The 57671-nt window shown below is 60.4% G+C and carries 52 protein-coding genes and 1 tRNA gene (1 of these 53 running past the window's edge); 28 read left to right on the top strand and 25 right to left on the bottom strand.

The annotated features are described in order from the left end of the window. Positions 1-144: the 5' portion of a DUF6164 family protein gene (locus tag AC13DJ_RS04060; RefSeq protein WP_474539718.1), read on the bottom strand. The gene continues 213 nt to the left of window position 1, outside the view; 144 of the gene's 357 nt are visible here — the first part of the coding sequence; its start codon is at positions 142-144; the stop codon falls past the left edge of the window. A gap of 83 nt (positions 145-227) precedes the next feature. Here AC13DJ_RS04060 and AC13DJ_RS04055 point away from each other — a divergent pair, with 83 nt between their 5' ends. From AC13DJ_RS04055 to AC13DJ_RS04035, 5 genes are read left to right on the top strand one after another with little or no spacing between them, the layout of a single operon-like run. Then, on the top strand, positions 228-1637 hold the full coding sequence (locus tag AC13DJ_RS04055) for a DUF2868 domain-containing protein (protein ID WP_474539719.1): 1410 nt from the start codon (positions 228-230) through the stop codon (positions 1635-1637). After that, positions 1637-3067 carry a GTPase/DUF3482 domain-containing protein gene (locus AC13DJ_RS04050; RefSeq protein WP_474539734.1) on the top strand — a complete coding sequence of 477 codons (1431 nt, stop codon included), beginning with the start codon at positions 1637-1639 and terminating at the stop codon, positions 3065-3067. Before AC13DJ_RS04055 ends, AC13DJ_RS04050 begins: the two co-directional genes overlap by 1 nt. A 50-nt stretch (positions 3068-3117) precedes the next feature. Further along, a complete protein-coding gene (locus AC13DJ_RS04045) occupies positions 3118-3513 on the top strand; it encodes an ectoine synthase (protein ID WP_232902715.1) in 396 nt (131 codons plus the stop codon). A gap of 9 nt (positions 3514-3522) precedes the next feature. Continuing rightward, positions 3523-4707: an MFS transporter gene (locus AC13DJ_RS04040; protein ID WP_474539720.1), complete on the top strand. Its 1185-nt coding sequence runs from the start codon at positions 3523-3525 to the stop codon at positions 4705-4707. A 33-nt stretch (positions 4708-4740) separates the two neighbouring features. Further along, positions 4741-6819, top strand: coding sequence for a site-specific recombinase (locus tag AC13DJ_RS04035; RefSeq protein ID WP_474539721.1), 2079 nt, complete (start codon positions 4741-4743; stop codon positions 6817-6819). 177 nt (positions 6820-6996) lie between these two features. On the opposite strand, the gene AC13DJ_RS04030 is transcribed toward AC13DJ_RS04035, so the two are convergent. After that, positions 6997-8172 carry a type III PLP-dependent enzyme gene (locus AC13DJ_RS04030; RefSeq protein WP_474539722.1) on the bottom strand — a complete coding sequence of 392 codons (1176 nt, stop codon included), beginning with the start codon at positions 8170-8172 and terminating at the stop codon, positions 6997-6999. A 62-nt stretch (positions 8173-8234) separates the two neighbouring features. Then, on the bottom strand, positions 8235-8471 hold the full coding sequence (locus AC13DJ_RS04025; protein WP_482933237.1) for a hypothetical protein: 237 nt from the start codon (positions 8469-8471) through the stop codon (positions 8235-8237). 155 nt (positions 8472-8626) lie between these two features. On the opposite strand from AC13DJ_RS04025, the gene AC13DJ_RS04020 reads away from it, so the two are divergent. Continuing rightward, entirely contained in the window at positions 8627-8998 is a 372-nt protein-coding gene (locus AC13DJ_RS04020; protein WP_022990464.1) for a DUF6746 family protein, read from the top strand. A 15-nt stretch (positions 8999-9013) separates the two neighbouring features. Here the strand turns inward: AC13DJ_RS04020 and hrpB are convergent, their stop codons facing one another. From hrpB to AC13DJ_RS03985, 7 genes are all read right to left on the bottom strand, one after another. After that, complete coding sequence (gene hrpB, locus AC13DJ_RS04015; RefSeq protein WP_482933223.1) at positions 9014-11488, bottom strand: ATP-dependent helicase HrpB; 2475 nt, start codon at positions 11486-11488, stop codon at positions 9014-9016. Between the two features lie 343 nt (positions 11489-11831). Then, positions 11832-13034: a YbfB/YjiJ family MFS transporter gene (locus AC13DJ_RS04010; protein WP_474539724.1), complete on the bottom strand. Its 1203-nt coding sequence runs from the start codon at positions 13032-13034 to the stop codon at positions 11832-11834. Between the two features lie 92 nt (positions 13035-13126). Then, positions 13127-13792: an SCO family protein gene (locus AC13DJ_RS04005; RefSeq protein ID WP_482933222.1), complete on the bottom strand. Its 666-nt coding sequence runs from the start codon at positions 13790-13792 to the stop codon at positions 13127-13129. Positions 13793-13828: 36 nt separating this feature from the next. Beyond that, positions 13829-14749, bottom strand: a complete 921-nt coding sequence (cyoE, locus tag AC13DJ_RS04000) for a heme o synthase (protein WP_232901952.1) — start codon at positions 14747-14749, stop codon at positions 13829-13831. Continuing rightward, positions 14746-15819: a COX15/CtaA family protein gene (locus AC13DJ_RS03995; protein ID WP_482933234.1), complete on the bottom strand. Its 1074-nt coding sequence runs from the start codon at positions 15817-15819 to the stop codon at positions 14746-14748. Before AC13DJ_RS03995 ends, cyoE begins: the two co-directional genes overlap by 4 nt. An 82-nt stretch (positions 15820-15901) precedes the next feature. Next, positions 15902-16543, bottom strand: a complete 642-nt coding sequence (locus AC13DJ_RS03990) for a hypothetical protein (RefSeq protein ID WP_022990458.1) — start codon at positions 16541-16543, stop codon at positions 15902-15904. Next, positions 16543-17286 (bottom strand): SURF1 family protein, encoded by a 744-nt coding sequence (locus AC13DJ_RS03985; protein ID WP_482933221.1) that lies wholly within the window; start codon positions 17284-17286, stop codon positions 16543-16545. The genes AC13DJ_RS03990 and AC13DJ_RS03985 overlap by 1 nt, the downstream gene beginning before the upstream one ends. A gap of 60 nt (positions 17287-17346) precedes the next feature. Here AC13DJ_RS03985 and AC13DJ_RS03980 point away from each other — a divergent pair, with 60 nt between their 5' ends. Beyond that, positions 17347-17550 carry a twin transmembrane helix small protein gene (locus AC13DJ_RS03980; RefSeq protein WP_058342219.1) on the top strand — a complete coding sequence of 68 codons (204 nt, stop codon included), beginning with the start codon at positions 17347-17349 and terminating at the stop codon, positions 17548-17550. A gap of 8 nt (positions 17551-17558) precedes the next feature. On the opposite strand, the gene AC13DJ_RS03975 is transcribed toward AC13DJ_RS03980, so the two are convergent. The 4 genes from AC13DJ_RS03975 to coxB are packed head-to-tail and all read right to left on the bottom strand — an operon-like array spanning position 17559 to position 21841. Beyond that, complete coding sequence (locus tag AC13DJ_RS03975) at positions 17559-18446, bottom strand: cytochrome c oxidase subunit 3 (RefSeq protein ID WP_232901955.1); 888 nt, start codon at positions 18444-18446, stop codon at positions 17559-17561. A 16-nt stretch (positions 18447-18462) separates the two neighbouring features. Beyond that, positions 18463-19062 (bottom strand): cytochrome c oxidase assembly protein, encoded by a 600-nt coding sequence (locus AC13DJ_RS03970; protein ID WP_022990454.1) that lies wholly within the window; start codon positions 19060-19062, stop codon positions 18463-18465. 13 nt (positions 19063-19075) lie between these two features. After that, entirely contained in the window at positions 19076-20659 is a 1584-nt protein-coding gene (gene ctaD, locus AC13DJ_RS03965) for a cytochrome c oxidase subunit I (protein ID WP_022990453.1), read from the bottom strand. A gap of 57 nt (positions 20660-20716) precedes the next feature. Next, positions 20717-21841, bottom strand: a complete 1125-nt coding sequence (gene coxB, locus AC13DJ_RS03960) for a cytochrome c oxidase subunit II (RefSeq protein WP_288373412.1) — start codon at positions 21839-21841, stop codon at positions 20717-20719. A 259-nt stretch (positions 21842-22100) separates the two neighbouring features. Between coxB and AC13DJ_RS03955 the strand changes: the two genes are divergently transcribed. From AC13DJ_RS03955 to AC13DJ_RS03935, 5 genes are all read left to right on the top strand, one after another. Further along, entirely contained in the window at positions 22101-23372 is a 1272-nt protein-coding gene (locus tag AC13DJ_RS03955) for an MATE family efflux transporter (RefSeq protein ID WP_473801524.1), read from the top strand. A 190-nt stretch (positions 23373-23562) separates the two neighbouring features. Continuing rightward, positions 23563-24207 (top strand): hypothetical protein, encoded by a 645-nt coding sequence (locus AC13DJ_RS03950; protein ID WP_022990449.1) that lies wholly within the window; start codon positions 23563-23565, stop codon positions 24205-24207. A gap of 89 nt (positions 24208-24296) precedes the next feature. Continuing rightward, positions 24297-24683 (top strand): DoxX family protein, encoded by a 387-nt coding sequence (locus AC13DJ_RS03945; protein WP_199457707.1) that lies wholly within the window; start codon positions 24297-24299, stop codon positions 24681-24683. 121 nt (positions 24684-24804) lie between these two features. Next, positions 24805-25035, top strand: coding sequence for a DUF1653 domain-containing protein (locus AC13DJ_RS03940; protein WP_482933220.1), 231 nt, complete (start codon positions 24805-24807; stop codon positions 25033-25035). A 113-nt stretch (positions 25036-25148) separates the two neighbouring features. Next, positions 25149-26471, top strand: a complete 1323-nt coding sequence (locus AC13DJ_RS03935) for a Na+/H+ antiporter family protein (RefSeq protein WP_482933219.1) — start codon at positions 25149-25151, stop codon at positions 26469-26471. Positions 26472-26583: 112 nt separating this feature from the next. Here the strand turns inward: AC13DJ_RS03935 and AC13DJ_RS03930 are convergent, their stop codons facing one another. Together AC13DJ_RS03930 and prlC are read right to left on the bottom strand one after the other, a co-directional pair. Beyond that, positions 26584-26853, bottom strand: coding sequence for a YheV family putative zinc ribbon protein (locus tag AC13DJ_RS03930; RefSeq protein ID WP_022990444.1), 270 nt, complete (start codon positions 26851-26853; stop codon positions 26584-26586). A gap of 56 nt (positions 26854-26909) precedes the next feature. Next, on the bottom strand, positions 26910-28955 hold the full coding sequence (prlC, locus tag AC13DJ_RS03925; protein ID WP_482933218.1) for an oligopeptidase A: 2046 nt from the start codon (positions 28953-28955) through the stop codon (positions 26910-26912). A gap of 293 nt (positions 28956-29248) precedes the next feature. Between prlC and AC13DJ_RS03920 the strand changes: the two genes are divergently transcribed. Beyond that, positions 29249-29788, top strand: coding sequence for a gamma carbonic anhydrase family protein (locus tag AC13DJ_RS03920; RefSeq protein ID WP_474540938.1), 540 nt, complete (start codon positions 29249-29251; stop codon positions 29786-29788). A gap of 7 nt (positions 29789-29795) precedes the next feature. Here the strand turns inward: AC13DJ_RS03920 and aroE are convergent, their stop codons facing one another. From aroE to AC13DJ_RS03895, 5 genes are all read right to left on the bottom strand, one after another. Then, positions 29796-30623 carry a shikimate dehydrogenase gene (gene aroE / locus AC13DJ_RS03915; RefSeq protein WP_482933217.1) on the bottom strand — a complete coding sequence of 276 codons (828 nt, stop codon included), beginning with the start codon at positions 30621-30623 and terminating at the stop codon, positions 29796-29798. Then, positions 30613-31542: an oxygen-dependent coproporphyrinogen oxidase gene (gene hemF, locus AC13DJ_RS03910; protein WP_482933216.1), complete on the bottom strand. Its 930-nt coding sequence runs from the start codon at positions 31540-31542 to the stop codon at positions 30613-30615. The genes aroE and hemF overlap by 11 nt, the downstream gene beginning before the upstream one ends. Positions 31543-31550: 8 nt before the next feature. Then, positions 31551-32123, bottom strand: coding sequence for an L-threonylcarbamoyladenylate synthase type 1 TsaC (tsaC, locus tag AC13DJ_RS03905; protein ID WP_482933215.1), 573 nt, complete (start codon positions 32121-32123; stop codon positions 31551-31553). A gap of 47 nt (positions 32124-32170) precedes the next feature. Continuing rightward, positions 32171-33316 carry a DNA-processing protein DprA gene (dprA, locus tag AC13DJ_RS03900; RefSeq protein ID WP_482933214.1) on the bottom strand — a complete coding sequence of 382 codons (1146 nt, stop codon included), beginning with the start codon at positions 33314-33316 and terminating at the stop codon, positions 32171-32173. Positions 33317-33404: 88 nt separating this feature from the next. Then, the gene (locus tag AC13DJ_RS03895) at positions 33405-34421 is read right to left on the bottom strand and encodes a LysM peptidoglycan-binding domain-containing protein (RefSeq protein WP_022990435.1); all 1017 of its coding nucleotides are present in this window, start codon (positions 34419-34421) and stop codon (positions 33405-33407) included. Between the two features lie 299 nt (positions 34422-34720). Here AC13DJ_RS03895 and def point away from each other — a divergent pair, with 299 nt between their 5' ends. The 8 genes from def (at position 34721) to AC13DJ_RS03855 (ending at position 42870) form a co-directional block, all read left to right on the top strand. Continuing rightward, on the top strand, positions 34721-35224 hold the full coding sequence (gene def, locus AC13DJ_RS03890) for a peptide deformylase (RefSeq protein ID WP_058342206.1): 504 nt from the start codon (positions 34721-34723) through the stop codon (positions 35222-35224). A gap of 92 nt (positions 35225-35316) precedes the next feature. Next, on the top strand, positions 35317-36252 hold the full coding sequence (fmt, locus tag AC13DJ_RS03885) for a methionyl-tRNA formyltransferase (protein WP_482933213.1): 936 nt from the start codon (positions 35317-35319) through the stop codon (positions 36250-36252). 2 nt (positions 36253-36254) lie between these two features. Further along, on the top strand, positions 36255-37556 hold the full coding sequence (rsmB, locus tag AC13DJ_RS03880) for a 16S rRNA (cytosine(967)-C(5))-methyltransferase RsmB (protein WP_482933212.1): 1302 nt from the start codon (positions 36255-36257) through the stop codon (positions 37554-37556). Then, positions 37553-38956, top strand: a complete 1404-nt coding sequence (gene trkA / locus AC13DJ_RS03875) for a Trk system potassium transporter TrkA (RefSeq protein WP_022990431.1) — start codon at positions 37553-37555, stop codon at positions 38954-38956. The genes rsmB and trkA overlap by 4 nt, the downstream gene beginning before the upstream one ends. Positions 38957-39091: 135 nt before the next feature. After that, positions 39092-40114: a glycine--tRNA ligase subunit alpha gene (glyQ, locus tag AC13DJ_RS03870; protein WP_474540944.1), complete on the top strand. Its 1023-nt coding sequence runs from the start codon at positions 39092-39094 to the stop codon at positions 40112-40114. 2 nt (positions 40115-40116) lie between these two features. Beyond that, positions 40117-42198 carry a glycine--tRNA ligase subunit beta gene (gene glyS, locus AC13DJ_RS03865; protein WP_482933211.1) on the top strand — a complete coding sequence of 694 codons (2082 nt, stop codon included), beginning with the start codon at positions 40117-40119 and terminating at the stop codon, positions 42196-42198. A gap of 2 nt (positions 42199-42200) precedes the next feature. Next, the gene (gmhB, locus tag AC13DJ_RS03860; protein WP_482933210.1) at positions 42201-42758 is read left to right on the top strand and encodes a D-glycero-beta-D-manno-heptose 1,7-bisphosphate 7-phosphatase; all 558 of its coding nucleotides are present in this window, start codon (positions 42201-42203) and stop codon (positions 42756-42758) included. 35 nt (positions 42759-42793) lie between these two features. Beyond that, positions 42794-42870, top strand: a tRNA-Pro gene (locus tag AC13DJ_RS03855). Positions 42871-43001: 131 nt separating this feature from the next. Here the strand turns inward: AC13DJ_RS03855 and AC13DJ_RS03850 are convergent. The 4 genes from AC13DJ_RS03850 to AC13DJ_RS03835 are packed head-to-tail and all read right to left on the bottom strand — an operon-like array spanning position 43002 to position 47032. After that, positions 43002-44066 (bottom strand): AbrB family transcriptional regulator, encoded by a 1065-nt coding sequence (locus tag AC13DJ_RS03850; RefSeq protein ID WP_482933209.1) that lies wholly within the window; start codon positions 44064-44066, stop codon positions 43002-43004. Positions 44067-44083: 17 nt separating this feature from the next. After that, the gene (locus AC13DJ_RS03845) at positions 44084-45589 is read right to left on the bottom strand and encodes a tripartite tricarboxylate transporter permease (protein ID WP_482933208.1); all 1506 of its coding nucleotides are present in this window, start codon (positions 45587-45589) and stop codon (positions 44084-44086) included. Between the two features lie 10 nt (positions 45590-45599). Next, complete coding sequence (locus AC13DJ_RS03840; protein WP_482933207.1) at positions 45600-46049, bottom strand: tripartite tricarboxylate transporter TctB family protein; 450 nt, start codon at positions 46047-46049, stop codon at positions 45600-45602. Next, entirely contained in the window at positions 46046-47032 is a 987-nt protein-coding gene (locus tag AC13DJ_RS03835) for a Bug family tripartite tricarboxylate transporter substrate binding protein (RefSeq protein ID WP_482933206.1), read from the bottom strand. Before AC13DJ_RS03835 ends, AC13DJ_RS03840 begins: the two co-directional genes overlap by 4 nt. A gap of 174 nt (positions 47033-47206) precedes the next feature. Between AC13DJ_RS03835 and AC13DJ_RS03830 the strand changes: the two genes are divergently transcribed. The 7 genes from AC13DJ_RS03830 (at position 47207) to AC13DJ_RS03800 (ending at position 57568) form a co-directional block, all read left to right on the top strand. Further along, positions 47207-47875: a response regulator gene (locus tag AC13DJ_RS03830; RefSeq protein WP_482933205.1), complete on the top strand. Its 669-nt coding sequence runs from the start codon at positions 47207-47209 to the stop codon at positions 47873-47875. After that, positions 47872-49266: a sensor histidine kinase gene (locus AC13DJ_RS03825; RefSeq protein ID WP_482933204.1), complete on the top strand. Its 1395-nt coding sequence runs from the start codon at positions 47872-47874 to the stop codon at positions 49264-49266. The genes AC13DJ_RS03830 and AC13DJ_RS03825 overlap by 4 nt, the downstream gene beginning before the upstream one ends. A 1-nt stretch (position 49267) precedes the next feature. Next, positions 49268-50302 carry an ABC transporter substrate-binding protein gene (locus AC13DJ_RS03820; protein WP_482933203.1) on the top strand — a complete coding sequence of 345 codons (1035 nt, stop codon included), beginning with the start codon at positions 49268-49270 and terminating at the stop codon, positions 50300-50302. Between the two features lie 109 nt (positions 50303-50411). Further along, the gene (gene hsdR, locus AC13DJ_RS03815) at positions 50412-53939 is read left to right on the top strand and encodes a type I restriction-modification system endonuclease (protein WP_482933202.1); all 3528 of its coding nucleotides are present in this window, start codon (positions 50412-50414) and stop codon (positions 53937-53939) included. Positions 53940-54084: 145 nt separating this feature from the next. Next, on the top strand, positions 54085-55191 hold the full coding sequence (fic, locus tag AC13DJ_RS03810) for a protein adenylyltransferase Fic (RefSeq protein ID WP_016915979.1): 1107 nt from the start codon (positions 54085-54087) through the stop codon (positions 55189-55191). Between the two features lie 23 nt (positions 55192-55214). After that, positions 55215-56834 carry a class I SAM-dependent DNA methyltransferase gene (locus tag AC13DJ_RS03805; protein ID WP_482933201.1) on the top strand — a complete coding sequence of 540 codons (1620 nt, stop codon included), beginning with the start codon at positions 55215-55217 and terminating at the stop codon, positions 56832-56834. Then, positions 56831-57568, top strand: coding sequence for a restriction endonuclease subunit S (locus tag AC13DJ_RS03800; protein ID WP_482933200.1), 738 nt, complete (start codon positions 56831-56833; stop codon positions 57566-57568). The genes AC13DJ_RS03805 and AC13DJ_RS03800 overlap by 4 nt, the downstream gene beginning before the upstream one ends. Positions 57569-57671: the final 103 nt, after the last annotated feature.

Genomic DNA, 57671 nt, shown 5'->3' with positions numbered 1-57671 from the left:
ATGCACCCAGAAACCGCCCATGCTGATGCCCCAGCGGCTGGGTGGCGTTTCGTAATAGCGCACATCGTGCTCGTCAAACAGGGCACGAATGTCCTCGGCTTCGTCATCCGGCACATTGCGCAGGTTCATCAGGTGATGGGGCATAGGGCTTCCCGGCTGGCTTCATGAGCGTTATTGGCTATATCCTAGCAGGAAAGCAAATCCGACCGAATTCATCAGGACACTGCATGAGCCACAACCCCCTTCGTCTGCTGCTGGATTTTGATGATCGCATCCAGCGGGACAGGGACCAGGCCCCCGCCTTTCTGCACCGCCGGGACCGGCGCTTTGCCCTGGACTGCCAGCAACGGGGCCAAAGCCCGGATGCCGCCCTGTGGCTGGAACAGATGGAACGCCTGAGCGGCCCCGGTAACGCCCGCCAGGCAGGCAGGGCGGTGCAGCAGCGCTGGCGGCGAATTAACGGCGGCTTTGCAGCGGCAGGTGCGGTGTTCGGCGTGCTCACCATGGCCGGCCTGCTGTTTTACGATGGCGGCCAGCGCATCAATGTCACGGTGATCATCGCCTTCGTATTGCTACAGCTTTTGCTGGCGCTGGCCACCACCGTGCAATCGCTGGCCGGATGGCAACCCTGGAGCTGGCTGCAACGGCGCCTGCAAGCACAGCCTCCCGGAACGACCCTGGCACAATTACAGCCGGCGCTGATGGCCCGGGCCGCCCACACCGGTGGCAGCCTGTTTGCCCTGGCTGGCCTGCTGACCTTGCTGGTGATGCTGGTGGTTCAGGACCTGGCCTTCGGCTGGAGCACCACGCTCAATACCGCCGCCCAGAGCTACCATAGCCTGATCCAGGCCATCGCCAGCCCCTGGGGCGGCTTGTGGCCGGCCGCAGAACCTTCCCCGGAACTGGTGGAAGCCACCCGTTTCTTCCGCGCCTCACCGGGCAGTACCGGCACCGATCCGGTTCAATGGGGGCAATGGTGGCCCTTCGTGGTGATGCTGTGGCTGACCTGGGTACTGCTGCCCCGCCTGCTTCTGCTGGCACTCAGCCAGTGGTTGCTGGCCCGGAAGGCGGAGCGCTTGCTGCAACGTCATCCCGGCATGCAGGCCCTGATGTATCGCATGGAAACTCCGACCCTGGACACGGGAAACCAGCACAACGATGCCGACGATTTGCCCGATACCCGCACCCGGGCCAGGCCCGGGCAGCTGCAGGACAGCCAGTACATTATCTGCTGGGCCGGAGCGGGGGAGCCGGAACTGCCGCAAGTATTGCTGGCGCAGGACAGCCGGGTACTCAAAGCCGGTGGCCGGGCGTCCCTGGCGGAAGATGACGGGGTACTGGAGAGCCTGGCTGAACAACTGGCCGGGGAGCGGGCTCCTTCTGTTGTGCTGGTTACCCGCAGCTGGGAACCGCCGACCGGGGAACTCCATGACTTCCTGGAGCAGGCCCGGGCACGCTGGCCGGATGGCACCACCCTGACCATTCTGCCACTGGCGCCCGATGCCAACCGGGAACCGGCGGAACACCTGGTCCAGCCCTGGCTGCGCTTCACCGAACGCCTGCCCGCCGGGTTTGCCAATGTTGCCCTGCTACCGGCGCTGCCGGATAACCCGTATCACACCGGGAGTACCGCATGATGAACCAGAAACCGGTGTTTGCGGTGGTGGGCCACCCCAACAAGGGCAAATCCAGCGTGGTGGCCACCCTGTCCCAGAACGACGCCATCGCCATTGCCCTGGAACCGGGCACCACCCGGGCCGGGCAAGCCTACCCGCTGACCGTCGACGGCCAGGAACTGTACACCCTGGTGGATACTCCCGGCTTCCAGCGCCCCCGAAGGGTATTGCAATGGCTGGAAGCCCACAGCCTGTCGGCTTCAGACCATGCGGAAACGGTGCGCGCGTTCGTACTTCAGCATCAGGGCGACGACCGCTATGTGGACGAATGCGAGCTGCTGGCGCCGATTATCGATGGCGCCGGCATCATCTACGTGGTGGACGGTTCAGTACCCTACAGTGCCGAGCATGAGGCCGAAATGACCATCTTGCGCTGGTGTGGCCGGCCGAGCCTGGCACTGATCAACAGCATCGGCGCCGACGACTACAGCACGACCTGGCAATCTGCACTGGGCCAGTTCTTTCAGGTTGTCCGCAAGTTCGACGCTGTTCGCGCCCCGTTCGACCAACATCTTGGCTTGCTGCGGGCCTTTGGCCAGCTGGAACCGGACTGGGAGCACCCGCTGGAGCAGGCGACTCAGCTGCTGTCCGAACAACGCCGTCAGCGGCGCCATCAGGCCGCCAGCGTGATTGCCCGGGCACTTGAGGATTTGATGGGCTACCAGGAAAAACGCACGCTGACCCTGGATCAGGTCGCCAGTACCAGCGAAGCCACCCTGGCGGAAAACCTGAGAGACCGCTGGTACAAACGTCAGCGCCAGCGGGAGCAGACCCTTCGGGTAGACATCGAACACCTGTACCAGCACCAGCGAATAAAACGCCAGGAAGCAGAACTGCAATGGGCGAACCAGCATGATCTGTTTTCCGAAGACACCCGCAAGCACTGGGCGGTGAGCAAAAAATACCTGGCCACTGCCGGCTTCGGCGCTGGCGCTGTGGGCGGCGCCGGGGTTGACGCACTTACCCTGGGCTCATCGCTCGGCGCCGGTGCTTTGGTCGGCGGATTGCTCGGCGCTGCCGGCAGCTATTTTTACGGCGACCGTTTGCTGCTGCCTGCCCTCAACATCGGCCCCCTGAAAGACGGCCTGAAAACCGCCAGTTTTGGCCCTGTACAGGACAGCCAGTTCGGCTATGTTGTTTTAGGTCGGGCCGTGGACCACTGGTGGCACATCAGCCATCGCAACCACGCCGGCCGGGATTTACTGGAACTGGAACCTGCGGATCACCACTGGCTGGAACAGCTCGACAAAGCCAGCCGAAGGAAGATCCAGAAAGCCTTCGACCGATGCCGCAAACAGCGCTCCCTGAGCCATTCCCAGCGGCAGGACCTGGCCTCCGCCATCGAGCAGGCCATGGCGGTTTATGATGACTGGCGGTTGAACCGGGCCTGACAGACATGTTTATACTGTATGGCTATTCCATCACCAAATGAGGAATGCGAATGAAAATCGTACGAGTGCAAGACATCATCGGTACCGAGCGCGAAGTCAGCGCCCAGCAATGGACCAGCCGCCGCCTGCTGCTGAAAAAGGACGGTATGGGTTTCTCTTTCCACGAAACCATCATCCCGGCCGGCACCGAGCACACCTTCTGGTACAAGCACCACCTGGAAGCGGTTTACTGTGTAGCCGGTAACGGCCGCATCAAGGACCTTGCCACCGGTGAAGTGCACGAAATTACCGACGGCACCCTGTACGCCCTCGACAAGCACGACCGTCACACCCTGTACGGCGGCACCGAAGACATGCGCCTGATCTGCGCCTTCAACCCGCCGGTCACCGGCCAGGAAGTTCACGACAAAGACGGCGCCTACCTGCCGGACACCAGCGAAGACTGATTCGTCGCCGTGGCAAGCAACTCCGCCGCGATCACACCGCCACCGCCAGCCAGGCTGCTGCCGGTGGCGGTGTTGCTTTGGCTGGCCGGTGTCTACCTGAGAATCCCGATACTGGTGGCACCGCCCCTTGCGCCCTTTATCAGCGATGACCTGGCTCTTAGCCAGGCTCTCACCGGCGCCCTCACGACCCTGCCAATCCTGATGCTCGCCATCGGTGCCATGCCCGGCTCCCTGGCCATCTCCCGCATCGGGCCCCGAAACACCCTGGCCCTTGCCATGGTGATCATGGTGATCGGTTCCGCCGGCCGCGGTCTGGTACCCGACACCTTTACCCTGATGCTCGCCAGCGCCGTGATGGGGCTGGGCGTTGCCATGATGCAACCGGCCTTGCCGGCATTGCTGCCCCGCTGGCTGGAGCCCCACCACATCGCCATCGGCTCCGCCATCTACATGAACGGCATGCTGATGGGCGAGTTTATCGGCGCCGGCATCACCCTGCCGGTGCTCATGCCGCTGCTGAATAACAGCTGGCGCGCAACCATGCTGGCCTGGTCGCTACCAGCCCTGCTGGTGGCTGCCGCGCTGTTCCTGCCCAAACGCGACATGGCCCGCCCGGTGCGCCGCGCCGCCTGGCTGCCGGACTGGAAAAACCCGCTCACCCTGCGCATCGGCCTGCTGCTGGGCCTGTCCGGCTCCATGTTCTTCGGCCTCAATGCTTATATGGGCAACCTGCTGGAGCAGCAGGGGCACTTCGAGAAACTGCCTGACGCTCTGTTCTGGTACAACATCGCCCAGGTGTTCGCGTCTTTCATCATGCTGAAAATGGCCCGCCGCTGGGTGGGCCGCAAGAGCCTGATTGTTGCCATGGCGATACTGAGTATTCTGGGCACCGCCGGCACCGTCCTTTTTGCTGGCTGGCCGGCGATTATCAGCGCTACAATAATGAGCTTTTTTGCCGGTATCCTTCTTATACTTCTGGTTGCGCTACCACCGCTGCTGGTGCCATCGGAAGAAACCGGCCGGCTCTCGGCGGGCACATTTCTGGTGGGCTACACCCTGGCGTTTTCCGTCCCCATGCTGGGCGGTGTCCTGGCCGACTGGACTGGCGATATCCGCCACGCCATTCTGGTGATGCTCTGCTACAGCCTGCTGGTACTGCCCATAGCAGTCCGGCTTAAGCTCGACCGGACCTGAAAACAACTTCCAACCGACAGACAAGGATGCGCCTTGAAGCTGGCCACCCTGATCAACCAACTGGCTGATGAACAGACCAGCGCCCTCAGAACCATGACACTGGTGGTGGAATGGGTTCGACCGCGCCGTGGCGAAACCATCCACAAGGCCATCGACCGCATGAAGCAGCTGGAAGGGGCTCTGACCGAGAACCTGGATATCCACCTGGCAGTGTCCGGGCGCTTGCAGGAATGGCTTGATCAGGCACAGTTCTTCCAGTTGTTGTCCGGTCTGGGCCTGTATTCCAGGCGTGGCTTCCTCAAGGAAATCGGCGACCGGCTTTACGAACGCATCAACCCGGCGCCGGCAGACCGCAATAACGTCAAAGACGTGCTGTTCGTGGTCTTCCGCCACAACGACGATGCCGAGTGGATCCATAAAATTCCGGACAGCGCCCTGCTGAGCCTGCTTGGCACCTTATGGTACTTTTCACCCTCATCCCTGGACCACGCCCGCAACCGGATCTGTAACCAGATCCTCAATGCCCTGGAAATGCTGTCCATCTGGGTAGCAGCGGAGGAACTGGAACCAAACATCCTCAGGTTGAACCCGAAGATCGTCAACCGGGAATCTGCCTTTGTTGCCCTGCACCGGGAAGTGAGTGACCTGGCCGACGCCTGGCGCGACGCCATGCAGAATAAAACCGCCCCGGAACTGGACGATGCCCACGCCAGGGTACTGCTCGAGCAATGCCGCGAAGAAATTGGCAAACTGCAACGCCGTTCAGTGACATCCGGCTCCAGCATGGCACTGACCCACATGCTGGAACGCCTGACCCAGTCCCTCGAGCGCATAGAACACCTGCTGGACATGCTGGACCCGGCCGACGCCGACAAGCGCACCAGCCGCTCCGTTGAACTGTTCCGAACCCTGGTCCAGGCCAGTGCCGAACGCCACGGCATACGCACCCTGTGGCGATCCAACGTCAGGCTGATGTCCCGCAGCGTGACCGAAAACGCCAGCGAGCACGGCGAACACTATATTGCCGGCAGTCGGAAGGAATACCTGTCCATGCTGGCCTCCGGGGCGGGCGGTGGTTTTATCATCGCCTTCATGGCACTGATCAAGATCCAGCTCCTGCAGCTGGACCTGACCCGGGGCTGGGAAACCCTCTGGGTCAGCCTGAATTACGGCATCGGCTTCATGATCATCCACATGCTGCACTGCACCGTAGCCACCAAACAGCCGGCCATGACCGCCGCCAACATCGCCGAAAAAGTTGAGCAGGGCGAACAGGGCCGCGCCAACGCCCGCAAACTGGCCGAACTGCTGGTGAGAGTCGGGCGAACCCAGTTTGTTGCCATCCTGGGCAACGTGGGCGTGGCGCTCTCTGTCGCCTTCGCCATCGGCTGGTTCTATACCCAGTCACAGGGCGTGCCCCTGATCAGCACCGAGCGCTACGACTACATGCTCGCCGGCATCCACCCCTGGCAGAGCCTGGCCCTGATGTACGCCGCCATCGCCGGCGTCTGGCTGTTCATCTCCGGCCTGGTCGCCGGCTACTTCGACAACCGCGCCGCCTACCTCAACCTGGCCGCCCGATTGGAACAACACCCGTTCCTGAGAAAATTCCTGAGCGCCAACGCCCGCGCCCGCTTCGGCGCCTACGTAGAAGAACACTATGGCGCCCTGGCCAGCAACTTCGTCTTCGGCCTGATGCTGGGCCTGACCGGCTACATCGGCTACCAACTGGGCCTGCCCATCGACATCCGCCACGTGGCCTTCTCATCGGCCGACGTCGGCTACGCCATGTCGGTATTCATCCCCGGCGCCAAAGAATTCGCCCTGTTCACCCTCTTCGCCCTGCTGATCGGCCTTGTGAACCTCTTCGTCAGCTTCACCCTGGCCCTCAACGTCGCACTCAGAGCCCGAAACACCCGGGTATCCAGCTTTCCGAAACTGATCAAAGCCTGGTTCCAGGTCATTGCCGAAAACCCGATGGCCCTGATCTACCCACCCAAAGATCCGTTACCCGAACCGGAAGAAGGCCCCAACGCCGAAGAACTCAAAAACCGAGCCCAGCCAAAGCCAGAGGAAGACAAGCCCGGCACAAACTCACCGGCCAAAAAATAAAAAAAGCTGCCAAAGCAGCCTAAAATAATGACGAGACTCCCCCTCCAAAGCCAGCAGGCCGTGGGGTGGGAGTTGTTTTTCTGGCGGGAAAAAGATGTCTGAGCAACGCGAGTTGTTTTTCCCAGAAGAAAAACAACTCCCACCCTGCGGTCAGACTCCGCGTTTAGAACCCGGAACTTAGATGTAGTAGTCCTTCAACGGCGGAAAGCCATTAAACTCCACCGCACTGTAAGTGGTGGTATAGGCCCCGGTAGACAACCAATACATCCGGTCACCAATCGCCAGATTCAAAGGCAACGGATACTTATGGTGCTCATACATGATATCGGCACTGTCACAAGTCGGCCCGGCAATCACACAGTCCTCGCCCTCACCGGTCTTCTCGGTCCAGATCGGAAACTTGATCGACTCATCCAGCGTCTCGATCAGCCCGGAAAACTTGCCCACATCAGTGAACACCCATCGGTGCAACGCCGTGCGGGACTTGCGCGAAATCAGAACCACCTCACTCACCAACACCCCGGCATTGGAAATCAGCGACCGCCCCGGCTCGATAATGATCTCAGGCAGATCGTCGCCAAAATCCTCTTTCAGGAAACGCAGGATCTCCCGGGCATACACACTCAACTCGTTGGTGCGAGTCAGGTAATTGGCCGGAAAACCGCCGCCCATGTTGATCATCTTCAACTCGATGCCGTCTTCTTCCTTCAGGCGCTCGAAGATCACCTTCACCTTGTTCAGAGCCGCATCCCAGGCGCCGATCTCCCGCTGCTGGGAACCCACATGGAACGACACACCGTAAGGCACCAGGCCCAGATCCCGGGCCAGGATCAGCAGATCCATGGCCATGTCGGTCTGGCAGCCGAACTTGCGGGACAACGGCCAGTCGGCGGTCAGGGTACCTTCCGTCAGGATACGCACATACACCTTCGAGCCAGGTGCCGCCTTGGCAATGTTGCGCAGGTCGGCCTCGGAGTCGGTGGCATACAGACGCACGCCCTTCTCGTAGAAGGTGCGAATGTCCTTCGCCTTCTTGATGGTGTTGCCGTAGCTGATGCGATCGCCGGTGACACCCAGCCCCATGACCTTGTCCAGCTCATACACCGACGCGATATCGAAATTGGCACCCTTGTCCCGCAGCATGGTCAGAATCTGCGGAGCCGGGTTGGCCTTCACCGCATAGTAGACACTTGCGTAGGGGAAACCGTCGATCAGCTCATCGTACTGGCGTTCGATGGTCTGGGTGTCGATCACCACAAACGGGGTTTCCTTGCCATCGGCAAAGTCCTTGATCCGCTTAAACGTCTCGGCGCTGTAGTAATCGGCGATATCGGCGTTGGGGGTCTGGTTCATGGGTGGTGTGTCCCTCCACAGGGTAAACGGGCATAAAAAAAGGGTAGCACAGTCTCGCCGTGCTACCCGTGAATGGCGCGATCATCAGGCTTTTTTCTGATCACCACAAATGCGCATATGTACCCATCAATCAGGCATTTCAGGCCGTGCACCAGGGCATTGAGCTGCCAGTATTCAGGGAACACCACCCAGTCTGCTTCCTGCAGCAAAGGCTTGTGGCGCAAAAAATGTTCAGGTTTGAGGACCGTGGTGTCCGGAAAGCCGAGAGTACGGAACACGTTGAAGGATACAAGGTGCATGGTTATCGCCGCACAGGGTGGAGAGTGGCGGCATTTTATACAGCTTCCGGCCACTGGCAAGCGGTATTTTTCCGTTTGTACGCGAATTCCTGTTGCACGCCCAGATATTATTGGTAATAATTCGCATTAACGTTTAACAGTGAAGAGGATGCTCCATGAAAACCACCCTGCAAATTGCCGCAGCCGCTGCGGCCCTGCTGTTCGCCGCCCTCGCATTCGCCGATGACGACTACGAGCATTACAAGGGCGAACCTTCGAAAACCCTCGAACAGGCGGTTGCCAATCTCTCCGAGTACAACAACCGGCTGGAAAAAGTACTTGCCGGCGAGCTGACCCCGGAAGCCATGAACGAAGTGCACCAGCTCACCTACACCCTGGAAAATGCCCTGGGCAAAATGGATGACGAGCTGGAAGACATTGCCGAGCGTCTGGAACTGGTCCACAAGGCTTCCGAGCGCGCCGACCCGGATACCGTGAAGCAGGAAGGCGCGGTGTACCTGGAAAAGAGCCGCACCATCGTGAAATAACCGTTACGGCCAGGCTCATCTGGCCGGGCGCTTTTTCGTGCCCTGCTGGGCCTGAGCGGTAAGCGGGTCTTCCGGCCAGGGATGTTTGGGGTAGCGGCCCCGCAGTTCCTTGCGTACTTCCGGGTAGGCGTTCTGCCAGAAACTGGCCAGGTCCGCCGTTACCGCCAGCGGCCGCTGCGCCGGTGACAGCAGGTGAATCACCACCGGCACCCGGCCGCCGGCCACTTTCGGGGTTTCCGTCCAGCCAAACAAAGCCTGCAGCTTGGCCGCCAGCACCGGGCCGTTGTCCGCGCTGTAATCCAGGGTCACGTTCTGGCCGGTGGGAATGGTCAGGGCTTTCGGGGCCAATTCATCCAGTTGTTGTTGCTGCGGGTAATCCAGCAGAGAATTCAGGGCCTGAACCAGGTTGATGTTGGCCAGGTCTGACCAGCGCTTCATGCCCGTCATAAACGGTGCTAACCAGGCCTCCAGGGTGTCCATCAAAGCCTCATCACTGACCTCCGGCCAGTCGCCGGGAAACTGCGCAGCCAGCAATCGCACCCGGGCAACCCACTGACGGGCACCCGGATTCCAGGGCAGGCTGTCCAGCCCCTTGCGACGCACCGCATCCAGCAAACCCTGCTGGATCAGTTCCGGGGCTACCTGTTGCAGGGGCTTTTCCGCCAAGATCAGGGCACCGAGTTTGCGGACCTTCCGGGCCACCACGGTGCCACGTTTGTCGTCCCAGAGCGCTTCTTCCCGTTGCTCAATGTGCGCAGCCAGATCCTGCTCCAGGTCCACCAGGTCTACCGGCGCCGCCAGGTACATCGTTGCTTCCCGGGCCTTGCCATCCAGGTCCGCCGCCACCAGCCACTCCTGCCGGGCCAGAGGGTCTTCCTCCCGCAATACTGCGCCCTTACCGTTGCTGAGCTGGTAACGGGGTGTTGTGCCCGGTCGGCGGCGGGCAATACGGTCCGGATAAGCCTGGGCCAGCACCCGGCCGACTTCAGTTTCTGCCGGTAGCTCCTGCACAAACTGGCCCCGACACAGCCGCTTCGCCGCCTGCTGAACCGCTTTCAACCGAGCCGGATCCAGCCCCCGGTGACCGCGCTCGCCCCGCAGCACCCGAATCCGCTCATGCAGATCGGCCCCCGAGCCCGGCCCCAGCAAATCCCGCTCTTCCAGCAACGCCGCCAGTTCTGCCGCCAACTGATCCAGACCCAGTGCACGGCCCTTGATCACCATATGGGCAAGCCGCGGATGCAGGCCCAGCTCCCGGGCGGCCTTACCATGGTCGGTAATGGCACCCTCGGCATCCAGCAAATCCAGCCACTGCAATAACTCCACCGCCTGCTGCCAGTGCGCGTTCGGCGGCGCATCAATCCAGGCCACCTGCTCCGGCGACCGGGCACCCCACTGGGCCAGCTCCAGCACCAGCGGTGCCAGGTCCGCCTGCTGGATTTCCGGCGGCGTGTAATCTGCCAGCCCGAACTGCTCGGACTCGCTCCAAAGCCGGTAACACACCCCCGGCTCAACCCGCCCGGCCCGGCCTTTACGCTGCTCGGCAGAAGCCTTCGACACCCGGCCGGTGACCAGGCGCGTCATCCCGCTGTTGGGATCAAACACCCCCCGGCGCTGCTGGCCGGCATCAATCACCACCCGCACGCCTTCAATGGTCAGACTGGTCTCGGCAATGGCCGTGGCCAGCACAATCTTGCGGGTTCCCTCTGGCGCCGGTGAAATCGCCCGATCCTGCTCCCCGGATTTCAAATTGCCATACAGCGGCGCCAGCACCACGTGATCCGGCAACTGCCCCGCCAACTGCTGCGCCACCCGCCGAATCTCGCCAGCACCGGGCAGGAACACCAGCAGGGAACCGATCTGATCCCGAAGCGCCTCCTGAACCACCGCCACCACCTGGTCCACAACCCGGCCATTGCGGGGCAAGGGCCGATACGCCACCTCCACAGGAAACGCCCGCCCCTCCGAAGTAATCACCGGCACATCCCCCAACACCCGGGCAATGGGCGCGGTATCCAGCGTGGCCGACATCACCAGCAACCGAAGATCCTCCCGCAACGCCTGCTGGCTCTCCCGCACCAGCGCCAGGCCCAGGTCGGCCTGAAGTGATCGCTCATGAAACTCATCAAACAACACCGCGGCGTAGTCTTCCAGCATCGGGTCGCTCTGAATCAGGCGCGTGAGAATACCTTCAGTAACCACCTCAATCTGCGTGGCCCCGGATACCTTGGTTTCCAGCCGGGTGCGATACCCCACCGTCTGCCCCGGCGCTTCCCCCAGTTGCTTCGCTATATAGCGCGCCGCCGACCGGGCCGCCAGCCGCCTCGGCTCCAGCATCAGGATCTTCCGGTGCTCCCGCCAGGGGGCATCCAACAGAGCCAGCGGCACCCTCGTCGTTTTACCCGCGCCCGGTGGGGCCTGCAGCAGGGCTGTGGTGCCCTCGTTCAGGGTTTGCTTGAGCTCTGGGAGTATGGCTTCTATTGGGAGCATGGGGTTGGTTGGGGTTAGCCTGTTGGTTTCGGGGGTGGCGCGGGGGGCGTTTTAATTTTTTGGCCGAAAAAGAACTCGCTGCGCTCAGACACCTTTATTCGGCCAAAAAATTAAAACACCCCCCACACCCTGCGTAACTTTAAGGGTATATCCAGAGGTTACCATGGTCTGTCTGGGGTTAAGCTGTTTAACCCAGCGGAACCGCCGTGGTCAGCTAGAGCGGGGTGGTGGGGTATTTTTTTCCGCCGGAAATGAATGTCTGAGCGCAGCGAGTTTCATTTCCAAGGCAAAAAATACCCCACCACCCCGATCAATCCCCCACAACCCACAGTCTGGGGCCACATCAAGACCGCGAATGCCACACCTCAGGCCGGGGCACAAAGAACGCGAACACGAGGCCAAACACCAGGGCCGCGACACCGATACCAAAAGCAGACACCAGGGTACCGCCGGAGTCGAGCCACTGCTTGGTGAGCCACGGCCCCACCATCTGGGTGAAGCCGTAGAGGGCCACCATGGCTGCGGACAAACGCGGGCCCTGGTGGGGATGGAGAGCGCGGCCGATGCGTTGGGTGAGGAGAACAGTGCCCAGGAAGGTGCCTCCGACCAGGACCGCGCACAGCACCAAACCGATGGCCCCGGGCCAGAGCACGGCAGCCAGGACACCGGCTAACTGTATTATGAAATTCAATCGCAGCGCCCGCAGATCGCCCATGATGGCACCGAGTTTGTTCCAGAGCCAGGGCGCGGGGATGGTGAACAGGGCGACCAGCATCCAGGTGCCATCCTGCAGGAAGTGGCCATCCGGCAATTCGATTTTCGCCAGCAGCGGCAGGAAGGTCATGGGCAGGATGTAGCCCAGGCCGGCACCAGCGTATGAGAGAAACAGCGGGATGCTGGCGCGGTCGATCAGGGGGGTGTTGGTGATAGCCTGGCCTGAATCATCGTGTTCCCGCACCGGCACATCCAGCTTGCGCAGCTGCATCACGCCCCACCAGGCCAGCGGTATGGACACCAGTGCCGCCGGCCACCAGCGCTGGGCACCTTCGAGGAAATCCGCCGTACCGGACACCAGGCCGCTGGACACCAGCAGGCCGGCACCGACGCCGATGTACACCAGTCCACTCATGGTGGCGCGGTTGCGCAGGACCAGCCATTCCAGGATCAGCGCCGGAGCCTGTACAAACACCACGCCGTTAGCCACGCCATTGAGCCAGCGGGTGGTGGAGATGACCGTGAGGTTGTCGGTCTGGGTCATGATCAGGGTGGTGAGTACATGCACGGCCAGGAACAGGGGCAGCATGAAACGAATCTGGTCGATGCGATGCCAGCGGATGGCCAGCATGGCGCCCATCAGGTAGCCAAGGTAGTTCCAGGTGGCTACCGCGGCGCCGTCCGGGGCGCTGAACTGGTTGTCGGCCACCAGGTAGGGCAGCAGCGGCGTGTAGATAAACCGGCCAAGGGTGTGCACCACTAGCAGCACCAGGCTGCCGGCCAGCAGTACCGTGAACAGCTGTTTCGGGGTGGCAGTTGGAGAAGACGTCATGAGCACGGCCCGGGTTCTGGTGGCTGGATATCAGAGCCGGGCAGTGTAAGGGAGGCGCCGGGTTTTGTCAGTGGGACCTTGGCCCAAGCCCCTCAGGCTCCCGAAGCCCGGGGGTCGTTTGCCTTCGCCCACTGGTAGATCCGCTCGTAGGCCTGTACCAGTTCTTCCGGCTTGTGGGGAGGCTGGATCAGCGCCTGCAGTTTTCCCTCCGGGTTCAGCAGGGCGAAGTGGCCGCTGTGGTCCACCAGCAGCTGACCACCAACCTCCCGGTGCACAAACACGGCGCTGACGCTTTTCGCCACTTCCCGAAGGATGTCCAGGTCGCCGGTCAGGCCATGGAAGTTTTCACCGAAGAAGCCGGTATAGGCTTTGAGCTTTTCCGGGGTGTCGTGTTCCGGGTCCGCCGTCACCAGCAGGTAATCCGGCCGGGGCAGTTCCGCCGGCAACAGGCTGTTGGTTCGGCGCAGGTTTGCCATGGCGGCGGGGCAGATGTCCGGGCAGTTGGTGTAGCCTACAAACACGAAGGTCCAGCGGCCTTTCAGGCTGTCCCGGGTCACGGTTTCACCCTGCTCGTTGGTCAGGGTGAACTCGGCAAGTTCACGGGGCTGGTCGTACACGTAGGTGTTGTACTGGCTCAGATCCGGTGCGGGCGCGGGTTCGCTGCTGCCGAGGAACACCTGCCGGCCGACGGTCAGGCCAAAGATCAGTACAACAAGCAGTAACAGTACAAACAGCGTAATGCGTAACGACCGCCCCATGGGGCCTCCAACTCAGGTTAGTGCAACCGCCTCTGTTCAGAAAAAGACGAAGTGATCCACCAGTAACACCACGAACAGCGCCATCAGGTAGGTGATGGAGTATTTGAAGGTGTTCAGGGCTACCCGGCGATCATCCCCTTTCAGCAGGCGGATGGCATATTGCAGGAACCTCAAGCCTAGCGCCAGGGCACCGATCAGGTAAATACCGCCAGACATGCCTGTGACAAAAGGTAGCAGGCTCACCGCCAGCAGCATCAGGGTGTACAGCAGGATGTGCAGCTCGGTGTACTTGTTGCCGTGGGTAACCGGCAGCATGGGAATACCGGCCTTGGCGTATTCTTCCTTGCGGTGGATGGCCAGGGCCCAGAAGTGGGGCGGGGTCCAGGCAAAGATGATCAGCACCAGCAGCAGCGCATGGCCTTCCACCTGCCCGGTAACCGCGGTCCAGCCCAGCAGCGGTGGCATGGCACCGGCCAGGCCGCCAATGGTGATGTTCTGGGGCGTGGCCCGTTTCAGGAACAGGGTGTATACGCCGGCATAGCCCACCAGCGAGGCCAGGGTCAGCCAGGCGGTCAGTTCGTTCACCTGCCAGATCAAGACAATCATGCCGGCGGCCGCCAGCATCACCGCAAACAGGATGGCATCGAAGGGAGCAATCCGGCCGGTGGCTACCGGGCGCTTGCGGGTGCGGGCCATAACGGTGTCGATCTTCTGGTCCACCACGTGGTTCACCACGGCCGCCGCCCCGGCCAGCAAGGCAATGCCCAGGTTACCGAACAGCAGGATGTCCCAGCCCGGCACCCCCGGCGCCGCCAGCAACATACCGATCACCGAGGTCAGGATCATCAGGGCCACCACCCGGGGCTTGGTCAGCTCCAGGTAGTCGCGCCAGGAAATCCGGCCCGATACTGACTTTGCACTATGCTGGGCCGGCAGCGCCTTTGCTTGCTCGCTCATGCCGTAACCTCCCGGTTTATGGTTGTTGTGTGGGATTCTGTTGATGCAGCCCTGGATGTATGCGGCTGCGGAAGCTGGTGATGCCGCCAGATCAGGTGGATAACGGACAACAGTAGGCCCGCCCCCATCGCGTTGTGGCCGACCGCAATGGCCAGGGGAATGTGCAGCCAGACGTTGGCCAGGCCAAGGCTGATCTGTACTACCAGTGCCCCGGCCACCAGCAAGACGCTGTTTTCCAGCCGGCTTTCACCCCGCTGCTGCCATAACCTGAGCAGCAGGAGACCCAGATACACCAGCACTATCAGCGCACCTAACCGGTGAGTGACGTGAATGGCCACCCGGCCGTCGGCTGTCAGCTGGCCGCCCAGATAATTCGGGCCTACATGCTGGGCAATGTCGAAGCCATGGCGAAAATCCATCCCTTCCGGCCACCACTGGCCCTGGCAGGTGGGCAGGTCGGTACAGGCCACCGCGGCGTAGTTGGCCGCCGTCCAGGCTCCCAGGGCAATCTGCAGCACCACCAGTAGCAGGCCGCCATAGAGCCACGGACGAAGCCGGGCAAGGGACAATGAAGCAGTAGCAACTGCCGGCGGCTCACCCCGGGCCCGTTTGCGCAGGCGCAGGGTCAGCAACAACAGCATGCTGAGGGTCGTGAAGCCTCCGAGCAGGTGCAGGGCCACCACCTGGGGCCAGAGCTTCAGGGTAACCGTCCACATACCGAAAGCGCCCTGCAGCACAATAAAACCGGCAATAAACAGGGGTAGCCGCAACGGCAACTGCTCCCTCCGGTGCCGGATGGCGGCAATTGCCAGCCCAAACACCACCAGCCCCAGGGTACCGGCGGCATAGCGATGGATCATCTCCGGCCAGCCCTTGGACACATCCACCGGAGTTTCCGGGAAACGGGCATTGGCAATGGCAATGCTGGTTTCACTCTGGGGTACGGTCAGAAAGCCATAGCAGCCAGGCCAGTCCGGGCAACCAAGCCCGGCGTCCACCAGCCGGGTCCAGGCGCCCAGCATGATTACCACCACCGCCAGGCCGCAGGCAAAAGCGGACCAGCGGGCCATGGGTTTGGCAACGGATGGCTTTTTCGCCTCAGGCAAAGACAGCTCGGGGTTCAATTCCGGTTTCACGGCCCTGACCTCCCGATCAGCCAATCTGGGACAGCTTCAACAGGTGTTTAAGGTCTTTGAGCATCTGTTTGCCGGTGTGCTCGGTTCCGTAATGCATCATTACGTTACCAAACGGATCGACCAGCAGAATCCGGGGCTCGTTGGCCGGGTTCACGCCTGCAGGCCAGGCCGGTGTTGCTCCGGGAGCAACCCGAAGCCGCTCCATCAGGCTGTATTCCTCGCTCCAGCGGGCTTCCAGTGCTGCCGGGGTGCTAGCAAGGTACGCCGCACGGCCAACCCTCGGGGCATTCTTGCCCAAGGCAATGTTCACCTGCCGGGCCAGGTACAGTAACTGTTCGCAATCCTTCTGGCAGCTGCCGGCGGTAACCAGCATCAGCCACTTGGCCTCCGGCTGGTCTACCCCAAACCGGTCGGCCAGGGCTACGCCACTTCCGGTTTCCAGGTTCAGTGCCTGTACCGGCACCACGGGCTGCAGCAACTGCCCTTGGTTGGAATGGCCGGCGGGGTTCAGCCAGCCGGTATAAAACATGATGGTGGCCAGCACCATGGGACCAAAGCCCACTGCAAACAGCAACAGTGCGGTACGCCGGCCACGGCGGGTCTGTTCGGGGGTGGGCTCAACACCGGGAGTCACGTTATCAGCCGTTGTCGTTGTCATTATCGGCTCCTGTCTTTCGATTCTTTCGAGGTCTGGCTGTTCTTTTTATAACTCGCTACTTTATAACTCGCCACTACAGTCAATATAGTCAGTGCTACGGCAAGCGCAAACCACTGGGCCGCATATCCGTAGTGGGTCTGCGGGCCCATCACATCCGGCACCCGGTCGGCCCGGTAGGCGCCGGGTTGCTGGCTGTCGGCCAGGGCAACAATCATGGCTGCAGGATCAACGCCCTCCCCGGCCACCAGTTCTGCCGGCAATGCCTGGACCCTTCTTGGCCAGGAACCGGATTCCGGCTCCGTAGCTGCCAGTACGGGTGGCTCCGGGTAATCCGCCAGCCGGCCATTCAAGGTGTACAGATCCTCCGGCGTGGTTACCAGCGGTAACTGCTCCCGCGTGCGCGGCGCCTGAATCCAGCCGCGGTTCACCACCACCGGCGGGCCTTCAAAGGGGTGGAACAGCGTCAATACTTCGTAGCCGGGCATGCCGTCCCGGGTACGGTTATCCAATAGCCAGGTCTGTTCACCATAAAAGCCAGTGAGCGACACCGGTTGCCCTGGTTTCAGCGCACCGGCGGACTGTTCTGCCCAGGCCTGGCTGGCCGACTCTGCCTGCCAGGTTTCCAGCAGCGCGGTTTTCTCCGCGGCGCGATTCAGTTGCCACACGCCAAGACTGATCAGCAGGGGCAGAAACAACCCGGAAAACACCAGTAATCGCCAGTCAAACTGCCAGTGGCGAGCCATCAAACAGGTCTACCCATGCTCTGCTATAGTGAGTGAAAGCTAAAAATAACTGGAATTCCCATGCTCAAGATTGCCATCGTTGTGTTGCTCGTTGCGGTTATGGCCAGCCTGTTCAGCGGTCTGTTTTTCCTGATCCATGACGGCGGCAAAACCCGGCGCGTGGTGAATTCCCTCGCAGTCCGGGTTGCCCTGAGCGTGCTCTTACTGGCGCTGATCCTGGTCGCTCTCTGGTCCGGGAACATGACCCTGAACCCCACGCCGTAACCGCTCCGTCAGATTACATACACAAAGACAAACAGCCCCAGCCACACCACATCCACAAAGTGCCAGTACCAGGCGGCCGCCTCGAACCCGAAGTGGTTGTCTTCCGTAAAGTGCCCCTTGATGATCCGCACCAGCATGATGAACAGCATCAGGGTACCCAGCATTACGTGGGCGCCGTGGAAACCGGTGAGCATAAAGAAGGTGCTGCCATAGATACCTGATTGCAGGGTCAGGTCCAGGTCGCCATAGGCGTGGGCGTATTCATAGCCCTGCACAAACATGAACACCACCGCCAGGGCAATGGTGGCGGCCAGCCACAGCTTTACCTTGGCCCGGTTACCGGCTTTCAGGGCGTGGTGGGCGATGGTGACGGTGAACGATGAGGTCACCAGCAAAATGGTATTGATCAGCGGCAGGCCCCAGGGCCCGATCACTTCTTTCGGGCCCTGATAAACCTGGGGGTCCGGGTTGTTGATCAGCGGCCAGCTGGCCTGAAACCCTTCCCAGAGCATGTTGGTGCTGCCCTTGTCGCCTTCACCACCCAGCCAGGGCACCACAAACACCCTTACGTAGAACAACGCCCCGAAAAAGGCGGCAAAGAACATGACTTCCGAGAAAATGAACCAGCTCATGCCCCAGCGGAACGAGCGGTCCATCTGATCGCTGTACAGGCCGGCCCGGCTTTCGCGGATCACGCTGCCAAACCAGCCAAACAGCATATAGGCCATGATCAGCGCGCCAATCCAGAACATGAACCAGGAACCGCCGGTGCTCTCGCCCTGATTGCCATTCACCATGATTGACGCTGCGCCATACAGGGTTACGCCCAGGCCCACGGTGGCAACGATGGGCCATTTGCTCTGTTCGGGAACGTAGTAGGTCTGGTGATCCGCCATAGCTGTCTCCGATGGCTTAGCCGTTATTGTTGGTTGTTGTTGCGCCTGCCCTGGCCGAACCGGACACCCTTGCTTCTGGGTCCTGGTCGTAGAGGGTGTAAGACAGGGTCAGCTTGGTAATGTGCTCCGGCAGCTCCGGGTCGACAATGAACACCAGGGGCATTTCCACACTTTCCCCGGCGTCCAGGGGCTGCTGGTTGAAGCAGAAACACTCGGTCTTGTGAAAATACAGGGTGCCTTCGGAGGGCGACAGGCTGGGTACCGCCTGCCCCACCATGGCATGGTCGGTGGGGTTGGCGGCGTAGAAGTTCACCGTGACCGCCTCACCCGGGTGCACCTTCACACTCCGCTGTACCGGCCGGAACTCCCAGCTCATGCCCGGGCCATTACTGGCCAGGAACTGCACGGTGACTGTGCGGTTCTCGTCCACCTGGTTCGACACCCCGGTTTCATAGCGCCCGCCGGTCTTGCCGTTAATGCCTGTGATTTCACAGAAGACGTCGTACAAAGGCACCAGGGCAAAGCCAAAGGCAAACATGCCCACCACGCCGGCCATGCACCAGGCGATCACCCGGCTGTTACTGCGCTTGCCTTGTTGTGGTTGCTGTTCGGCCATGGTGACCTCCCGGTTATTTCACTTCCGGCGGTGTAGAGAAAGTGTGATAGGGCGCCGGCGACGGCACCGTCCATTCCAGCCCTTCAGCTCCATCCCACGGCTTGGCCGCGGCCTTTTCGCCACCGCGCACGCACTTGACGACAATGAACAGGAACAGCAGCTGGGTAACACCGAACATGAAGGCCCCGATACTGGACACCATGTTGAAGTCCGAGAACTGCAGGGCGTAGTCCGGAATCCGCCGGGGCATGCCCGCCAGCCCCAGGAAGTGCATAGGGAAGAAAGCCAGGTTCATGCCGATAAACGACAGCCAGAAATGGGTCTTGGCCAGGGTTTCGTCGTACATGTGGCCGGTCCACTTGGGCAGCCAGAAGTAAGCCGAGGCGAAGATACCGAAGATGGCACCGGGTACCAGTACATAGTGGAAGTGCGCTACAACAAAGTAGGTGTCGTGGTACTGGAAGTCCGCCGGGGCAATGGCCAGCATCAGCCCGGAGAAGCCACCGATGGTAAAGAGGATGATAAAGGCCACGGCAAACAGCATGGGTGCTTCAAAGCTCAGGGAACCCCGGAACATGGTGGTTACCCAGTTGAACACCTTCACCCCGGTGGGCACGGCAATCAGCAGGGTGGCATACATAAAGAACAGCTGCCCCGCCAGCGGGATGCCCACGGTAAACATGTGGTGCGCCCATACCAGGAAGGAGAGCAGGGCAATGGCGCCCACGGCATACACCATGGAGGCATAGCCGAACAGCGGCTTGCGGGAGAAGGCCGGTACGATATGGGAAATAGCCCCGAACGCCGGCAGGATCATGATGTACACCTCCGGGTGCCCGAAGAACCAGAACACATGCTGGAACAGCACCGGGTCACCACCGCCGGAAGCATCGAAGAAACTGGTGCCGAAGTTGATGTCCATCAGCATCATGGTGACCGCACCGGCCAGCACCGGCATGACGGCAATCAGCAGGAAGGCGGTGATCAGCCAGGTCCAGACAAACAGGGGCATTTTCATCATCTTCATGCCTGGTGCCCGCATGTTCAGGATAGTGGCAATCACGTTGATGGCACCCATGATGGAAGACACGCCCATAATGTGGATGGCAAAGATGAAGAAAGTGGTACTCGGGGGCCCGTAAGTGGTTGATAGCGGGGCGTAGAAGGTCCAGCCAAAGTTAGGCGCGCCACCTTCCATAAACAGGGTCGACACCAGGATCAGGAAGGCACAGGGCAGCAGCCAGAAACTCCAGTTATTCATCCGTGGCAGCGCCATATCCGGCGCGCCGATCATCAGCGGCAGCATCCAGTTGGCCAGCCCCACAAAGGCCGGCATCACCGCGCCGAACACCATGATCAGGCCATGCATGGTGGTCATCTGGTTGAAGAACTCCGGCTGCACAATCTGCAGGCCGGGCTGGAACAGTTCGGCCCGGATCACCATCGCCATACTGCCGCCCAGCAGGAACATGGCGAAGCTGAAGATCAGGTACATAGACCCGATGTCTTTATGGTTGGTGGTCAGCAGCCAGCGGCTGATGCCTTTGGCCGGGCCGTGGTGATGTTCCTGGCTGTGGGTATCTGCAACCGCACTCATGAAAACCCCCGTTACCGCCGTTTTTTATGGCTGGTGATTGTTGTTATCTGGCGTCGATTACTCTTGGTTCTTGTAATCAAAAATCTCTTTCGGCGTGACCATCTCGCCGGTGTTGTTACCCCAGGCATTCCGCTCGTAGGTAATCACCGCGGCCAGGTCCACCTCACTCAGCTGGCTGCCAAAGGCCTGCATGGCGGTGCCGGGCACGCCGTTCACCACAATGTCCATGTGCGCATCCATATCTTCCAGGGCAATCTGGCTGCCTTTCAGGGCCGGGAAGGCCGGCGGCATACCGCTGCCATCGGGCTGGTGACAGGAAGCACAGGCACTGGCGTAGGCCTTCTCGCCCCGCTCCATCAGCTCATCCAGGGTCCAGTCTTTCTCGGTCAGCTGGCGCTCGGTTTCTGCGGCGGCCCGCTGTTCAGCTACCCAGGCGTTGTATTCCTCTTCGGGCACCGCCTCCACCACTACCGGCATAAAGCCGTGGTCCTTGCCGCACAGCTCGGTGCACTGGCCGCGATAGATGCCCGGCTCGTCCACGCGGGTCCAGGTTTCGTTGATAAAGCCGGGGATGGCGTCTTTCTTTACACCGAATTCCGGCACCCACCAGGAGTGGATCACGTCATTGGCGGTCAGCAGGAAGCGCACCTTCTTGCCCACCGGAATCACCAGCGGGTTGTCCACTTCCAGCAGGTAGTTCTCACCCTTGGCCTGGCGGTTCTCGATCTGCTCCCTAGGGGTGGACAGGCTGGAGAAATAACCGAAATCGTCGTTGATGTACTCATAGCGCCAGCGCCACTGGTAACCGGTAACCTTGATGTCCACCTCGGACTCGCTGGTGTCGTACATCTCCACCAGGGTTGCCGTGGCAGGCACGGCCATGGCCACCAGGATGGCCAGGGGAATAATGGTCCAGAGGATTTCCACCACGGTGTTTTCGTGGAAATTGGCGGGCTTGGCACCCTGGGATTTACGATGGGCAAAGATCGACCAGAACATGACCCCGAACACCACCACACCGATGGCCACGCAGATCCAGAGAATGGTCATGTGAAGGCTGAAAATCTGGTTGCTGGTACCGGTTACCCCCGGAGCCATATTCATGGTCCAGTCCGCCATGACTACAGCCGGTGACAACAGACCAGCGGCTAGGGCAACTGCCCGCTTGGCATGCACGCGCATACTGTGTCTCCACAGAGTGTTATTCTTGTCGGATTTTGCGTCATCCCTCTGCGGTCTGTTCCGAAGCTCGCAACAGCGGAACCACCGAGAGTGAAAGCCTGCTTACGGATACATCAAATGTCAGTGTAGACACAGATCAAAAAAAGGCTAAAAAATCATTAAATCTAAAATGGATAAGTAACCCGTTTTGATAAACAAAATTTATAAGGCCGTTGTTCGCCCTACCGATCGCCGCCTGTGGACACTGGCCTGGCCGCTGATGCTGACCAACCTCACCGTGCCCCTGCTGGGGCTGGTGGATACGGCCGCGCTTGGCCACCTGGACAGCCCGGAATACCTGGGCGCGGTGGCGGTGGGCGCCAACCTGTTCACCATCCTGTACTGGACCTTCGGCTTCATGCGCATGGGCACCACCGGCCTGGCCGCCCAGGCCTGGGGCCAGCGGGATGCCTTCGCCCAGGTGGCGCTGCTGCTGCGTTCGCTGTTGCTGGCCGTAGGCATCGGCCTGTTACTGATCCTGTTTCACCGGCCGCTGATTGCGGTGGGCCTGAAGTTGATGAACCCCAGCCCGGATGTTGCGGCACTGGCTGCGGAATACGCTGCTATCAGAATCTGGAGTGCGCCGGCGGTGCTGTGCCAGTACACCCTGGTGGGCTGGCTGATTGGCACCCAGTTCCCCCGGGGGCCCATGGTGATGCTGATCATCGCCAACGGCATCAACATCGTGCTGGACGTGTTCTTCGTGACTGTTCTCGGCTGGAACAGCCGGGGCGTGGCCATGGCCACCGTAATGGCCGAATACGGGGCCACCGCCATCGGTGTAATGATCGTGCTCAAACGCATGCCGGAGGGCCAGCAGCTGACCCGGGAGCTGTTCGGTAAGGTGTCGGATTACCTGCGCATCCTGCAGGTGAACCGCTACATCATGGTGCGTACCATCGCCCTGCTGCTGTGCCTGGCCTTCTTCACCGCCCAGGGCGCCCGGCAAGGGGATATCATCCTGGCCGCCAATGCCGTGCTGATCACCTTCCTGCTGGTGATTTCCAATGCCCTGGACGGCTTTGCCAACGCCGCCGAAGCACTGATCGGTGAAGCCATTGGCAAGGGCAGCAAACGGCAGTTCAGGGTGGTATTCAACAGCGCCCTGCGGTGGTCGTTCTGGGGCGCATTGCTGCTGACCATCGGCTTTGTACTCGGGGGCCGCTGGCTGATCAGCCTGTTGACCGGCATTGAAGACGTACAAACCACCGCCTGGCAATACCTGCCCTGGCTCTGGATGTTACCGTTCGCAGCAGTGTGGAGTTACCTGCTGGATGGCGTCTTCATCGGCGCCACCCGCACCCGGGAAATGCAGGACACCATGCTGTTCTCAGCGCTCGGCGTGTTTTTGCCGGTGTGGTGGCTGACGACCGGCTGGGGCAACCATGGCCTGTGGCTGGCACTGATCAGCCTGATGCTGGCCCGTGCCGGCAGTATGGGTTGGTTGTGCTGGCGCTACACCCGCCAGGATGTGTGGTTTCAGCCACGCTAGGCACCCGGGATTTCGGTTTTCCGCAGGGAATTTTGCCGCCTGCCGGCAGCGCCATAAAAAATATTGGCTACACTGTTTTTAAACGGCAGGCAGTTCAGCTGGCCAGCCCCGCTGAATGCCCATTGGTTGCTCCTGGAGAAGGGGAGGCGCCTTGCGACCTCATTTTGTACCTACATCGGCATCTCCTGACATGACACCACAGGCAGTCCTCGAGATTATTGACCAGGCACGTCGCCAGGAAGCCCGCTCGGGGAGCTTTCTCCGGCAGCTGAAAGACAAGGCGACCAGGCTGCCGTCATCGATCGTAATCGACGGCCAGCCTGCCACCTGCCTGTTCCAGTTTGCCGTGGAATACATCGAAATGGCGCCACGGCTGATCGAGTGCGTAGACACCTGCGCCATCGACGCCGGCACCAAGCCCCTGTTCCAGCCATTTATTGATGCCGCTATCCGCTATTTCACCCAGCCCTCGGTGCTGCTGGTCCGCTACGACGGCCTGGACGGCCTGCTGATCCGGGCTTACCTGTGCCACCGGCTGATGGAAGAGATGCACGATAACAACCGTTCTATCCGGGCCGGCGAGCTGATAGACCTGGAAGCCACCCGGGCCAACCTGCTGGCCCACGAACTGATCGGCGAGCCGTTCGCCAACGAGCTGGACGATGCCATCACCGTGACCGTATTGCAGATTGCCGGCACCCCGGATTACTACGACCTGGACCTTGACCCCTTCGTGGAGCAGTTCAACAACCGGGCCTGGGACTGGATGCGCAATTACTGGGAAAACCTGCTGGAGCGGAACCACATCCGGTTTTCCCTGGGCCCGGCCCTGTAAAACAACATCCTGACCAACAAGTCACTGAATTTCTGTGCAATAACCCTGTATCCTTCGGCCATCCATTCACTGTTCCGGAGGCTTGCCCTGTGCTTGAGAATACCGACCTTGGAAAACTGATTGTCCGGCTCACCCTCGGTGGCCTGCTGCTGTTTCACGGCATCGCCAAACTGCTTAACGGTATCGGTTTTATCGAGGCCCAGCTGGCCAGCCATAACCTGCCGGCTGTGCTGGCGTACGGTGTGTATATCGGGGAAGTGGTGGCACCACTGATGGTGATTCTGGGGTATCAGACCCGTATTGGCGCACTGATCATTGTCTTCAACATGCTGGTCGCCATTGTGCTGGTGCACAGCCACCAGCTGCTGTCGCTGGCCGGTAACGGCGGCTGGGCACTGGAACTGCAGGGATTTTTCCTGTTTACCGCGCTGGCCGTGGTGTTTATGGGGCCGGGCAAGTACAAGCTGAAGAACTGAGTCTCAGCCCCGGTCTACCGGGGCAACAGCCTCATCACGCAACACCTTGATCCGGTACGCCAGGGCCAGCGCTGCTGCGGCAGACTGCGTATAGAATTGACCTACCACCAGAGAGAATCCTATGCCTGACAAGAAACACACCCTTGAGCCCGGCCGCTACCGGCATTACAAAGGCCAGGATTACGAAGTGATCGGCGTGGCCCGGCACAGCGAAACCGAGGAACCCCTGGTGGTGTACCGCTGCCTGTACGGCGACTACAGCCTGTGGGTAAGGCCCCTGGCCATGTTCCGTGAAACCGTGGAAGTGGCCGGCGAACAGGTACCGCGCTTTGCCCGGGTGGATGCTGACTGACCGTTACACAACCACTTTGACTGATGCGGTCATTTCCTGACATTAGCGCACTTTTCGTGCCGCCGGTGCCCAAAAGGTGCCGGTAAACCCAATATTCCTACCCGGAGTCTGCCATGAATGCCGTTGTTGCCGCGGTACTGATCATGCTCGTACTGAGCCTGTGCCGCATCCACGTTGTCGTTGCCCTGATCATCGGTGCCATTTCCGGTGGCCTGGTGGCCGGAATGTCCCTTGAAGACACCATCAATGCCTTCAACTCCGGCCTCGGTGGCGGCGCAACCGTGGCGTTGTCCTACGCCACCCTGGGCGCCTTCGCGGTCGCCATCGGCAAATCCGGCCTGGCCCACGCCCTGGCCGACAAAGCCCTGGCCATGGTAGGCCGCCAGGATGAAGGCGGCGCGGCCACCGGCATCCGCTTCATGATCATCGGCCTGCTGCTGGCCGTCGCCATTTCGTCCCAGAACATCCTGCCCATCCACATCGCCTTTATTCCCCTGGTGGTGCCACCGTTGCTGTTTGTCATGGCCAAGCTGCACATGGACCGCCGGCTGGTGGCCTGTGTACTCACCTTCGGCCTGATTACCCCGTACATGTTCCTGCCGGTAGGCTTCGGTGGTATCTACCTGAATGAAATCCTGCTCGCCAACGTGGCCGACAACGGCGTAGACGCCAGCGAACTGAACGTCATGTCCGCCATGGCCCTGCCAGCCCTGGGTATGTTCATCGGCCTGCTGATCGCGGTGTTCTTCAGCTACCGGGGTGGCCGTGGCTATGACATGAAGCTCATCGAACGCACCGAGCGGGTGGATGTGAAATACAGCCCGAAAACCCTGTTCATGGCGCTGCTGGCCATTGTGGTGGCGTTTGTGGTTCAGCTCTGGCTGGGCTCGATGATTCTGGGCGCACTGGCCGGTTTTGTGTTGTTCAATGTGTCCGGCGTGGTGAAGTGGAAAGAGGCGGATGACCTGTTCACCGAGGGCATGAAGATGCTGGCGATGATCGGCTTCATCATGATCGCCGCCAACGGCTTTGCCGAAGTGATGCGGGAAACCGGCGAGATCAAGAGCCTGGTAGAGGGCTCTGTGGCCGCCATCGGTGAGAACAAGGCCCTGGCCGCACTGCTGATGCTGGTGGTCGGCCTGCTAATTACCATGGGTATCGGTTCGTCGTTCTCCACCATTCCCATCATCGCCGCCCTGTACGTGCCGCTGGCCCTGCAACTGGGTTTCAGCCCCCTGGCCATCGTTGCCCTGGTCGGTACCGCCGGTGCCCTGGGTGATGCGGGCTCACCAGCGTCTGATTCCACCCTCGGGCCAACTGCCGGCCTGAACGTGGACGGCCAGCACAACCACATATGGGATACCGTGGTGCCTACGTTCCTGCACTACAACCTGCCGTTGCTCGCCTTTGGGTGGCTGGCCGCGATGGTGCTCTGACCCTCTACTTTAGAGTTTGCCTTCCTGATCGTAGCCTGCCTGTTTGGGGGGCATATTCTTGATCGTAGTCTGCTGGTTTTGGGGGCTGCGATGGGGTGGGTCAGGGCCAGACCTACTCACCAGAGCCAGAGTCGGAATCGGAGCCAGATTTAAAGAACACCACCTGCTTGACGGTATGATCGTCGGTGTTGCCCTTTTTGTTTACCCGCGTTTCGATTTCCGGGGCCTCGGGCTGGGGCTGGTCGGACAACGCATCGGTGTAGCCGCAAGCCACGCATTCGCGAACCTGGTCGCCGGCGTCGGTGGTGAACATGGTAATTTTGTCCATCTCGGCGCAGCGGGGGCACACGGCGCCGGCGATGAAGCGTTTCGGACTTGCCATAACGTTACTCCAGAAGAACACCCGGTTGCCGAATACGACAACCGAGGTGGATTGTATCAGGCAGCTTCGTCCGTGATGCCGGTTTGTTTCAGCAGGGCATCCACCTGCGGTTCGCGGCCTCGGAAGGCTTTGAACAGTTCCATGGGCTCCTGCGAGCCGCCTTTTTCCAGGATGTTGTGCAGGAAGGCCTGGCCGGTTTCCGGGTCGAAGATGCCTTTCTCTTCGAACAGGGAGAACGCATCCGCCGCCAGCACTTCCGCCCACTTGTAGCTGTAGTAGCCCGCGGCGTAACCGCCGGCGAAGATGTGGGAGAAGCCGTTGGGGAAGCGGTTGAATTCCGGCGACTGCACCACTGCGATGTCTTCGCGCACCTTGCGGTGCATGTCCAGCGGGTTGGTGGGGGCTTCGTCGGTGAATTCCGCATGCAGGCGGAAGTCGAACAGCGAGAATTCGAGCTGGCGCACCATGCCCATGCCGGACTGGAAGTTCTTGGCCGCCAGCAATTTCTGCAGCAGGTCTTCCGGCAGCGGTTCGCCGGTTTCGTGGTGGCTGGCGATCAGGGCCAGGGATTCCGGATTCCAGCACCAGTTTTCCAGGAACTGGCTGGGCAGTTCCACTGCATCCCAGGCCACGCCGTTGATGCCGGACACGTCCATCACCTCCACCTGCGTGAGCATGTGGTGCAGGCCGTGGCCGAATTCGTGGAACAGGGTGGTGACTTCGTCGTGGGTCAGCAGCGACGGCTTGCCATCCACCGGCGGGGTGAAGTTACAGGTCAGGAACGCCACCGGCAATTGCAGCTTGCCGCGCATATCGCGCCAGCGCACCCGGCAGTCGGCCATCCAGGCTCCGCCACGTTTACCCTGACGTGCGAACAGGTCGAGGTAGAACCAGGCGATGGGCTGGCCGTTGCGGCTGATGCAGTAGGCCTTGGCGTCTTCATGCCAGGTTTCTACGTCTGTGTGCTCTTCAATCTGCACATCAAACAGCTTCTCCGCCACCCGGAACAGGCCCGGCACCACCTTATCCACAGGGAACCAAGGCCGCAGGGTTTCCGGGGAAATGTCGTACTGCTTCTGGCGCAGCTTCTCACTGTAGTAGCCGATGTCCCAGGCCTGCAAGTCGTCCACGCCGTGCTCGTCTTTCACAAACGCCTTCAGCTCGGCAATTTCCTTCTCCGCCTGCGGCTTGGACTTGGCCGCCAGCTGGTTCAGGAAATCCAGAACCTCGTCGGTAGTGCGGGCCATCTTGGTGGCCAGGGAACGCTCGGCGTAGTTATCAAAACCCAGCAACTGAGCCAGCGCGTGCCGACGCTTGAGAATCTCCGCCATCACCGGCGTATTGTCCCACGTGGCCGCATCCGGGCCCTGATCGGAGGCGCGGGTGACAAAGGCCTCGTACACCTCCCGGCGCAGTTCCCGGTTATTGCAGTAAGTCATCACCGGGTAGAAGCTCGGGAAATCCAGGGTAATCACATAACCATCCAGCTCCTTCTGCCGGGCGGCCTGCTTCGCGCCTTCAATAGCCGTCTCCGGCAGGCCGGATAACTGGTCTACATCGGTAATATGCTTGAACCAGTGCTGGGTAGCATCCAGCACGTTGTCACTGAACTTGTTGGACAACTCCGCCAGCTCCCGGGACAGATCCGCATAACGCTTCTTCTTGTCCTCCGGAAGATCCACACCACCCAGACGGAAATCCCGCAGGATGTTTTCAATGGACTTGCGCTGGGGCTCACTCAGTTCCTTGAAATCGTCCCGTGCAGCCAGCTTCTTGTAAGCCTCACACAGGGCACCGTTCTGGCTCACTTCCGTGCTGTACTCAGTCAGCTTCTCCAGGCAGCTCTTGTACACCTTGCGCAGGTCGTCGTTATTCATCACACCATTCAGGTGGGAAATCACCGACCAGGCGTTACTGAGCTTGTTCTCCAGCGCCTGCATGGGCTGGGCCAGGGTGTCCCAGGTGGGATCATCCTGCTGCGCCAGCTCCTGAATTTTCACGCGGTTTTCGCTGAGAATCTGGTCAATCGCCGTTTCCATGTGCTCGGTGCGGATGTGGCCAAATTTCGGTAACAAATCATCTGTCAAAAGCGGGTTATTCATAGGTCCCCTTCTCAGCTGTCCGGGTTTAGGTTACTTTCAGGCAACTCCAATGCTTGGGGGAGTCTTTGGGAGGAGGGCTTTCCAAAAATTTGCGGAGCCATGGATGGCGGAGCAGAAGCGCCACATGGGCTCAGCCGAGCGCTTATGAAGCGAAGCTTCATGCGACAGCTGAGCGACCGCAATCTGTGATTGCGGGCCGGACCCCGAAGGGGTGCCGCAGGAGCGGTTTTTGGAAAGCCCTCCTCCCAAAGACTCCTTCCCCTCAATTCGAGGCCAGTCAAAAGGTATATGTAATGGCGAATGTACGAACTCACAAGGGTACCACACCACAATTTGGCGAACGCACCTGGGTAGACGAGAGCGCAGTAGTCATAGGAGACGTCCAAATGGGCGAAGACTGCTCCGTCTGGCCCATGACCGTCATCCGCGGCGACATGCACAAAATCCGCATCGGCGACCGCTGCAGCATCCAGGACGGCTCCGTACTGCACATCACCCACGCCAGCGACTTCAACCCCGGCGGCTGGCCGCTGATACTCGGTGACGACGTTACCGTCGGCCACAAAGCCCTGCTGCACGGCTGCACCATCGGCAGCCGCGTACTGGTGGGTATGGGCTGCACCGTCATGGACGGCGCGGTAGTCGAAGACGAAGTGATTATCGGCGCCGGTACTCTGGTACCCCCGGGCAAGCGGCTGGAATCCGGCTACCTGTACGTGGGCTCCCCCTGCAAACAGGCCCGAGCCCTGAGCGACAAGGAAAAAACCTTCTTCAAATACACCGCGGCTAACTACGTGAAACTGAAAGACGAATACCTGAACGCCTCCGAATAACGCCTCATCAGTCGTTACGCAGCTCGTCGATCACGGGTGCGGTCTCCGGCCGCACCCCGCGCCAAACGTAAAACGATTCTGCTGCCTGCTCCACCAGCATGCCCAGCCCGTCAAACACCCGGGTAGCGCCGTTGTCCTGCGCCCACTGGTTGAAGGTGGTGGTCTGCAGGGAATACATCATGTCGTAAACAACCGTATTGCCCGCCAGAATCGACGCCGGCACCGGCGGCAGGTCACCCTGAAGGCTGGCGCTGGTGCCGTTGATCACCAGGTCAAACGCTCCGGTTGCCTGTTCGAAGCCGCAGGCAGAGAGTTCGGTATCACCAGCCTCACCGGCAAACAGGCGCACCAGCGCCTCGGCCTTGGCCACGGTGCGGTTAGCGATGGTCAGGCTGGCGGGCGCTTCCGCCAGAACCGGCCCAAGCACGCCCCGCACCGCACCGCCGGCACCCAATACCAGGATACGCAGGCTTTTGAGGGCCACGCCGTGGTTGCGGGTTAGATCCCGCACCAGGCCAACCCCGTCGGTGTTGTCGGCCACCAGGGCATCTTCGGCATCCAGGTATAACGTGTTGGCGGCACCAGCCTTTTCTGCCCGCGGAGTGCGATGGTCGGCCAAGGTCCAGGCCTGTTCCTTGAACGGTACGGTTACGTTCAGGCCTCTGCCGCCACGCTCGAAAAAGTGCCGTACCGTACCGGAAAAGTCCTCCAGCGGTGCCTGTATCGCGGTGTACTCCACCGGCTCGCCGGTCTGGCTGGCAAACAGGCTGTGAATACGGGGAGATTTGCTGTGGCTGATGGGGTTGCCCACCACCGCATAGAGTTCATTCGTCATCGCTTTGCTCCAGCCAGTTCCGTCCGGTCAGGAAATAATCCGTCAAACGCGCCTCTTCGCTGCCCGGCTCCGGCTTCCGGTCGTAGTCCCAGCGCACCAGCGGCGGCAGTGACATCAGGATAGACTCGGTGCGCCCGCCGGACTGCAACCCGAACAGGGTGCCCCGGTCGTACACCAGGTTGAACTCCACATAGCGACCACGGCGGTAAAGCTGGAATTCCCGCTCCCGCTCGCCCCAGGGGGTGTCCATCCGGCGCCTGACAATCGGCTCGTAGGCCTCAATGTAACTGTCGCCCACTGCCTGCATAAAGGCAAAGTCCTGCTCGAAATCTCCGGTGTTGTAGTCATCGAAGAACAGGCCGCCCACGCCCCGGGGCTCCTGGCGGTGCTTCAGGTAGAAGTAGTCGTCACACCATTGCCTGAACTTCGGGTACACCTCGTCGCCGAACGGCTGGCAGGCGTTACGGGCCGTCTGGTGCCAGTGCACGCAATCGTCATCAAAACCGTAGTAGGGAGTCAGATCGTAGCCGCCGCCAAACCAGTACACCGGCTCGCCGTCCTTCGGGGTGGCAATGAAAAAGCGCACATTGGCGTGGGAGGTAGGCACATAGGGGTTCTCCGGGTGTATCACCAGTGATACACCCATGGCCTGCCAGGGGGCACCGGCCAGGTGCGGGCGATGCGCCGTGGCAGAAGCCGGCATGGTATCGCCCATCACATGGGAGAAATTCACGCCGCCTTTTTCGATCACGCCGCCATCGGCCATCACCCGGCTGATACCACCGCCACCCTCCGGCCGGTCCCAGCTGTCACGAATGAAGGACGCACGGCCATCCACCGCTTCCAGCCTCTGGCAAATGCGTTCCTGGAGGCCCAGAAGGTATTCTTTTACGGCCCGGGTATCCGGCTGCTGTGACATGCTTGCTCCTAACGAAACTGTTTTCCGGTAACGATATCAATAATCCGGCTGGGTTTGCGGTTGCCGCCCAGGGCGCCGGGCACGATGCGGTCGAGCTGGTTGCCGAAATAGCGGCGTACCTGCCAGATGTTGCGGGCCGGCTGGCGGCCAGCCGGGTTGCAGGAAGTCGACACCAGCGGCATGCCGGTGGCCTCGCACAGGTCGCGAACCACCGGGTGGTCACTCACGCGCACGGCAATGGTGCTGTGCCGGCCGCGCACCCAGTCCGGGATCTGTTCCAGCACATCCGGCACCAGGCAGGTGATCGGCCCCGGCCAGTGCTGTTCGGCTTCCCATTGCAACACCCGGGGCAGGGGGTCCAGCAGAAAGCGTACCTGCTCCACCGAGGCGGCCACCAGGATCATGCCCTTTTCCATGGGCCGCTGCTTGAGCTCCAGAATGCGCTCAACGGCACTCAGGTTCCAGGGGTCGCAACCAAGGCCCCAGACTGCTTCGGTAGGATAGGCAATCACGCCCCCGGCCAGCACGGTGCGCCGGGCACAGTGGAGCTGCCAAGGGTTCAGGGGAGACTTCGCCGTCATAGGGAAACCGGTCAATCCACTCAGAAATTCAGGTGATGATGCACCACTCAGCCGGCCCTCAGGTAACCTCCGGGGGCCGAATGGGCCAACCCTTCCAGTTCCAGTAACAACAAGGACTGCATCAGCTGGTCCGCTGGCAGGCCGGTGAGCTGGCTCAGTGCATCGGTAGATTGCGGATCATACCCCAAAGCCTCGAATACCGCGATTTCCCGGCTATCCAAACCGGCCAGCGCCGGCCCGTTATCCACAGCCTCCCCGGCCTCCGGTTGCGCCTGCATGGACCACCAGGTACCCAGCTCCTCCAGGATGTCATCAGCGGTTTCCACCAACCTGGCCCCCTGCTTGATCAACTGGTGGCAGCCCCGGGCTACCGGGCTGTGCACCGAACCGGGAATGGCGAACACTTCCCGGCCCTGTTCCAGCGCGGTACGGGCCGTAATCAGCGAACCGCTCTTCAGGCTGGCCTCCACCACCAACACACCCCGGCTAAGGCCACTGATAATCCGGTTACGCTGAGGGAAGTAGGCGGCCCTGGCCTGGGTGCCGGGCGGGTATTCCGAGACAATCAGGCCGTTTTCGATAATCCGGTGTGCCAGCTGCCGGTGCTGGGCGGGATACAGCCGGTCGAGCCCGCAACCCACCACGGCCACGGTCGGATGGCCGGCATCCAGGGCACCTGCATGGGCGGCACCATCAATGCCCAAGGCCAGGCCGCTGGTCACCAGCAAACCCCGCCGGCCCAGCTCGGCGGCGAACTTCCGGGCATGGTCCAGGCCCGCCCGGGTAGCATTGCGACTGCCCACCACGCCAATCTGGTCCTGCAGCAACAAGCCGGTATCGCCCAGTGCGTATAGCAGCATTGGCGCATCGTGTATCTGGCGCAGGGCTTCCGGAAAGTGGTCGTGGTGCTGGCCGATCAGCCGGATACCGTGATGCCGGCATTGCGACCGGATTTGCATCAGTTTCGCCAACACCGGGTGGGAACAGTCTCCGGCTTGCCAGCCGTGGATGGCGGAAATGGTTTCAGCCGACAGCCCCAGCGCTTTCAGGGTGGCCGGGTTCATCGACAGGACGTCAGTCAGGCAGTCGGCATTGGCCAGTACCTGCTCGCGGGCACGGGTGGCAAAGCGGGGTAACAGGGAAAGCAGCAGCCACTGGTTGTCCAGCGACCGGTCAAGATTCGATACAGACATTTTTTTCATCCTTGAAAACAACAATGGCCGGACACTCCGGTCCGGCCATTTTATTTAGCTCAGCACACAGGCCTGGCCAGGCCCCGGCTTAAGGGTTAACTACCTTGTCGCCCACCGCCAGCGGGCGGGTCGCCTTGAGAATCAGGCCGTAGCTCATCTTCTCGTAGGTCTGGAACACCATCAGCAGGCCGGCACGCTCGGACGGAAGTTCGATGGTTTCATTAGTAACCGGGTCACGCACCAGGTTGCCACTCTTGAGAATGGCCATCACGTTGCCAGGCTTCAGGCCTTCACGCTCGCCACGGTTGATCGCTACCACGTTGTACTGGCCAATCTGGTTTACACCACCGTCTACCGAGATCATCACGCCTTCGATGTCCTGATCCGGAGAACTGGGTACAAAGTTGGTGGTCAGCCGACGGTCTTCGTTCACCAGCAGGCGGTCGCCAATGCGCACTTCCTCGCTGGACTTGTTCAGGTTAACGGTCAGGACGTCGCCGTCCTCAGCCGCAACGGTACCGCGGGCAATGCTGCGGGCTTCCAGGCCGAGGAATTCGCCGGTTTCCGGGTCACGGAACTCCTTGCTGCGGCGGAAAACACCCACGCGGTCGGCGGGCTTCTCGCCACGGGCGTAGATCTTGTCACCGGCACCGGTAATGATGCGGCTGTCTTCACCTTCCAGCACGTAGGGCGCACCGTTCAGCTCTTCCGGCGACACAATGCGGGTATCGGTCAGGAAGCTGGCAATGGCGTCCAACGGGATGGCAGGAATGGGAGTGTCGATGGCTTCAGAACGCACCTGGGGCGACAGCTTCACCACATCACTGGTGGCTACCTTGGTGATGCGCGGTTTGCCGTCGATGTAGACCAGCGCCAGGCGATCGCCCGGGTAGATCAGATGAGGGTTGGCAACCTGCGGGTTCACATGCCAGATTTCCGGCCAGTACCAGGGATTGTTCAGGAACCGCCCTGAAATGTCCCAAAGGGTATCCCCTTTAACGACAGTGTAACGCTCAGGATGATCAGCCCTGAACTCGGGTTCTGCATGGGCCCAGGAGGTAAACAGCAGCGCCGTGGCTGCCAGAGCGTACAACAGTTTCCTCATTGTCTGTATCCTTGATCGCGTGCCTAGAATCTATGCGTTAGGTAATGCCGCTGCGGTATGCCGGCAGCTTATTACGTTGTTATTCCCGATACTATAGAAGAAGTCTGGCGATTTGTGATGTTATCTTTTGTTCTTCCAGTGAATTCTTTGGTTTCCCTGAAAGATTTTAGCTATCGACTGATCAGTTTGTACTCAATCGGTAATTTATCGGATAATACAGGCCAAGACGTTACTTCATGATAGGTTCATGAAGAAATTTTGCGCAGACCGCTGTCGCATTTCAGAGAAGCCAAGGCACTATGATTCTAGAAATTCTTGAGTATCCGGATCCCCGTCTTCGCACCATCGCCAAGCCGGTGAATGAGGTGACCGACGAAATCCGCACCCTGATCGACGATATGTTCGAGACCATGTACGATGCCCGCGGCATCGGCCTGGCGGCTACCCAGGTAGATGTACATAAACAGATCATCGTGATGGACCTGTCCGAAGACAAGAGCGAGCCCCGGGTATTCATCAACCCGAAGGTGGAAGTGCTGGACGGAGACCTGGAAGCCATGCAGGAAGGCTGCCTGTCGGTACCCGGCTTCTACGAAGATGTGAAGCGTATCGAACACTGCCGGATTACCGCCAAAGACCGTAACGGCGAAGAGTTCGTCCTTGAAGCCGAAGGCCTGCTGGCCGTGTGTATCCAGCACGAAATGGACCACCTGAACGGCAAGCTGTTTGTGGATTACCTCAGCTCGCTCAAGCGCAACCGCATTCGCAAGAAGCTGGAAAAGCTGCACAAGCAGAGCGCCTGAGACAATGGCTGAAGCATCGCCAGAACAGAACTGAATTCAGACCGGGTTACGACCCGGTTTTTTCGTATCAACGACACAGAGAAGCCATCGCCGTGCGCATTGTTTTTGCCGGAACACCGGATTTTGCCGCCATAGCCCTGAAAGCCCTGCTTGAGGCCGGTCATAACGTGGTGGGGGTGTACAGCCAGCCCGACCGCCCCGCCGGCCGTGGCCGCAAACTCATGCCCAGCCCGGTCAAACAGGTGGCGCTGGATGCCGGCATTCCCGTGTTCCAGCCGGCCAGCCTCAAGCCCGAAGAGGCCCAGCAGGAGCTGGCGGCACTGCAACCGGATGTGATGATCGTCGCCGCCTATGGCCTGATCCTGCCCAAAGCCGTGCTGGAGACCCCGACCCACGGTTGCCTGAACATCCACGCCTCCCTGTTGCCGCGCTGGCGCGGTGCCGCCCCGATCCAGCGGGCCATTGCCGCCGGCGATGCCGAAACCGGTATTACCATCATGCAGATGGATGAAGGCCTGGACACCGGTGCCATGCTGCTGAAAGTGAGCACTCCGATAAACGCCGACGACACCGGCGGCAGCCTGCACGACCGACTTGCCGACATGGGCGGCGAAGCCATCGTGGACGCACTGACCCGGCTGGCACAAGGGGAGCTGACCGGAGAGCCCCAGAACGATGCCGACGCCAACTACGCCCACAAGCTGTCCAAGGAAGAAGGCCACATCGACTGGAGCCGCAGTGCCACCGACATCGAACGGCTAATCCGCGCCTTCAACCCCTGGCCCGGCACCTTTACCGACCTGGGCGAACAACGGATCCGCATTCACCAGGCATCTGCGCTGGAGCAGGGCAGCGACAAAGCCCCCGGCACGGTACTGAGCCGGGAGCGGGACGGCGTTGAGGTCGCCTGCGACACCGGCAGCCTGAAAATCACCTCGGTCCAGTTGCCGGGTAGCAAGGCCCAGAGCATCAACGACCTGATCAACGGCGGCAAGCAGGTACTGTTGCCCGGCCAGGAGCTGAACTGACCATGGCCTACCAGCCCCTGCCGTTTCGTGCCGTCGCTGCCACCGTGTTGCTGGCGGTGGAAAACGGCCAGTCACTGACACAATGCCTGCCGCCGGCCCTGAACCAGTTGCCGCCGGAGCAACGGCCCCAGCTGCAAGCCATATGCTACGGCACCTGCCGCTGGTTTCACCGGCTTGACGGCGAGCTGAGCCAGCGCCTGAAAAAGCCCCTGCGCAAGCCGGACCGGGTTGTTCACCACCTGATGCTGGTGGCCTTATTCCAGCTGCGATTCAGCGAACAAGCCACCTACGCGGTGCTGAACGAAACCGTGGAAGCCTGCCGGGCGCTGGACAAGCCCCACCTGACCGGGCTGGTCAACGGCGTACTGCGGGCGGCCGAAAGGGAAGGGGCGCCGGAGCCGAACGACGACAGCAGCCGCTACAGCCACCCGGTGTGGATGGTGGAAAAGCTGCGCCACAACTGGCCCGACGACTGGCAGTCCATTCTGGACGCCAACAACACCCAGGCCCCCATGACCCTGCGGGTAAACGCCCTGCGTTTCCGCCGTGAGGAATACCTGGAATTGCTGGCCGAGGCCGGTATCGAGGCCAAGCCAACCCGTTTTGCGCCCCACGGCATTCAGCTGGAACGCCCGGTACCGGTCGAGCGCCTGCCCTGGTTCGAAGACGGCGGCGCCAGCGTGCAGGACGAAGCTGCCCAACTTTGCACCACCATGCTGGACCTGCAACCCGGCCAGCGGGTACTGGATGCCTGCGCCGCTCCCGGCGGCAAGACCTGCGCCATCCTGGAAGCCTGTGGCGAACTGGATGAAGTGGTCGCCATCGACGAATCCGCCGAGCGCCTGCCCCGGGTGCAGGAAAACCTCGACCGGCTGGACCTGCACGCCACCCTGAAACAGGCGGATGCCGCCGATATCGACAGCTGGTGGGACGGCGAGCCATTCGACCGCATCCTGCTGGACGTACCCTGCAGTGCCACCGGCGTAATCCGCCGGCACCCGGACATCAAACTGCTGCGCCGGGAGTCCGACATTGTGCCCCTGGCCAGCATCCAGCTTGGCCTGCTCGATGCCATGTGGTCTATCCTGAAACCGGGTGGCCGGCTGGTGTATGCCACCTGTTCGGTGTTTCCCCAGGAGAACCACCGTATAATCCAGCGATTCCTCAAGCAGCAGGAACAGGCAACGCTGGTTCAGAACAATGCTGACTGGGGCCGCGACATGGACACCGGGCGCCAGCTGCTACCCGACCCGGACAGCCACGACGGCTTTTTCTATGCCGTGCTGGAGAAACCTGACGCATGAAAATCCTGATTCTCGGCGCCGGCCAGGTGGGCGGCACCCTCGCTGAAAACCTGGCCAATGAAGCCAACGACATCACCGTAGTGGACAGCGACAGCGTGCGCCTGCGGGAACTGCAGGACCGGCTGGATATCCGCACCATGCATGGCCGGGCCTCGTACCCCACCATCCTGAAAGATGCCGGCGCCGAAGACGCCGACATGGTGATTGCGGTAACCAACAGCGATGAAACCAACATGGTGGCCTGCCAGGTCACCAAGCTGCTATACAAGACCCCCACCACCATCTGCCGCGTGCGCGCCGGGGCTTATCTGGGCAAGCAGGAACTGTTCTATAACCGGGATACCGAAAAAGAGCTGGACCGTTTGCGGGGATTCCCGATCGACGTACTGATCAGCCCGGAACACCTGGTGACCCAGCACATCACCCGACTGATCGAATATCCCGGCACCCTGCAGGTGCTGGAGTTCTCCAAGGGCCTGGCACGGCTGGTAGCCATCCGGGCGACCCAGGGTGGCCCGCTGGTCGGGCGGGAGCTGTCTTACCTGCGTACCCACATGCCCAAGATCGACACCCGGGTAGCGGCCATCTTCCGTAAAGACCGCGCCATCATGCCCCAGGGCGACACGGTGATCGAAGACGGCGACGAGGTGTTCTTCATTGCCGCCGCCGACCATATCCGCTCGGTGATGAGCGAACTGCAGCCGCTGTCCAAACCCTACAAGCGCATCTTTATCTGTGGTGGCGGCAACATCGGCTACCGCCTGGCCAACACCCTGGAAAGCCGCTACCAGGTCAAGATCCTGGAGCGGGACCACGAGCGCTGTGTGATGCTGTCCGAGCGCCTGCAGAAAACCGTGGTGCTGGAAGGCAATGCCGCCAACAAGGACATCCTGCTGGAAGAAAACATCGAAAGCACCGATGTATTCTGTGCCGTTACCAACGACGACGAAGCCAACATCATGGCGTCGTTGCTGGCCAAGCGCCTGGGTGCCCGCAAGGTACTGACCCTGATCAACAACCCGGACTACGTGGACCTGATCCAGGGCGGCGACATCGACGTGGCTATTTCTCCCCAGCAGACCACCATCGGCAGCCTGCTCACCCACGTGCGCCGTGGCGACGTAGTAAATGTTCACTCACTTCGCCGGGGCGCGGCCGAGGCCATCGAAGCGATTGCCCATGGCGATCACCGCTCCTCCAAGGTGGTGGGCAAGCGGCTGGATGAAATCCACCTGCCGCCGGGCACCACCATCGGGGCCATCGTGCGCCATAACGAAGTGCTGATCGCCCACGACCACCTGCGGGTGCAGCCGGACGACCACGTGATCCTGTTCCTGGTGGACAAATCCCGCATCCGGGATGTCGAAAAACTGTTCCAGGTGGGCCTCACCTTCTTCTGATTGACCTCAGACAAAACAACACCCTGGCTGGCACTTAGAAATGCAGCGCCAGCCAGCGTATAATGCGCGTTTTCAAAATTCGGAGTGCTCCGTAACGCGGGGCGCCACACACAGACTGACCAGCAGGCAAACGTCGTGACAGACAAGGCAACCAACAACTCCGCGCCGGATATCAAGACCTTCCAGGGTCTGATCCTGGCATTGCAGAATTTCTGGGCGCAGCACGGCTGCGTGGTTCTCCAGCCCCTCGACATGGAAGTGGGCGCCGGTACTTTCCACCCGGCCACGTTCCTGCGATCCATCGGCCCGGAAACCTGGAACTCCGCCTACGTTCAGCCCAGCCGCCGCCCCACCGACGGCCGCTACGGCGAAAACCCCAACCGCCTGCAGCATTACTACCAGTTCCAGGTAGTGCTTAAGCCGTCACCGGACAACATCCAGGAGCTGTACCTGGATTCCCTGCGTGCCCTGGGTCTGGACCCGCTGGTGCACGACATCCGCTTTGTCGAAGACAACTGGGAATCCCCGACCCTGGGCGCCTGGGGCCTGGGCTGGGAAATCTGGCTGAACGGTATGGAAGTCACCCAGTTCACCTACTTCCAGCAAGTGGGCGGCCTGGAATGCTATCCGGTCACCGGCGAGCTGACCTACGGCCTTGAGCGCATCGCCATGTACCTGCAGGGCGTGGACAGCGTGTACGACCTGGTCTGGACCAACGGCCCGGATGGCGTGGTTACCTACGGCGACGTGTTCCACCAGCAAGAGGTGGAGATGTCCACCTACAACTTCGAACACGCCGACACCGAGTTCCTGTTCCACAGCTTCGATGTGTACGAGCGGGAAAGCGCCCGCCTGATCGAAGCCGGCCTGCCGCTGCCCGCCTATGAGCAGGTACTCAAGGCCTCCCACACTTTCAACCTGCTGGACGCCCGCCACGCCATTTCCGTGACCGAGCGCCAGCGCTTCATCCTGCGTGTACGCACCCTGGCACGTTCAGTCGCCCAGGCCTACTTCGACAGCCGCCGCAAGCTGGGCTTCCCGCTGGCTCCAGAGCATCTCCGCAAGGAAGTACTGGCTGCCGCTGAAGCCGCCGACGCCAAGGCCAGCAAGAAGGGCAAGAAAGCCAACAAGGCACCGCAGGAACAGGGGAACGCATAATCATGGCAACACAGGATTTTCTGGTCGAACTGGGTACCGAGGAACTGCCTCCGAAAGCCCTCAAGCCACTGTCTGACGCCTTCACCCAGGGCATTGTCAAAGGCCTGGAAGAAGCCGGCGTAGAATTCGGTGCCGTGGAAAGCTTCGCGGCCCCCCGCCGCCTGGCCGTGCGCATCCGTAACCTGGCCGATGCCCAGCCTGACAAGGCGGTCGAAAAGCGCGGCCCGGCCGTGAAAGCCGCCTTCGACGACTCCGGCAACCCCACCCGGGCCCTGACTGGTTTTGCCACCTCCCTGGGCATTACCCCGGACCAGCTCGACACCCTGGAAACCGACAAGGGCGCCTGGCTGGTGTACCGGACCGTCGAAAAGGGCAAGCCCACCGTCGAACTGATGCCCGAGCTGGTGGAGAAATCCCTGGCCGCACTGCCCATTCCCAAGCGCATGCGCTGGGGTGCCGGCAAAACCGAGTTCGTACGCCCGGTACACTGGTTGGTACAGCTTTACGGCAACACCGTGATTGAAACCCCGGTGATGAACCTGAAGCCCGGCAACAAAACCCGCGGCCACCGGTTCCACTGCCCGAAAGAGCTGATTGTACCGACGCCGGCCGACTACGAAGTGGTGCTGAAGCAGGAAGGCTACGTACTGGCCGACTTCGCCGAGCGCCGCGAGCAGATCCGTGCCGGTGTCAACGCCCTGGCCGAGAAAGAAGCCAACGGCAAGGCCGTGATCGATGAAGACCTGCTGGACGAAGTCACCGCGCTGAACGAGTGGCCGGTACCGCTGATGGGCCGCTTTGAAGACCGCTTCCTGGAAGTCCCGGCCGAAGCGCTGATCTCTTCCATGAAGGAGCACCAGAAGTACTTCCACGTGGTGGATGCCAGCGGCAACATGCTGCCGCTATTCATCACCGTGGCCAACCTGGAAAGTAAAGATCCTTCACAGGTGATTTCCGGTAACGAGAAAGTGATCCGCCCCCGCCTGTCGGATGCCGCCTTCTTCTACGAGACCGACCGCAAGACCAGGCTGGAAGACCGCATCGAGGCCCTCAAGCCCATCGTGTTCCAGGACAAGCTCGGCAGCATTCACGACAAATCGGTACGGGTAGCGGCCCTGGCGAAGAAGATCGCCGAGGCCATCAACAGCGACCCGGCCCTGGCCGAGCGCGCTGCCATGCTAGCCAAGACCGACCTGGTGACCGAAATGGTGCTGGAGTTCACCGACCTTCAGGGCATCATGGGCCAGTACTACGCTGCCAACGATGGTGAGCACGAAGACGTCGCCAAAGCCCTGAACGAGCAGTACATGCCGCGCTTTGCCGGCGACGACCTGCCCACTACCCTGACCGGTTGTGCCGTGGCCATCGCTGACCGTATCGACTCGCTGGTGGGCCTGTTCGGCATCAACCAGCCGCCGTCCGGCACCCGTGACCCGTTCGCCCTGCGCCGGGCTTCCCTGGGTGTGCTGCGCATCATCATCGAGCGCCAGCTGCCGCTGGACCTGCAGACCGTATGCGAATGGGCCGAGCAGAACTTCACCGTGCTGACCGAGAACAACACCGCCAGCACCGTAGTGGACTACATGCTTGATCGCTTCCGCGCCCATTACGACGAGCAGGGCATTGGCGCCGAAGTGTACCTGGCCGTACACGCCCGCCGCCCGACCCGCCCGCTGGACTTTGACCGCCGGGTTAAAGCCGTGGAAGCCTTCCGCCAGCTGCCGGAAGCCCAGGCCCTGGCCGGCGCCAACAAGCGGGTTTCCAACATCCTGACCAAGCAGGGCGGTGACAGCATCGGCGAGACGGTCGACGCCAGCCTGTTGCAGGACAGCGCGGAAAAGGCCCTGGCAGAGCAGGTGAACCAGCAGGCAGAAAAGGTGCTGCCACTGTTCGAGAACGGCGACTACGCCAGCGCCCTGAGTTCTCTCGCCAGCCTGCGGGAGCCGGTGGATAACTTCTTCGATGAAGTGATGGTGATGGCCGACGACGACGCCATCCGGAACAACCGCCTGGCGCTGCTGAACCGGCTGCGCAATCTGTTCCTGCGCGTCGCGGATATCTCATTGTTGCCCAACGCCGGCTAGCAATGCTGATCATCCTCGACCGGGACGGGGTCATCAACGAGTACGATGGCAATTACATCTGCTCAGCGGATGAATGGCACCCCATTCCCGGCAGCGTTGAAGCGGTGGCCCGGCTCTGTAACGCCGGCCACCGCATTGCCATCGCCACCAACCAGTCCGGCATCGCCCGGGGTTATTACGACACCGAGGCCCTGGATGCCATGCACGAAAAGCTGGAGCGCCTGGTGGAAGCCCAGGGCGGCTGCATCGACTTCATCGCCCACTGTCCGCACCATCCGGACGATCACTGCGCCTGCCGAAAGCCGCTGACCGGGCTACTGGAACAGATCCGCCAGCACTACCATCTGACTTCACTCCAGGGTGCCATCATGGTCGGCGACAGCCGTAAGGATCTGGAAGCCGCTCACGCGGAGGCGTGCCGCCCGGTACTGGTCAGAACCGGCAATGGCGAGGAAACCGAGCGCCATCTGGACGCCAGGCCCATCCCCGGCGCCGAGGTTGCTATCTACGACAATCTCAGCAAATTTACGGATGCCCTTTTATCCGCCGAGGGCTGGTAAAACCAAAGCGAATCCGTATAATACCGGCCGTTGATCGGCGTGTGGCGCAGCTTGGTAGCGCACTTCGTTCGGGACGAAGGGGTCGCAGGTTCGAATCCTGCCACGCCGACCACTTTCCCGCTTTTTCTTTCTCCTGAATTCCTTACCTCATGTGGCGCGCATTACTCTCATGTCCGCAACAGCCAGCTATTGCCCGACATAAAGGTATTGGATTCTCAGCCGCCCATGGGCAATCGCACTACCTCAATTTCTTTTTCTTATGCACGTAAAGAGCAACGGCATGGCCAATATCAGCACACTGATCCGCATCAGGTGATGGGACGTCACAAAGGCCGGTTCAATGCCCAGTGAAAGCGCCACCAGACTGAGTTCGGGCGCCCCGCCCGGCACATAGGCAAGCAATGTTGCAGCTGGCGAATAACCGGTGACCACGTGGCCCAGCCAGGCCGCCACTGCAGCAATCAGGATCAATATGAATGCCTGAAACACAGAAACTACCAGGTTGAGCCTCATTGCCGCCAAAGTCGTTCCCAAAAATCGAACACCAATCGATACACCAATAATAACTTGGGCCATGGCGGCCAGCATCGGCGGGATCGCGGCTTCAGAAACTCCGGTCATGTGAAGCGCGGCGGATACGAGTACGGGGCCGAACAGAAGCGGATTGGGCAGGCGCAAGCAAAGCCCCAGCCACGCGCCCCCAACACCTGCAACGATCAAAATCACAGATTCGCCGATTGATGGCATGAACAACCATTGAGCCAAAGTAGTCGTGCCGTGCTCCAGATTGACGTGGCCGATGGTGTTCAATATCAGTGGAATAACGAGCAGTAAAACCAGGATTCGAACTGCATGGGTCAGGCCCACTATTCGCAAATCTGCGTCGGAATCTGCTGCCATAAGCGTAACCGTGGAGATTCCGCCGGGCATTCCGGAATAAATGGCGGTCGCTAATGAGTTACCCGCGACGCGATAACTCAGCCACACCGAAACCCCAGTCATAAACAGAGTTCCCACGAGCATAATGACCAGGCTGGCTCCCCAATCGCACAGGTTGCCGGCCACATTCGGCGTAAAGGCCGACCCCAGCATCACGCCGATTACAGCCAATACCACTTTGCGCGATGCCCTCGGTGGTGACAGCCGAACGTTCATCAGGCTAAGCACCGCAGTCACGAGCATGGCGCCCAATAACCATGGCAGGGGCATGTCAGCGGCATAAGCAAGACCGCCGCCGCTGGCGCCAACAAAAGTCGTTGGCACCAGTCTCCAGCCCGCTTTGAAACGTAGCGTCAACGCATCGATCACGTCAGTCGTGCCATGGTTCAGGCGTTAACCGACGCCCGGCGAGCCAACAGCTTCGGTACCAGCCATGGCAATACCAGGAGAAGGACCGCGGCCACCCACAAACCAACCGAGATACCCGACTGCAAGAGAATGCCCAGATCGCCGCCACTGATCGACAAGGCCCGTCGCAGGTTGTCCTCCATCAGGCCACCCAACACGTAACCCAGAATCACGGGTGCCAGCGAGAATCCCAGCTTGCGCAGGCCGTAACCGAAGATGCCGATCACCAGCATCATGTAGATCGCCATCAGATTGGAGTGCAACTGATACACGCCCACAAAGGCGAGGATTGCGATACCGGGAACCAGGGTCCAGCGGGGAATCGTCAGCACCCGGGCGAACACTCCCGCCAAGGGCAGGTTGAGAAGCAGCAACATGATATTGCCGATGTACAACGACGCAATCAGGCCGCCTGCCACTTCCGGGCGCTCGGAGAACATCATCGGGCCGGGCGTGATGTTATAGAGCATCAGCGCACCCAGCAGGACTGCAGTGGTGCCGGAGCCAGGAATGCCCAGCGTCAGCATCGGTACGAATGAACCCGCCGCGGCGGCATTGTTGCCCGACTCCGGCGCTGCCAGACCGCGCATGTTGCCGGTACCGAAGGTGTTGTCCTTGTCGGACAGGCGCTTCTCCGTGGTGTAGGCAACTGCACTCGCAACAGACGCGCCGGTGCCGGGGAGTACACCCACGATAAAACCAATGACACCGCTGCGCAGCATGGCCCACTTGCAGTGGAGTACTTCCTTCAGGCTGACCATCGCCCGGCCAATCGGCGGCATCTTGTGGCTGGCGTTCCGGTGATTGGCGTGTTCAAGCATCAGCAGGATCTCACTGATCGCGAACAGGCCAATGATCATCACCACAAAATCAACGCCGTCGTAGAGCTCTGCCATCTCGAAGGTGTAGCGTAAAACGCCGGTTCCAGAATCGACACCTACCATGGCGATCAACACGCCCAGTACCGCGCCGATGCCGGTTTTTACCGGGTCTTTCCCCATCATCACGGCCATTGAGGCAAAGGCAAACACCATCAGGGCGAAGAATTCCGCCGGGCCAAACATCACTGCTACCTGCGCCAGCATCGGCGCAAACAGGGTCAGGCCAATAATCGCAATCGTCGCACCCGCAAAAGAGCTGACGGCAGACAGCCCCAATGCCGGCCCCGCAAGTCCTTTTTTGGCCAACGGATGGCCATCAAGGGTTGTCATCACGGCACCAGCATCGCCGGGCACATTGAGCAGGATGCTCGACATGCGCCCACCGTACTCGGACCCGGTATAAACGCCGGCCAGCAGGATAAGCGCGGATTCCGCCGGCAGGCCCAGCGTGTAGGCAAGCGGCATCAGAATGGCAATGCCGTTGATCGGGCCAATCCCTGGCAAGGCGCCGAACAGCGTCCCGAGCAAGGCACCCATGAAAGCCAGCCCCAGATTCATGGGGGTCAGGGCCACTTCAAAGCCCTGAATCAGAAAGTCGAACATGTCAGGCTCCTCAATTTAAGTCGGACAACCATTGCCCGCCCGGCAAGGAAATACCGAGCCCCAGGGTGAACAGGTAATAGCTTCCCAGGGCCATCAGAACACCGGCTAGCAAGGCTTTAGACCAGGCGGCATCAAACAGGCGTGACAGTGAGAACACGGCAAAGAAGGTCGTGATCAGAAAGCCCAGTCGGGTGAACAGGAGCGCATAGACCAGAAGGACGAGCAGCACACAGCCCAACTTGATAACGACACGCTTTTCCGGCCATTCCCCGTTTTCTCCGGGTCGGAACACCAGTGCCAGCGACAACACCGTGAGAATGACGGACAGCAGGATCGGAAAGGCTCTTGGTCCCACGGGCTCATAGTTGAAGGTGGGCTCAAGCTGATAGGCCTGGAAGGCGGCGAATGCCGCCAAACCGATCAGGGCAAGCCCAAGAATACGGTCGGCGGCGATTCTCATTTTATCAGTCCTACTTCTTTGGCAAGCCCCTTGAACTGGGTGACCTGGCCCTTGACGTAAGCGTCAAAGTCGTCGCCAAAACGTGACATGGGGAACAGCCCGCGGGCCTCGCGCAGCTCGGCAAAGGTTTCTTTCCCGGCCAGAGCTTCAAGTTTCTTCACCCACTGTTGGTAGGCCTCGTCGCTGACTTCGGGGCCCATGTAGTAGCCACGCCAGATCGGCCACTGCACGTCATAGCCCTGCTCTGCCGCTGTCGGGATATCCGAGTAAGGGCCGTCCAGGCGTTCCTCGGAGAGTGCCGCAAGAACGCGAACGGTGCCGCTCTCAAGGTGCGAGCGCAGCTCGGAAAGGTCGCCGGTGAACACGTCGATGTGCTCACCCAGCAGAGCGGCCAGTGACTCACCACCGCCCTCGAACGCCACATACCGGAGATCACGGGGCGAAAGGCCCGCAGCCTTGGCCGTCAGGGCCGCCTTCATCCAGTCCTGGCTACCAACCGTACCGCCGGCGCCGAACACGATTTTTCCCGGCTGGGTTTTCAGATCTTTCATCAGCTCGCCGAGGTTGGCCCAGGGGGCGTCCGTCTTGACCACGATAGCGCCGTAGTCGGCACCCAGGGCGCCAAGCCACCGTACTTCGTTGGCGTCGTACTCACCGAACTTGCCGAGGGCGAGGTTAACGGCGGCGCCGGTGCTGGCTGCGACAATGAGGTTGGGGTCGTCGGCTCTCACACCGTTAACGTGGTTATAAGCGACTGCACCAATCCCACCCGGCATGTAACTGACCATCATCGGCTTTTCGATCAGTCCGGTTTTCTGGAGGCCATTTGCCGCCAGACGACAGGTCAGATCATAGCCGCCGCCCGGTTTGGCGGGTGCAATACACTCGGTTGTTTCGGATTGAGCCTGCGCGTTGCCCACCATGAGCGCTGCGCCCAGCAGGATAGAAAGAGACGAACGGAGAAATACAGAGTTGAATCTCATAGGGGACTCCTGTTGTATTTGTATTTGTTGTCCGCAGAGGCGTCAGGAAACGTGTGTGCGGTTCATCGTCGAAGTGACGACGTGAACCATTCTATGGAGCCAACCTGTCAACAACCTGTCAGTGGTCTATGATGGTCACTCCCTATTGTCACTCCCTCTTGAGATACCGGATTCATGCGCCTGCTTATTGTCGAAGACGACCCATTGATCGCCGACTCTCTGATCGAGGGACTGACTCCGCTGGGGAACACCGTGGAGACCTTCTCCAGTCTGCGGGAGGCAAGGTCAGCTATCGCCGTCGGCCAGTTCGATCTGCTGGTGCTGGACCTCGGTTTACCCGATGGCAGCGGCCTGGCACTGCTCTCGGAACTCAGGAAAAAGGGGGACGTCACGCCCGTTATGATCCTGACCGCCCGGGATGGTGTGGCTGAGCGCGTTCAGGGCCTGGATCTCGGCGCCGACGACTACCTCACCAAGCCGTTTTCGATTGCCGAGCTCCAGGCTCGGGTGCGAGCTCTGCTCCGACGAAGCCAGCGTCGTACCGACAACCAGCTTCGGTTTGGACCGCTGTGCTTCGATCCGGCCTCCGGCGAAGTGACCCTGAATGATGAACACCTCGACCTTCCCCCCCGGGAGCTGGGGTTGATGGAGAGTCTTTTGCTCCACGCCGGACGCATTGTCCCCCGGGAGCAACTGATTGACCGACTGTTCGGGTTCGGCGAGGTCGGACCTAACGCACTGGATCTGTATATAAGCCGGCTGCGCAAGCGCTTGCAGGGCACCGGCGTCCGCATCCGGACGTTGCGCGGCCTGGGTTATCGGCTGGAGGATGATGTCGCGTGATCGTCGTCGACGGAACGCTGAAAAAGCGTCTGGGCGTCTGGCTATTGGCGGCCGTGGGCGTGCTTGGCACATTTCTGCTTGTCGAGGCCTACAGTAGTGCCCAGCGAGCCGCCAACCGTGCGTTTGACAGTCAGCTGGAGGCGGCGAGCCTGACCATCACCGAAGCCATCCAGTGGCCGGACGGGCGCCCGATCGTCGAAATTCCGCCCGCCGCCTTCCAGATTCTGGCGACCGACCAGCAGGAGCGAGTGTTCTACAGTATCCTCGATGCCGGAGGCCGTGAAGTGACGGGCAATCTCAATGGCTTTGTGACGGACACCTTTCGAAAGCAAGCCATGGATGAACCTGTCTGGATATTCGTTCAGTACCTCGGCACGCCCATCCGGCTGTACGGGCGTGAACTGAAATCGGCAGGCTGGGAATCCGTAGAGCCGGTGCAAATCTGGGTTGGGCATACCCTTTCGGGTCGGGATGCCCTGGCGAGTGATCTGTTCATTCGGGCGGTGACCCGGTTCCTCACCATGGTTGCCCTCACGGGTCTGCTGATGTTCTTCGCCATTCGCACGGCCCTGGGCCCGGTGCGCCGATTGCGGCAACTGCTTCGCCAGCGGGAGGCAGACGATGTCAGCCCATTGGATGCAAGGGTGCCGGGCGAGCTCTACGATATGGCGGAAACCCTGAACTCGCTTTTTGAACGCCAGCGCGAAGGACGCGACGCTATGCTGCGCTTTACCGCCGACGCCAGCCATCAGCTCAAGACACCGCTTGCCGGTTTACAGAGTACCAGCGAACTGGCGCTGAGAAGCGACCGCCCGGAAGACTGGCGCCGGGCTCTGCAAACGGTGCATGACAGCACTTCAAGAACCAGCCGCCTGGCAACACAGCTACTCAGCCTCGCCCGCCTTCGCCACGATGAAGGAAGTATTCCAGCCCGAATTGATCTGTCAAACCTGATGCGTGAGACCGTGATGGAGTGGGCTGAGCGCAGTGACGCGCGGCATCACGATCTGGGCCTTGCTCCAATGCCTGATAAACCTGTTTCCATTCGGGGTGAGGCCTGGTCATTACGGGAGATGATTGGCAACCTGATCGACAACGCCCTGCGTTACACTCCGCCGGGGAGCGAAATCACGCTGGCGCTGGAGGTAACACAGGACACAGCAACAATGACAATAAAGGACAACGGTCCTGGCGTAAGTGGTGATCTACTTGACCGCCTGCATCAGCCTTTTGAACGCGGAGGACGACAGGATACAGAAGGTTCGGGCCTGGGACTGTCGATCGTCGATTCTATCGCCCGTCGCCATCACGCCATACTCGACGTTCGCAGCCCTCCCGGAACCGGCCTGGAGGTGACCGTGCGATTTCCGGTCTTGAGGGAATCTGACTGACATGAAGCTATGGGTCGCAGCAACGCTACTGCTGGCATGTCTGATGCCGGCCAGATTGATGGCTCAACAGGCGATTCCGTTACAGGTCGAGGCGGCTCTGGACCGCCAGGTCGTGGCTCCCTTGCTTGAGGCTTTCGAACAGGCGCATCCGGAAATAGAGCTGGTCTACCACGACAAATCCACGCTCGAGGTTGATCGAAGGGTTCGCCAGGCAAGTCCTGCTCCGGATGTTGTGATCAGCTCTGCCATGCCCTGGCAGATGGCTCGGGTCAACGAGGGATTGGCGCAGCCCCTGAACAGTGGCGTTGCCCGGAATTGGCCGGAATGGGCCAAATGGCGCAACGAAGTTTTCGGTTTTACCTTCGAGCCCATCGTGACGGTATACCGGCTCAACCTGGCAAAACACATGATGCCACCCACCACCCACGCCACCTTGAATACCATCCTGAGGAGCCACAGGGAGTTACTGCGTGGGCGTGTGACCACCTATTCCCCTTCGGGGAGCGGCATCGGCTATACGCTGTTTCAGCAGGATGCGCGCTATTCGCCCCGCTTCTGGGATCTGGTCGCCGCTATGGGTGCAGCCGGTGTTAGCCTCGAAAACAGTACTCAGGCTATGCTTGATGGTCTCACAGACGGCACTTATTGGGTGGGGTACAACCTCTTGGGATCGTACGCCATGCACTGGGCCCGAAACCATCCAGACCTTATCGTGCAAATTCCCCAGGACTATGCGCTGGTCATGATGCGCATGGCATTCATCCACAGGGACGCACCCCACGCGGCGGCGGCCAGGACATTCATGAATTTTCTGCTCAGTTTCGAGGGCCAGCAGATCCTCGCCGGCAGCACCCCGTTATTCAGTGTGTTGCCGGACGTCACCGGCCCTTATACGGCCCAGCGACTTCGTGACCAGGTTGGCGATAACCTCTATCCCATTCCAATCAACGCGGGCCTGCTGGCTTTTGTCGACCCGATGAGGCGGGCCGCTTTTATGAATCGCTGGACCAGGGAGATACAGATTCTGAAGCCATGACTACAGCATAGCGGCTGTGTTATGACCTGCTGCCCATAGAGGCACAGCGTTTCTGTATCCTTGATAAGTCTGCTAATGTTCTGCCGTAAGACTGTCGCGGAGGGATACATTGAACAAGGCAACGGAATTCAAGTCCGGCAACTTTTCGTTTTTGTCAGAACACGATTCCTTATTCGTGGAACTGGCCGAATCCGCCGAGCGTGCCTTCGCCAGTGACCCCAACACCACCCTGATCAAACTCCGCCAGCTCGGCGAAGCCCTGGCCCAACACCTGGCCGCACTGTCCGGTATCGAGTTCGACGAACAAACCAGCCAGTCCGAACTGCTTTATCGCCTGAACCGGGAATTGCGGCTGGAACCGCAGATCAAAGAACTGTTCCATATCCTGCGGATTGAAGGCAACAAAGCCACTCACCAGTTCCGCACCCAGCACAAAGAAGCCATGGATGGCCTGAAAGTGGCGCGGGCCCTGGCCATCTGGTTTCATCGTTCCTTTGGTAAAGCCGGTGCCAGCTTCAAGCCCGGCCCCTTTATACCGCCAGCCGACCCCAGCGCACAGTTGCGACAACTGCAGAGCGACATCGAAAAGCTCCGCCACGATCTGCAACACGCCAACATGGCGCTGGACAGCAGCCAGCAGCTCAGCCAGCTGATTGAGAAAGAAAAAGCCGAATACGAAGCCCTGGCGCTCGCCATGGACGAAGAATCCCGCGCTTTGGCGGAACAGGCCCGCCAGCACGAACAAGCCCTGAGCCAACAACAACAAGCCTACGAGCAAAAGATCAAAGCGCTGCAACAACAGCTCACGGAGCAGGGCGAACAAACCGTTAATCAGCAGCGCCAGCAGGTAGCCAAACAGACCAAAGCCGCTACCGACACCCTGGTACTGAACGAAGAACTCACCCGCATCCTCATCGACCAACAACTGCAGGACGCGGGCTGGGAAGCCGACAGCCAGGACATCACCTTCCAGAAAGGCGCCCGCCCGGAGAAAGGCACCTATCGCGCGATTGCCGAATGGCCCACCAATCACAATGGCGAGAAGGGCCGGGCCGATTACGTGCTATTTGCAGGCCTTACGCCCATCGCCGTGGTAGAGGCCAAGAAAGAGAACACCAACGTCGCCGGCAAAATCCGCCAGGCCGAACGTTACAGCAAAGGCTTCAAGGTAGACGCACCCTTAGTCGGCGCCTGGGAGTTGATGGGCCGCACCATCGCCTGGCCCGCCGATGAAAGCGGCCATTACCACGTACCCTTCGTGTATTCCTGCAACGGTCGACCCTATATTCCGCAACTGGCGGAACAGTCAGGCACCTGGTTCCGGGATGTGCGCGAGCCCAGCAACCTGCGTCGGGCGCTGCCGCAGTTCCACACCCCCGGTGGCCTGCTGGATTTGCTGGAACGGGACAAGGAAAACGCCGAGAAACTGTTAAAGGAAGAGCCCTTCGGCTACCTGAAACTGCGGGACTATCAACAAAACGCCATCGCCGCCACCGAACACGCCCTGGTCCGTGGCGTGCGCACCGCGCTGCTGGCCATGGCCACCGGCACTGGCAAAACCCGCACCATCATCGGGCTGATGTACCGGTTCCTGAAAGCCGAACGCTTCCACCGCATCCTGTTCCTGGTGGACCGCACCGCCCTGGGCCAGCAGGCCATTGACGCCTTCAACGAAGCACCGCTGGAACAGAACCACACCCTCAGCAAGATCTACAACGTGGCCGAGCTGGGCGACATGGCCGCCGAAGCGGAAACCCGCATTCAGGTGGCCACCGTGCAGGCCATGGTGAAACGCATCTTCATGAGCGACAACCCGCCGCCCATCGACCAGTTCGACTGCATCATCATCGACGAAGCCCACCGGGGTTACACCCTGGACCAGGAAATGACCGAAGGCGAACTGGCCCTGCGGGACACCAGCCAGTACCTGTCCAGCTACCGCCGCGTGCTGGATTACTTCGATGCGGTGAAAATCGGCCTCACCGCCACCCCGGCCAAGCACACCAGCGAAATCTTCGGCAAACCCGTGTACACTTACTCCTACCGGGAAGCCGTGGCGGATGACTGGCTGATCGACCACGAACCACCCATTCGCTACGAAACCCTGCTCAGCCAGAACGGCATTACCTTCGAGAAGGGCAAGCCGGTCGAAGTCATCAACACCCAGACCGGCGAACTGGACACCACCGAGCTGGAAGACGAACTCAGCTTCGAGGTGGATGCCTTCAACCGCCGGGTGATCAACGAGAACTTCAACCGGGTGATCTGCGAACAGCTGGTACAGGAGCTGGACCCGTTCGGCGACGAGAAAACCATGATTTTCTGTGCCACCGACCTGCACGCGGACATGGTCAAACGCCTGCTGGACGATGCCTTCAAGGATCTCTACAACGGCCGCTACAACGAAGCCGCCGTGGCCAAGATCACCGGCCAGAGCGACAAGGCGGACCAGCTTATCCGCCGCCACAAAAACGAGCGTTATCCCAACATCGCCATCACAGTAGACCTGCTCACCACGGGCATCGACGTACCGCGCATCTGCAACCTGGTGTTCATGCGCCGGATACGCTCACGCATTCTTTACGAGCAGATGATCGGCCGCGCCACCCGCCGCTGTGATGAGATCGGCAAGACCGTGTTCCGCATCTACGACCCGGTAGACATCTACGCCGCCCTGCAGGATGTAAACACCATGAAGCCCCTGGTGAAAGACCCCAACATCACCCTGGAACAACTGGTGGACGAGCTCACCGACGACGAGCAACTGGAAAAGGCCCTCAACAGCCCCGGTGAACAACCCGATGAAAGCCAGGCCGATGTGGTACTCAGCCAGCTCAGCCAGAAACTTATGCGAGTGCTGCGCAAGGCCGACAACAAAGCCGAAAACCGCCCGGAACTGAAACAGAAACTGGACGAACTGCACCAGAGCTGGGGTGTGGAACCCAAATCCCTCCACCAGCACCTGCATAAACTCGGCCCACGGCAGGCCTCGGAATTCATCAAACAACACAGCGGCCTGCTGAACCAGCTGGCCGAGGTGAAGTCCCTGGTGGGCAGCGAATACATGCCGTTGATCTCCGACCACGAAGACGAAATCCGCGAACGTATCCAGAGCTACGGCGAGCACGACAAGCCGGAAGACTACCTGGACAGCTTCAACGAGTTCATCAAACAACAGCTCAACCAGTCTGCCGCGCTTGCCGTGGTGGTCAACAAACCCCGGAACCTCACCCGCGAACAGCTACGGGAAGTAAAACTGCTGCTGGACAACCACGGTTACTCCGAAGCCCGCCTGCAAAGTGCCGTGCGCAACCAGACCAACAAAGATATCGCCGCCAGCATCATCGGCTACATCCGCCGCGCCGCCCTGGGCGAGCCGCTGATCCCCTTCGAACAGCGGGTAGCGGAAGCCATGGATCGCATCTACACCCAGCACAGCTGGACCCCAAACCAGCGCAAATGGCTGGAGCGCCTGGCCAAGCAGCTGGTGCACGAAGTCATCATCGACCGGGAGTTTGTGAACCACCGGTTTGCCGACGATGGCGGGGCCAGGCAGATGAATAAGGTGCTGGGGCAACAGCTGGATACCGTGCTGGAGGAATTGAATGAGGCGATGTGGCCGGAGCGGAGTGCTTGAGAATGCCATGTTTATGGAATCGACATAGGTTTAACCTGTGTCGATTTTTCAGTATTTTTTCGACACAGATCATTGCTATGTTTACCGCATAAACATAGACTGCGCAAAACACACACCTTTGTCGAAATTTTCAAGGAATTTAAACATGGCCTGGCGACCGGATCAGCCTTACAACCAGTTACCGCCGCTTCCGCCTGCCAAAGAAGTGACCGAGACTCTGGGCATCCTCAAAGCCTGCATTCCCGCCCGGGCAGCTCTGGCTGAGCTTAAACAGGCAGGTGAACTGATTCCGAATCAATCACTGCTGATAAACCTTCTGCCACTGCTGGAAGCCAAAGACAGTTCCGAGATCGAGAACATCGTCACCACCACCGACAAACTGTTTCAGTTTTCGCAGGAAGATCAGGGGGCCGATCCGGCCACCAAAGAAGCGCTCCGATATCGCACAGCCCTTTATGAGGGCTTCGTCCATCTTCAGCGCAAACCACTGTGCGCGAGCACCGCTATAGAGGTGTGCAGCACGCTGAAAGGCGTGGATATGGATGTACGTAAGGTGCCCGGGACCATCATTGGCAATCAGGCAACCGGTGAAACCATCTACACCCCACCGGTTGGTGAAGCGGTTATTCGCAACCTGCTCACCAACTGGGAAAACTATCTGCATGCAGACGACGACACGGACCCACTGATCAAAATGGCCATCAGCCATTACCAGTTCGAAGCCATTCATCCGTTCCACGACGGCAATGGACGAACCGGCCGTATCGTCAATGTGCTTTACCTGATCGAACAGCGGCTACTCACCCTGCCCATACTCTACCTGAGCCGCTACATAGTTCAGCACAAAAACGATTACTACCGCCTACTGACCCAGGTTACCCGCACCGGTGAGTGGCAGGAGTGGATTATCTTTATGCTTAACGGCGTGGAGCAGGTATCGTCCTGGACCTGCGCCAAGATCGCCGCCATGAGAAAGCTCATTACTGAAACTGAAGACCATGTCAGACAAGCGCTGCCCAAGATCTACAGCCACGAACTGGTCCAGACCATTTTTGAGCAGCCCTATTGCCGCATCAGCAACCTGGTAGAAAAAGACATCGCCAAACGGCAGACAGCATCCAGTTACCTGAAACAGCTGGTCGAGATTGGCGTACTGCAGGAGAAAACAGCAGGCAACGAAAAGCTGTTCCTCAATCCGCGCCTGCTACGCCTGATGACCAGCGATAGCAACGAGCTTCAGCCTTACCACTGAATTCAGCAACCTTGAGAACACCCATGACCAACAACGACATCGTCCAAAAACTCTGGAACCTCTGCGACGTTCTGCGGGACGACGGCATCAACTACTCGGACTACGTCACCGAACTGGTGCTGCTGCTGTTCATCAAAATGGTGCACGAGAACACCGAAGCCGGCACCCTGAAAAAACACCCACTGCCGGAAGGTTGCCGCTGGACCGACCTGAACGGCAAATCCGGCATCAACCTGCTGAACGACTACAAGCGCATCCTGCTCAGCCTGTCCACCGGCAAGGATGGCGACGGCACACTGGTACACGATGACCCGCTGATCAGCGCCATCTACGCCGACGCCCAGACCCGCCTGCGGGAGCCGCGCCATCTGGAACAGATGATCAAAACCCTGGACCAGATCGACTGGTTCAGCGCCCAGAAAGACGGCCTGGGCGACCTGTACGAAGGCCTTCTGGAAAAGAACGCCAACGAAACCAAATCCGGCGCCGGCCAGTACTTCACCCCCCGCGCCCTGATCAACACCATGGTGCGCTGCCTGAAACCGCAACCGGGTGAGCGCATCCAGGATCCGGCCGCAGGCACCGCAGGCTTTCTGATTGCCGCCCACGAATACATCAAAGGCCAGACCGACGACCTGTACGACCTGACCACCGAACAGAAAGCCTTTCAGACCACCAAGGCCTACGTGGGCATCGAACTGGTGCCCGGCACCCGCCGCCTGGCCCTGATGAACTGCCTGCTGCACGGTATGGAAGGGGATGCAGAGGGCGTGGTGCACCTGGGCAACGCCCTGGGCCAGACCGGCGCCGGGCTGGAGAAGGCGGACGTGATCCTCGCCAACCCGCCCTTCGGCACCAGCAAAGGCGGCGATGCCAGCATCACCCGTGACGACCTGACCTACAAAACCAGCAACAAACAGCTGGCCTTTTTGCAGCACATCTACCGCAACCTCAAACCCGGTGGCCGCGCCGCCGTGGTGCTGCCGGACAACGTGCTGTTCGAAGCCGGCGTAGGCACCGACGTGCGCCGGGACCTGATGAACAAGTGCAACCTGCACACCGTCCTGCGCCTGCCCACCGGCATCTTCTACGCCCAGGGCGTGAAAACCAACGTGCTGTTTTTTACCAAAGGCAGCGCGTCGGACAAACACCAGGAAGAGAACTGCACCGAAAACGTCTGGGTCTACGACCTGCGTACCAACATGCCCAGCTTCGGCAAACGCACCCCCTTTGGCGACCCACACCTGAAGCCGTTTGAAGCTGTTTATGGCGAAAGCCCCAACGGCGACAGCGAGCGCAAAGAGGGCGAATACAGCTTCCATTCCGAAGACATCGAACTGCCCGAACACAGCGACGAAAACGAAGGCATCGACCCGCGCCTGGCCCACAGCCGCTGGCGCAGCTTCAGCCGCCAGTGGATTGCCGAGCACAAGGGCGACTCGCTGGATATTTCCTGGCTGAAGGATAGTGACAGTGTGGATGCCGCCAATCTGCCGGAGCCGAGTGTGTTGGCGGGTGAGGCGATGGGAGAGTTGGTGCAGGCGCTGGGCGAGCTGGATGCGTTGATGCGGGAATTGGGGGCGGAGGAGGAGGCTGATGGGGCTCGGATGCTTTTGCGGGAAGTGATGGGTGAGATTTCATGACTGAAAGCTCCATGCCATCTGAATGGCACAAAACGACATTAGGTGCCGTCGCACAGTGGGGCTCAGGCGGCACGCCTTCGCGGAAAAACCCCGAGTACTATGGTGGGAATGTGCCATGGGTAAAAACCGGTGATCTCGGTCCAAAAGTCTTGTCGGCCGCAAGTGAATACATCACCGAGCTCGGCGTACAGAAATCCAGCGCGAAATACTTTCCAAAAGGCTCCGTTGCGATAGCCATGTATGGTGCAACGATCGGCAAAACATCCATTCTGGGTTTCGATGCAACTACAAATCAGGCATGTGCAGTTGGCCAACCAGTCGATGGAATTACCGATACGACGTTTCTTTATTACCTACTAAGAAACGAAAAAGATGCCTTCATTGCGAAGGGCAAAGGGGGAGCACAGCCAAATATTTCTCAAGCTCTCATCAAAGAGCATGGGATTGCGCTCCCACCCCTTGCCGAACAAAAAGTCATCGCCGACAAACTCGACACCCTGCTGGCCCAGGTGGAAAACACCAAAGCCCGCCTCGAACGCATCCCGCAAATCCTCAAACGCTTCCGCCAGTCCGTGTTGGCTGCCGCGGTGAGTGGGCGGTTGACGGAGAAGTGGCGGGATCTGAGTAGCGTAAGCATTACTGATTGGGTCGCTCTCTCTGTTGGTGATGTTGCAACCGTTGCAACAGGAAAAACACCTAGGAGTCTGCGCGGCAGGAGACACCTTCTGGCATAATGCGTAAAAATTCTTCAGCACCGGAGAATCTGATGGGAACCACTTTCCGCCCGTATTCGCCTGGCCAGGAACTGCTTCTTCCCCCGAGCCTGAACGAGTGGCT

The organism is Marinobacter sp. L-46 (assembly GCF_056859535.1).
Note: the sequence above shows the minus strand (reverse complement) of the source record. Positions and strands in the feature narration are given on the sequence as shown.

What these genes read in the sequence shown, in the direction of transcription:
- AC13DJ_RS04055 (WP_474539719.1), top strand. Translation starts at nt 228, where the DNA reads ATGAGCCACAACCCCCTTCGTCTGCTGCTGGATTTTGATGATCGCATC.
- AC13DJ_RS04050 (WP_474539734.1), top strand. Translation starts at nt 1,637, where the DNA reads ATGAACCAGAAACCGGTGTTTGCGGTGGTGGGCCACCCCAACAAGGGC.
- AC13DJ_RS04045 (WP_232902715.1), top strand. Translation starts at nt 3,118, where the DNA reads ATGAAAATCGTACGAGTGCAAGACATCATCGGTACCGAGCGCGAAGTC.
- AC13DJ_RS04030 (WP_474539722.1), bottom strand. Translation starts at nt 8,172, where the DNA reads ATGAACCAGACCCCCAACGCCGATATCGCCGATTACTACAGCGCCGAG.
- AC13DJ_RS04025 (WP_482933237.1), bottom strand. Translation starts at nt 8,471, where the DNA reads ATGCACCTTGTATCCTTCAACGTGTTCCGTACTCTCGGCTTTCCGGAC.
- AC13DJ_RS04020 (WP_022990464.1), top strand. Translation starts at nt 8,627, where the DNA reads ATGAAAACCACCCTGCAAATTGCCGCAGCCGCTGCGGCCCTGCTGTTC.
- hrpB (WP_482933223.1), bottom strand. Translation starts at nt 11,488, where the DNA reads ATGCTCCCAATAGAAGCCATACTCCCAGAGCTCAAGCAAACCCTGAAC.
- AC13DJ_RS04010 (WP_474539724.1), bottom strand. Translation starts at nt 13,034, where the DNA reads ATGACGTCTTCTCCAACTGCCACCCCGAAACAGCTGTTCACGGTACTG.
- AC13DJ_RS04005 (WP_482933222.1), bottom strand. Translation starts at nt 13,792, where the DNA reads ATGGGGCGGTCGTTACGCATTACGCTGTTTGTACTGTTACTGCTTGTT.
- cyoE (WP_232901952.1), bottom strand. Translation starts at nt 14,749, where the DNA reads ATGAGCGAGCAAGCAAAGGCGCTGCCGGCCCAGCATAGTGCAAAGTCA.
- AC13DJ_RS03995 (WP_482933234.1), bottom strand. Translation starts at nt 15,819, where the DNA reads ATGGCCCGCTGGTCCGCTTTTGCCTGCGGCCTGGCGGTGGTGGTAATC.
- AC13DJ_RS03990 (WP_022990458.1), bottom strand. Translation starts at nt 16,543, where the DNA reads ATGACAACGACAACGGCTGATAACGTGACTCCCGGTGTTGAGCCCACC.
- AC13DJ_RS03985 (WP_482933221.1), bottom strand. Translation starts at nt 17,286, where the DNA reads ATGGCTCGCCACTGGCAGTTTGACTGGCGATTACTGGTGTTTTCCGGG.
- AC13DJ_RS03980 (WP_058342219.1), top strand. Translation starts at nt 17,347, where the DNA reads ATGCTCAAGATTGCCATCGTTGTGTTGCTCGTTGCGGTTATGGCCAGC.
- AC13DJ_RS03975 (WP_232901955.1), bottom strand. Translation starts at nt 18,446, where the DNA reads ATGGCGGATCACCAGACCTACTACGTTCCCGAACAGAGCAAATGGCCC.
- AC13DJ_RS03970 (WP_022990454.1), bottom strand. Translation starts at nt 19,062, where the DNA reads ATGGCCGAACAGCAACCACAACAAGGCAAGCGCAGTAACAGCCGGGTG.
- ctaD (WP_022990453.1), bottom strand. Translation starts at nt 20,659, where the DNA reads ATGAGTGCGGTTGCAGATACCCACAGCCAGGAACATCACCACGGCCCG.
- coxB (WP_288373412.1), bottom strand. Translation starts at nt 21,841, where the DNA reads ATGCGCGTGCATGCCAAGCGGGCAGTTGCCCTAGCCGCTGGTCTGTTG.
- AC13DJ_RS03955 (WP_473801524.1), top strand. Translation starts at nt 22,101, where the DNA reads ATGCTGACCAACCTCACCGTGCCCCTGCTGGGGCTGGTGGATACGGCC.
- AC13DJ_RS03950 (WP_022990449.1), top strand. Translation starts at nt 23,563, where the DNA reads ATGACACCACAGGCAGTCCTCGAGATTATTGACCAGGCACGTCGCCAG.
- AC13DJ_RS03940 (WP_482933220.1), top strand. Translation starts at nt 24,805, where the DNA reads ATGCCTGACAAGAAACACACCCTTGAGCCCGGCCGCTACCGGCATTAC.
- AC13DJ_RS03935 (WP_482933219.1), top strand. Translation starts at nt 25,149, where the DNA reads ATGAATGCCGTTGTTGCCGCGGTACTGATCATGCTCGTACTGAGCCTG.
- AC13DJ_RS03930 (WP_022990444.1), bottom strand. Translation starts at nt 26,853, where the DNA reads ATGGCAAGTCCGAAACGCTTCATCGCCGGCGCCGTGTGCCCCCGCTGC.
- prlC (WP_482933218.1), bottom strand. Translation starts at nt 28,955, where the DNA reads ATGAATAACCCGCTTTTGACAGATGATTTGTTACCGAAATTTGGCCAC.
- AC13DJ_RS03920 (WP_474540938.1), top strand. Translation starts at nt 29,249, where the DNA reads ATGGCGAATGTACGAACTCACAAGGGTACCACACCACAATTTGGCGAA.
- aroE (WP_482933217.1), bottom strand. Translation starts at nt 30,623, where the DNA reads ATGACGAATGAACTCTATGCGGTGGTGGGCAACCCCATCAGCCACAGC.
- hemF (WP_482933216.1), bottom strand. Translation starts at nt 31,542, where the DNA reads ATGTCACAGCAGCCGGATACCCGGGCCGTAAAAGAATACCTTCTGGGC.
- tsaC (WP_482933215.1), bottom strand. Translation starts at nt 32,123, where the DNA reads ATGACGGCGAAGTCTCCCCTGAACCCTTGGCAGCTCCACTGTGCCCGG.
- dprA (WP_482933214.1), bottom strand. Translation starts at nt 33,316, where the DNA reads ATGTCTGTATCGAATCTTGACCGGTCGCTGGACAACCAGTGGCTGCTG.
- AC13DJ_RS03895 (WP_022990435.1), bottom strand. Translation starts at nt 34,421, where the DNA reads ATGAGGAAACTGTTGTACGCTCTGGCAGCCACGGCGCTGCTGTTTACC.
- def (WP_058342206.1), top strand. Translation starts at nt 34,721, where the DNA reads ATGATTCTAGAAATTCTTGAGTATCCGGATCCCCGTCTTCGCACCATC.
- rsmB (WP_482933212.1), top strand. Translation starts at nt 36,255, where the DNA reads ATGGCCTACCAGCCCCTGCCGTTTCGTGCCGTCGCTGCCACCGTGTTG.
- trkA (WP_022990431.1), top strand. Translation starts at nt 37,553, where the DNA reads ATGAAAATCCTGATTCTCGGCGCCGGCCAGGTGGGCGGCACCCTCGCT.
- glyS (WP_482933211.1), top strand. Translation starts at nt 40,117, where the DNA reads ATGGCAACACAGGATTTTCTGGTCGAACTGGGTACCGAGGAACTGCCT.
- gmhB (WP_482933210.1), top strand. Translation starts at nt 42,201, where the DNA reads ATGCTGATCATCCTCGACCGGGACGGGGTCATCAACGAGTACGATGGC.
- AC13DJ_RS03845 (WP_482933208.1), bottom strand. Translation starts at nt 45,589, where the DNA reads ATGTTCGACTTTCTGATTCAGGGCTTTGAAGTGGCCCTGACCCCCATG.
- AC13DJ_RS03840 (WP_482933207.1), bottom strand. Translation starts at nt 46,049, where the DNA reads ATGAGAATCGCCGCCGACCGTATTCTTGGGCTTGCCCTGATCGGTTTG.
- AC13DJ_RS03835 (WP_482933206.1), bottom strand. Translation starts at nt 47,032, where the DNA reads ATGAGATTCAACTCTGTATTTCTCCGTTCGTCTCTTTCTATCCTGCTG.
- AC13DJ_RS03830 (WP_482933205.1), top strand. Translation starts at nt 47,207, where the DNA reads ATGCGCCTGCTTATTGTCGAAGACGACCCATTGATCGCCGACTCTCTG.
- AC13DJ_RS03820 (WP_482933203.1), top strand. Translation starts at nt 49,268, where the DNA reads ATGAAGCTATGGGTCGCAGCAACGCTACTGCTGGCATGTCTGATGCCG.
- fic (WP_016915979.1), top strand. Translation starts at nt 54,085, where the DNA reads ATGGCCTGGCGACCGGATCAGCCTTACAACCAGTTACCGCCGCTTCCG.
- AC13DJ_RS03805 (WP_482933201.1), top strand. Translation starts at nt 55,215, where the DNA reads ATGACCAACAACGACATCGTCCAAAAACTCTGGAACCTCTGCGACGTT.
- AC13DJ_RS03800 (WP_482933200.1), top strand. Translation starts at nt 56,831, where the DNA reads ATGACTGAAAGCTCCATGCCATCTGAATGGCACAAAACGACATTAGGT.